The sequence below is a fragment of the Serratia sarumanii genome (assembly GCF_029962605.1).
GTDB lineage: Bacteria > Pseudomonadota > Gammaproteobacteria > Enterobacterales > Enterobacteriaceae > Serratia > Serratia sarumanii.
In genome coordinates, this window is sequence record NZ_CP124750.1 from 4373364 (window position 1) to 4428158 (window position 54795).

Sequence of the window (54795 nt, forward strand, 5' to 3'; positions counted from 1 at the left end):
TCATCGCGCTAACGGCGTTGCGGTATTCGCTCACCCGCACGCTTTCGCCGTCAAGCTGTTCGCCCGGCACATCCTCAAGCCGCTGATAGCCGTCGGCCATCTGGTCGCGGCGGAAAGTGAACAGCTCGGCGTTGACCTCCGCGATCGCGCTTTTAATTGCCAGCCGCAGGCGCGGGGCGGTGATAGTGCCTTCAATGCGCATCACGTCGCGCACGTCCGCCGGGTCAATGTCCGGCCAGAAAAAGACGTTTTTAACGATCGGCTCATCCTCCGGGCGCGGTGCTGGCGCGTCCGGGCGTGGCCGTTGGATCACAACGGTGCTCATATGACCTCAGAAAGTTAGGGGGCGGTGGACGACGGCGTTGACGAGGTGAAACCTGTCGCGGCCGTCGTGCCGCCCGGCGCGGGGCGCGTTCTGTCAGCGGCTGGCGGCGGTGCGTATTGCCCGCTCCAGCCGTTCAATGTCTTTTTTCACGCCGCAGCCGTTATGCAACTGCAGCGCACGCTTAAGGTGGTTCAATGCCAGTTCAGCCCTGCCCGCCGCGCGCAAGACGTACCCGGTGATTTTGTGCAGCTTGGCGCGCACTTGGTCGGGCATGTCTTCTGCGTCGGTGAGTTCCATCGTCTGCGTGAGGTGGTCAATGTTGACCGGCTCCCCAGCCTCAAAGGCGCGGGTGGCAGACTCGGCGACGTCTTCTGCGATGAGGTATGGCGTGGAGCGCGCGAAATTGCCCGGCGGCGCCAACTGGTAGCGCAGCGCATAGCGGGCGATGTCCAGCGCGCCGGGAATGTCCCCGGCATCCAGACGCCAGATCATGACCGTCATCAGAATGGCGTCCTGCGCGCCGCGACCTTCGGCCAGCACACCGGCAACCCAGGGGGCATAGTCCGGCAGCAGTTGGCGCTTGAGTTCGGCCTTACGCTCTTGTGAGCGCACCTGTTTGAGCTTTCGCTTATCTTCATTGAGTTTAAGCATCATCCGTTCATAGCCGTTGGCGTGGCGCAGCGGGTCATTCTCCCGCTGCGCGGCCTCGACCGCTGACTGGCGCATAAGGTGACGGCGGGCAGGGCTGGTCATGGTTATTTACCGCCTTTCGCTTTGTCGTCTGCCGGTGCTTCCTCCGGGTCTTTCACTTCGGCGACTGGCTCCGCTGGAGCGGTGGCAACCTTCACCGCTTCAACAATGGCACCGGCCAGCGCCTTAATGTCATCGCCGGAGGTCGGCAGTGCGGCCTTGGTTTTTGGCTCGGTCGGCTTGACGGCCAACAGCTCGATGTTCTCCACCAGACAGCCGCAGGCGTAATCCTCCACCACATAGTCCTCGTTGATGGACTCATAGTTTTCGATGCGGTCGCGCTTGGCGTTCTCCACCATATGGCGGCGGTGTGTGTCTTCCTGCCAGTAGATCGACAGGTTATCCATGCGCGTAATCAGCAGCGCATCCGCCGGGAAGTACGGCACACGCACGGCGGGCAGGTTGCCGATGCGCTTCTGGCTGATAATCAGATCGGCGGCCAGCGCTTCGGTGTTGGGCTGTTCCTGATTGACCAGCGGGAAATACTTGTCGGCCAGCAGCTGACGACCGCAGATCACTACCAGCTCAGGATCTTCCTGATACCACGGTGCAATCAGGGTATTAGTGGCATCCATCACCAGCGCGTCGAGGTTGGCGTAATCGCCACCGGCACCCACGCGGATGTTTTCAGACACCACGCTGCCGTCCATACCCACGATTTTGTTCATCACGCGGCTCGGCGCGTTCTCGCGGTACTTCTGCAACCAGCCCGGCGCAATGTCCTGCAGCAGCGGGAACTTGACGCGGTTGGAGGTTTTGGCGCGGTGCGTACCGTTAAAGCCGATCATGATGCGGTCGAGCGCCTGACGTTCAACAATTGCATCGCGTAAGCGGGTCTGGAAATCCTGATAACGCGCCCACAGGTCGAGGGTGTTGTAGCGGATGTGGAAATCGTAGTTCACCTGCTGGCAGAAATAGTCATCGCTGTCCAGCGTGGCAAAGTCGGCCGTTTCGCGTTCATCGCCGCCGGCGGTGTCGGTGGTGCTGGCGATGGAGCCGCTCACACCTAAACCGACTTTCTCTCCCTTCATTTCCTTAACCGGCAGGATATTAATACGGGTCAGGAACGTGGAGGAATCCTGTACGCGGGTCATGATGGTTTGCGTGACGGACGGCTCAACGCTGAATTTTTTATCCAGATCGCCGGTTGCTACGCCATTCAGTTCGGCGAGGCGAGACATAAACGCATTAAATTTAAAACGAGTTTGCTTGCGCATTTTTCTTCCTGTTTTTGTTCGGTTTTATCGGGTTTGACTGCCTTAGCAGTCGGTCAGCACGTCTTGCGCACTGTTGCCGCCGGTGGCGTCCGGGCGGGCCTGCTGGCTGAAATCTTCCGAGGTGGAAAGCTGGGCTTGCAGCGCGCTGAACGCATCGCTGCCGGTTTTTACCTGTTGCTTGAGATCGGCAACCTGCTCGCTCAGTGCAGCGAATTTCTCGGTAAAGCGGGTGTCCGCTTCCTGCAACTGCTCGGCCACGGTCATCACGGCGCCTTCCATCTCACCAAATCGCACATCGTCGGTGGCCTGCTTGCGGCTAAACATCGCTTTGATGCGGGCAGAGAATGAGGTTTCCGGGTCAGCGACCGGCTCAAAATCGAAATGGACTTCCAGCGGCGCGGAGAACTCGACGTTCTCGTGGCGGCGGCTGAACTCCAGCATGTCAGTGCCGAGGCTCGCCGGGTCATCGGTGACGGCCAACCCGACCAGATACGACTTGCCGGTCTTGGCGAAATCGCGGCGGATCTCCATCGAGGTGAAAACCTTTTGGCCCGCGCCGACCATCGACACCAGATCGGCGGTCGGGGCCAGACTGGCGTACAGCGCCCACTTGCCGTGCAACAGCGGTTCGTCCGGCTCGTCGATTTTTTCGGCCTTCAGCTCAACCACGCCGCCGTAACGACGGAAATAGCCATCCGGCAAAATCCCCTTGATGTGCTCCATGTTGATACGGGCGCCGTACACCTTCGGGCTGTAGGTCGCGGCCATCTGCTGAATATCCGCAGCGCCGATCTCGCGGCCGTCAACGGTGTCGCCTTCAACGCCGATGCGGAAAAACTTAGTAACTTTCTTTGCCATGTAAACGGCTCCGGTTGTGGTGATTGGGTTCGGTGCTAGTTTCGGGGGAATGGCGGCGCGTCTCAACGCGTTGCGGTTGGAAGATCTGAGGCACAACAAGGGCTTAATGCGAGCCGCCCGGCGCTTTCGTAGCCTTGGCGGCATGAATACGACACAAGCAACAACCATCATCAGCGATCCGCGACGCCAAGCTGCCTTGCTCTACTGGCAGGGCTTTTCTGTGCGCCAAATTGCGGAAACGCTGAACCTCAAGGGGCCGACCGTGCAGAGCTGGAAGCTGCGCGATAAATGGGACGACATCGCGCCCATTTCCCGCGTGGAGCAAAGCATGGAAGCACGGTTGATTCAGCTCATCATGAAAGACGTCAAGGAGGGGAAAGACTTCAAAGAAATCGACCTGTTAGGCCGCCAGATTGAACGGCTGGCGCGGGTCAATCGCTATTCGGCGACTGGCAACGAGGCGGACTTAAACCCGAACGTCGCCAACCGCAACAAAGGCGAGCGCAAGCCCGCCGAGCGCAACGTGTTCAGCGAGGCCGCCGTGGAGAAACTGCAAAGTATCTTCACGGAAACCACCTTCGAGTATCAAATGGGGTGGTATCGCGCCGGGCTGCAACACCGTATCCGCAACATCCTGAAATCGCGCCAGATCGGCGCCACGTTCTTCTTTGCCCGCGAGGCGTTGCTCGATGCGCTGACCACCGGCCGCAATCAGATTTTCTTGTCGGCCAGTAAGGCGCAGGCGCATGTATTCCGCAATTACATCATTGATTTTGCGCGGCTGGTCGAGGTTGACCTGAAAGGCGATCCGATGGTGCTGCCGAACGGCGCCCGCCTGATGTTCCTCGGCACCAACGTGCGCACCGCGCAGAGCTACACCGGCAATCTGTATCTTGATGAGTATTTCTGGATCCCGAAGTTTCAGGAGCTGCGCAAAGTCGCCAGCGGGATGTCGCTGCACAAGCGGTGGCGCACCACCTACTTTTCCACTCCGTCGAGTCTGGCGCACTCCGCTTATCCGTTCTGGTCGGGGGAACTCTTTAACAAAGGCCGCCGCAGTAAAGCCGATCACGTTCAGCTCGACCTCAGCCACAGCCACCTGTCAAAAGGCGTGCTGTGCGGTGATGGGCAATGGCGCCAGATTGTCACGGTTGAGGATGCGCTGACCGGCGGCTGTAACCTGTTCGACCTCGATCAGCTGTCGCTCGAATACAGCCCGGCAGAGTATCAGAATCTGCTGATGTGCGAATTTGTGGACGATACCGCGTCGGTATTCCCGTTCGCCGAGCTGCAAGGCTGCATGGTCGATGCGCTGGAAGAATGGGAAGACTTCAACCCTTACGCCGTGCGGCCATTCGGCTATCGCCCGGTGTGGATCGGCTACGACCCATCGGAAGCCAACGGCGGCGACAGCGCCGGATGCGCGGTGATCGCGCCGCCAATAGTGGCCGGGGGCAAGTTCCGCGTGCTCGAGCGCCACCAGTGGCAGGGCATGAACTTTGCCGCGCAGGCCCAGAAGATTAAAGACCTGACCGAAAAATACTGCGTGGAATACATCGGCATCGATGCAACCACCGTCGGCCAAGGTGTTTTCCAGCTGGTGCGCGAGTTCTTCCCGGCCGCGCGAGAAATCAAATACACGCCGGAAATCAAAACCGCCATGGTGTTGAAGGCAAAAGACACCATCGGGCGCGGCTGTCTGGAATACGACACCAGCCACACCGACATCACCGCCGCCTTTATGGCGATCCGCAAAACCATGACCGCCAGCGGCGCGCGCTCCACCTACACCGCCAGCCGCAGCGAAGAAGCCAGCCACGCAGATGTCGCGTGGGCAATCATGCACGCCCTCTTAAACGAACCGCTGACCGCAGGCAGCGGCCACAGCAGCCCGAACATTTTGGAGTTTTACTGATGAGTAAGCGCAAAGGCCGCAAGGCATTTACCACCCCGACGCCAGCCCAGCCAGCAGAGCAGAAGCAGGATTTTGAGGCGTTCACCTTTGGCGAGCCGTCCGCTGTGCTGGATAAACGGGAAATTCTGGATTACATCGAATGCACGACAAATGGCAAGTGGTACGAACCGCCGATCAGCTTCGATGGGCTGGCGCGCAGCGTGCGCGCCGCCGTGCATCACAGCTCGCCGATGTACGTTAAGCGCAACATTTTAGCGTCAACGTTTATCCCGCACCGGCTGTTAAGTCAGCAGGAGTTTAGCCGCTATGCGCTGGATTATCTGGTGTTCGGCAACGCCTATTTAGAAGAGCGCCAAAACCGGCTCGGCGCGCCGCTGCAGCTGAAATCCTCCCCGGCCAAATACACGCGGCGCGGGGTGGAGCGCGGCGCTTACTGGTTTGTGCAGGACTGGAAAGAGGCGCATCGCTTCAAGACCGACAGCGTTTTCCACCTGATTGAGCCGGACATCAATCAGGAACTGTACGGCCTGCCGGAGTACCTCAGCGCGCTTAACTCCGCCTGGCTGAATGAGGCGGCGACGCTGTTCCGCCGTAAGTATTACCAGAACGGGGCGCACGCCGGTTACATCCTGTATGTGACCGACGCGTCGCAGAGTACCAGCGACGTTGACAGAATGCGCAAAGCCATGGCCGACACTAAGGGCTTGGGGAACTTCCGCAATCTGTTCATGTACGCCCCGAATGGCAAACCGGACGGCATTAAGATTTTGCCGCTGTCCGAGGTTGCCACCAAGGACGACTTTTTCAATATCAAGAACGCCAGCCGCGACGATCTGCTAAGCGCACACCGCGTACCGCCGCAGATGATGGGGATTATCCCGAACAATACCGGCGGCTTCGGGGACGTTAAAAAAGCCGCTCAGGTGTTTGTACGCAACGAGCTAACACCGCTGCAAGAACGCATGAAGGAGGTGAACGACTGGATCGGGGAAGAGGTGATTAGATTCGCGCCGTATGAGTTGCCGACCGAATAAGCAAAAAGCCGCCAATGATTGGCGGCTTTTTTGTTGGCGCTGGATCAGGAATGCTTTTCGATAACCAGATCAACACCTTCATTCAGCAGTTCATTAATCGACTGCCCGGTAGCCTGTGCGGCAATGGCTAACGCCTGATGGCGTTCCGGCGACAGGCGGGTGGTTACTTTGCCGCTGTACGACTTGTAAGGCTCGATGCCGTCTTTATGGCACTCATCGAGAAAGACCGCGAGTGAGATCGCGCCTTCTTTCTTCAGCTCGTCCACGCTGTAGGCGTAGAAGTCGGCGCCGCCATTCAGCCCGACAAACTCGCCCCGGAACATTTCAATTTCAGGGTCGAAGTTGATGACGGCCGTATGGCCGTCAATTTTCAGTGTGTTATTCATCATGGTTTTATTCCTAAGCTATCCAACCAGATCCGAATGGAGTTAACCGCCCCCTTGTCAGTGGTAGGTCTGGGGTGTGGCCGGTGAAAGACTCTTTTTTCACCTTTCAACAGCACCGCGATCCTAGAACCTTCCCTTTCGTGAATCTCCGCCCCTAATGCGGTAAAAAGCGCCTCAATATCAGACCACTTTATAGAACCGTTGACAGGCCGGGCAAACACATCTGACAGCGTTTTTTGGTGTCGTTTGTTCATGGGGTTTATAGTATCACTTTATGACACTATTGCAAGAATATTATGGTGTCGTTTTTTGGTGTCACTGATTGGCGATATTATGCAGTGCGCTGTAAGCGCCTGAGAGCGCCATCATGGCGCCACGACATCAAACCCCATTCTCATACAAGTATTGCGATAAATCGCCGTGACGGGACGCTGGCGGCTCTTTTGGGAGGGGTTCAACACGGCTTGCGCGCAATGCTATCCCCGCCTCGCCTGCGCGCTTTATGTGTCGCTTTTAATGCAGTTGCATGATCCGGCGCGATCCGCGCCAGTGCTGGCGCTGTGGGGGTAAAAATAACACCGGATCATCATGCGATTTCATGCACCTAATGCATGCATAGGTTATTTAGAATGAAACTGGCAACATTCCCTAACAGCGCACAATCAAATCAGACAGTCCGCTCTGAGCGAAAAGCGGACATCTTTAGTGGGTTGATTTTGATGCTCTTACCTCTATTATGTAGCCATTTTCTATGGCTACATTTATACAGAAGTAAGGGTTAGTCTTTTCCCGGACCATAATTAAATTTAGTACCTTTGCCAATAGCGTAAAACTGTCCACCAGCTACATAATGGACAGTACGTAATTCATCAGGCGCATCATCAAAAATCCAGTGCCCATTTCTGAAAACGCGGTCATCACTCCATGCTCCGACAATTTCCCCCATGAACAAGTTGTGCTGCTTTTCATTTTCTTCATTGGGTATAACTTTACAGACTAGCCAGCCAGCGCAACCTTCAACTAAAGGCAGATCAAACTCATTCTGATAAAACAGTGGAATTTTACTGTTTTTATCTGGTGTGTCAGAATAACTGTGGCCTCCAGCATATAAAACCATTTCCATCTGATTTACTACTGGGATCTGGACAACGTAATATCCACTTTTTTCGACAAGCCCGCGAGTAAATGCCTGTGGACCTATAAAAGCCATTACTTTGTTATTGCCTACTAATCCCACCCAAGCCGCTGCCATGACATTTTCAATGCCATCATTTTTAGCCGATATCATCGTCGTTGGCCCGACCTGCAATAAACGATAGGCTTTGTTTAACTCTACTGGTTGAATTGACATAAATTACTCTTTTGAGTTCTGATAAAAAGTAAGACAGGTTACTTATTTGATTGTTCGATTATATGACTGGAATAGTTGCAAATTAATTGCTATTATCAAAATACATTATTGCAATTTTCACAACAATCATGAACAAACTTGATGCTCTAAAGTTTTTTATCATTGCCTCTGAAACCCTGAACTTCCGCGAAGCAGCCATAAAGCTGTCAGTTTCACCATCAGTAGTAACCCGAACAGTCGCTGAGTTGGAGAAACAGCTTGGTGAACCTCTTTTCAAACGCAATACTCGTTCGATCTTTCTCACCAGTTTCGGTGAGTTATTTTTACCCCAAGCGAAGCGCCTGCTGGAAGATTCTGAAAAACTATTTCAGACAGCGAAAGATGATAATAAAATTAAGGGTATTGTTCGTATCACATTACTTCGATTTCCAAATCATGAACAAATCTTGTATGAACTATTGACTGCACTACGTCCATATCCTGAGTTATTTATCGACTGGCGTTTAGACATGATGAAACTTGATACTATCGAGCATCGTATCGATATAGGTATACGTGTAGGGCGAGAACCTAATCCAAACTTTATAATTAAAAATATCGGGCAAGTTGAACATATTCTGGTTGCGTCCCCTGAACTCATTGCGCGCCTGGGAGCACCAACTGATTTAGAAGATCTTCGACAGCGTTATCCATTCAGTGGTTTAATTAATCCTGAGACGGGAAAATCATTTGAGTTTATGAGTGACGCAGTGAATACTTTTGTCCCTCGTCATATTGAGTTTTATACTACAGACCCATACGCCGAGATTCAGGCTGCATTGGCCGGGAAAACGGTTGTACAATCCAGCGATTTTATCTGTAGGGAGTACTTAGCAAGCGGCCAACTTGTTCTCCCACTGCCTGAACTGCGACAGGAGAAATGGCAATTTTATTTATATCGGCCTTACCAGCTGATTACTCCCAAAAGGGTGACTGTCGTTTTTTCGCTATTAGAAAAAATATTACGCAAATATTTCGCATCAAAATAATCTTCTCCTCAACGTCTGCTCTTGGCACAAAGCTGTCCTGTTAGGTTACACTCTGTGCTGTGACAATGTAAAATCAAGTCTGAGAAAATACAATTTTTAACCCAGATAGAGGTATGTGTTGTGCTGATAACGCCCCTCGTCAATCAGCCGGAAAACGTGGCCGGACTGGTGCTTGATGTAGTAATTCGCCTCTTCAGGCGTTAGGTGTGTACCGAGCCGGTTTGCAGCTTGAATGAAATCAACGGTCTTTATGCGGCGGCCCTTGCCGTTCTCATTGAAGTTAAGCGCATCCATAAACGCCCCGGCTAAGTTTAAATCTCGTCTCATACGTCACCTATGGATTAAGAGATCGTGGCAAGCTGCCTGATCACTTCTGCTTTTTCAGGGGCAATGCTGGTTTTCATCTCCCCCGCCAGTTCTGAAATCCATATCAACGCAATCTCTTTATCTTTTGGTTGGCTCTCATAACAAACCCCCAGACGGGCGATGAGTTCAATACGTTCTAAAAAAACAATTTCTTCCGCTGCTGGTAAATGCACCCTGTTCCTCCGATGCTTAATTACTGTATGCATATACAGTATTACCCATAAATTTTGCATCCGCAACTAATTATTAAAAGCCTGACCAATCATTAACCGCTGGATAGTGCATTGAAATATCACCAAATTTGACTTTAGCGCCGCGTGCCAGTGCTTCCAGTTCCGAGCGTGTTGGCTCGATGCCGTGTAGTGCCAGCTCTGAGTAAATTCTGGGAACGCGATCGCGTTCAGCAGCGGTTAATCTTGCTGAAGGAGCTGGCTCCGGCCTGCTATATAGGTCAATGCTTCTCTGTTGCCTGTTTATCTGCGGGGCATCTGCCCGTAAACGCGCCATAACACACCGTGCAACGGTCATGTCATCCCAGTCAATTGGGGTTTCCGGTGCGTGCTCCAGCACCGCCACGGCCTCTACAGGCTCCCCATCCTGCATATTTTCGGCGTCACCGCTGCCGACCAACCCACAGTTATTGACAGGACTCCGAGGCGCGCCGGAGGCGCTTTTCAAAGTCAAAGGCTCAACTGCAACGGCTTTAGCGACGATGCGCCATTGCGTGGTGCGGGTTTCATAAACGCGATCGGCGCCGATATGCGGGGCAAAAATTCCCGCGATTTTCTGCACTTCTTCGTCATAGGCGTTGCGCTCGTCGGCAACCCTGCGGGCTACACGCACAGTCTGATCGTCGCGGGCAACGTTAGGGCCACCCTGCGCCAGAATGTAAGCGGCAAAGTCACCGGCATCAGCAGCAGCGCGCACCGCCTCAACGGTTTCGTCGAACTCATCGGCCAAACTGACAGAGCGGATCTTGCGGCACTCACGCCATGCGCCGCGCGACGGCAGGCCGATAAAGTGGAATTGAGGGATACGCCATGTTGACGCCCACGCGGTGACGGCGGCCGCCGTATCAGTCAACAGCTCGCCGGTTTCATGATCGCGTTCGCCGTCCAGCGCGTAGCCGTCGATGTTTTTTGCAATGTATTTGGCGATATAGCCCGCCGCACCGCCTTTGTTCAGGTGCTTGCAGTCAAACCGGTTTTTGGCGGCGCCGCGCTCGTCCCCATCTTCAGCCATGGCATAACGGCGCATGATGTCGATCACCTGCTGGCGCTGTTTTTTGGGGGTAAACAGCATCATATGCCAGTGCGGCGTCGCATCATGGTGCGGTTCGACAACGCGCACGCCATAGACCTGCAGGCCCGCATCTTTAAACGCTGTGCGGATCTTGCTAAACAGCTTCACAAGATAGCGCTGGCCGTCTTTTGGCGTGTACGCCTCTTCATCCCATTTGTGATTAAAATGCACCTTCGGGCTGTTCTTGCCGACGGCGCGCGTCGGGTGATATTTGGATGGGGTGGTGATGGTGATAAACATCCCTTTATCGCCACGGATAGCGGCGGCCTGCTCAACACCGGCGATCATCGCCATTAACTCCATACGACGAATTTCCGGGTTAGAGATACTTGCCATCACCTTGTCGATGAGGCTGAAGCGTTCGCCAGTTTCGACGTTCTCAAGCTCGCGGCTATTCAGATAATCAAAATTGGACTGGCGGCGCGCTTTCACATCTCGAATAGCCTGCTTACTGGCATACGACGACGCCCCGCGGTTCACATTACCCAGGGCGATCAGCAACGCCTCGCGCCAGCGCGTGCGCTGGGCCTTCAGCTGGCGTTCCCACCACTCGGAATTAACCAACCGTGACAGGCTGGCAATCGCTGACCGAGCATCCAGTTTGCCCTTGCGGTATTTGCGCCAGTGCATAGGGGTGATGTTGAAGGCGCGCGCCATACCGGCAATGCGGCCATAAAATTCGGATTGGGTGGCATCTTCGAAAAGCCCGGCATTGTCGCCGCCGTTCTCCGCCACAAACTCATCGCAGTAATCTTCGTAATTCTGCAGAAGCTGACCGGCCACGCGATCGGCAAGGCGGCGTAACTCTTTGTCATCCATGCCGGGCAGAGCTGCGTAATTATCAACTTCAGCAGAAAACCGCATTGACGCGGCGAGGTTCATCGCATTTTTGGCGCTCACCGTTTGCAGGCGCGGCCAGATGCGGCGATCGAACTGGAATACCAGCCATTTGTTGGCGTCGTGCAGCCCTTTGCTCTTGAGCAAGTTGGTGTAACGCGTCAGGAACATGGCGCTGAGGAAGCGCGGCAGGCGACGAATATTGGTTAAAACAGCTTGCCCCTGAGCGAGTTCCTCACGGGTAAGCGGTCTTACCGGCCCGGCAACTGCCGGGCGCGGTTCGTTCCATGGGTAAGCGTAGGCGGTAGCCGCTTGGCTCATTGCACTTTCGCGCCGTTGGCGTGGGCGCAGTTGCCGCAGTAACGCTCATTGCAAGCAGAGCAGAAATCACCCTTTACGGTGAAGCCTACTTTTAGCGGCGTTGCCAGCTTTTGCGCCACCTCCCCGATAATTGAATCCACCCAGTCGCGATCAACGCCCGGCATTGTTGGCAGGCTTGCGGCTACTTCATCCGGCACCGCATCGATCCACTCGCGCAGCGCCACAACAACTTCTTGAAGGCCTGCGATGCGCTGTAGCAAGGCGGATACGTACTCGTGCGAGTAGAGCATCTGTTGGCGCCGTGGATCGTGATATGGATTTGCAGGGTCGATAATGAACATGTACGCACAACGATGCTTGCTTAGGTCGCGCAGCTCTTCAGCGTCAGTCCACGCCACCGGCTTGCTCAGCTTATTGTCCATTTGCAGCCTCACACACCGCAAAAGCCTCTTGGCACAGGTTGCCAATGCGACCTATTTCCGCGCCCAATGATGCAATGCTATTAACACTGGAATTACGGACGCTGTGATGAATAAGGCCGTTCACAAGCTGGTTAATCGTAGGGTAATAGCCGATAGCCTCGTAACGCTCTTGACCTTCGCTTTTTCCTGTTTTCCCTACCTTCACCGTATTAAGAATGAATTGCAGGTTATCGCTGGTGATAACAAACTCAGAGCCGATTTTAATTTCCATGTTATTTCCTTAATCGTAATTTTGGTTTTCTGGTCTGCGTGCAAATTCTGAATCGCTCAAATCAGCCGCAATAAAATGACCTGCCAGCAACGCCAGCAGGCCGAACAAAATAAAGAACTCCGTCATGCCTTCCCCGCGTAAAGGTGATTTTGCGTCTCGCGGATCTGCTGACAGCTTACGCATGTATCAACGCCGGGAACGGCAGCGCGGCGCGCGGCTGGAATCGGCGCGTCACATTCTTCGCAAACGAAAGCAGAAGGCAGCGCGGAGGATTTGCGGGCGTTGGCGATCTGCGCGTTTAGTACCAGCGCTTGCCGCTCCTGTTCGTAGTCCATCAAGTCGGCCATTAGTGCAGCTCCTGCGCTTGATGCTCGATGGCTTCAGCCTCTTGGCGCAACAGCTCCACAGCCTCGACCGCGGTTAACCCCTCTTGGGTGATGTGGGCCGCCAGCCGAACCAAACGCGCAGCAGCTACCTGTGATTGGTTTTTACGTTCATCAACACGCGCGCTATCTAACAAATCTTGAAACTCATTCGTTAAGGCAGAAACCGCGCGGCAAGTACCAGCGACAACACCACGCTGAAAGGCATTATTTGCCGAGCTGGTTAAAGTTGGAGTAAGAAGCAAAGATTCTTTCATCGTAAATTCCTTATTTCAGGCAAAGCGATGCCCGGCGGGTTAACGCCAGAATTACGCAATGCGGTTAATTAACGTTTAATTCGCAATCATCATCACTGATAAATCGCGGCAAGGTTTTTGATAAATCAATCAGGTCATTCAGCGCCCACACAATTTGTTTACGCTCTGAATAACTCATTTCTGCAAACTTCATTTTTATATGCCGCTCTTTAAGCCCGGCATGAAAACAAACAGTTCTGCGGATATGTTCCGGCGACTTATCAAAAGCCTCTTGCGCCTGATTCCGCTTATGCGGGAACAGCTCACGCTTAATCTGTGAAATGCGCTTAATGCCGATCGCTTTTTGTGTTTCAGTAGCCAACAACATGACAGCCCCAATTAACGACAGAAAAAACGGCGCAGCGGTGAAACTGGCTTAACCGTTGACAGGCCACGCAGTAAGGCCGCCTGATCGTGACGTGGGCGCCAGCGCTTGCCGCCCGGCAGTTCAATGAAACCGTGTTCAAAATGCCGCGATGGACTTTGTTGTTTCAGCAGTGGAGCGATAGAAATAACCACGGTGATCACCTCAGCTTAAACCAGCAACAGCACTCAGCCCGCTGATCACGTCAACGGTGGAGGCCAGAGCCGGGGTGGATTGGATGCGGTTCTGAACGGTCAAGCCGATCAGCGACAAATGGCGGATCGCCGTGTTGACGCTTTCAAGCAGTGCGCTTTTGCGTACCGGCGTTTTGTGGTCGCCCTGCACGGCGGCGGCGGCGATGCTGCCAACTGCGGCCGTGGCCTGCAGTGCATACGTTGGAATATTTCCGGCGCAAGCCTCATTGACAGGCACGGACGGCATGCAGTTGATTTGTGCCAGCAAGGCATCAATCAGGCTGGAATCCTCTGTAGCGTCAGTGATCGCCAGCAGTTCGGCACACGTGAGCTGATGCGGCTGGCCCGGACTCAATTTGTTGCGCAGCGTCTGGGCGTTCATGCCGAGCTGTTTAGCAAGCGCCGTCACATTGTGGCGAGCTGGAAACTGTCGGCAGGCTTCATCGAAGTGCGGATGTTTAGAAATGGCGTAATCAAACATACTTTACCCCTATGAATTCACTTAAAGTGAATCACGCACCGATGACGAGTTGAAAACGTGAATGCCCTAACGCTTTACGCAACTGCTCTTCTTTCCAGCGTGCGTAGTAGATACGGATCGGGCCGCCTGCTTTCTTGCATCCTTTACGGATAACGCGGGGTTCAATAGGTAAACACGGGGTTTCACCAGTACTCCAGCGACGAGCAGTACGAGTAGAAACGCCTTCTAGCTCCGCGAATTCCTTTAACGTCACAATGGGGGAGGCGATTTTGAAGATTGCGATCTCAGAAGCCATAATGCATGATTCCCTATTTGCCAACTTTAACCAGTATTGACCGCCCATTTGCCAATGTAGGCCAATACAGACAATTCACTAACGAGCAATCTAATGAACTTTTTAGCATTGGTCAACATTTGGATTAACTTATGAGTATCAGAGAGACTAGTTTTGAACCTATCAAAATCCTCGAGCGCATCTGCGATGTCTATGGTTTCACGCAGAAAGTTCAGCTAGCCCATCACTTTGATATTTCTGCAAGTTCTCTCCAAAATCGCTATACGAGAGGCACTATCTCTTATGACTATGCAGCTCTCTGCTCCATAGAGACTGGTGCAAGTCTTAAATGGCTTCTTACTGGTGAAGGCTCGAAATTTGAGAATAAAACCACGGAAGAATCCCCACTTGAGATTGAGTTATTCACTCTTGAGGACGGCGAGCTAAGAGAAGATGACCGCTTGAGCATCGATCCTAACTTTTTCCGTAAGAAACCTACTGACGGTATTGCAGTTCGAACCGATGGAAAGCTGCACTTCATAGATAAATCAGCCTCGCTAGCAGATGGGACTTGGCTGGTAGACATTGAGGGGGCAATTAGCATCCGAGAGCTAACCGTATTACCCGGTAAAAAGCTCCATGTGGCTGGCGGGAAGGTTCCGTTTGAGTGCTTAACTGATGAGATCCGCATACTTGGACGTATTGCTGGCATTTACAGCGAGGTTAACTAATGGCTGTCCGTAAGATTCCTGCTGGCGGATGGGTATGCGAGCTATATCCGAATGGGGCTAGGGGTAAGCGGATCAGAAAAAAGTTCGCAACCAAAGGTGAAGCCTTAGCCTTTGAGCAATACACCATACAAAACCCGTGGCAAGAAGAGAAAGAGGATCGGCGCACAGTCAAAGAACTCGTGGACTCATGGTATAGCGCCCACGGCATAACCCTGAAAGATGGGTTAAAACGACAATTATCCATGCATCATGCTTTTAACTGTATGGGGGAACCACTGGCTCGCGATTTCGATGCTCAAATGTTCTCCCGTTACAGGGAAAAAAGGCTGAAAGGTGAATATGCCCGTTCCAACAGAGTGAAAGAGGTTTCCCCTCGCACGCTAAACCTCGAGTTGGCCTATTTTCGGGCCGTATTCAATGAACTAAACCGCCTTGGTGAGTGGAAAGGCGATAATCCGTTAAAAAACATACGCCCTTTTCGTACTGAAGAAATGGAGATGGCCTGGCTCAATAGAGATCAGATTGCCCTCCTGCTGGCTGAATGCCAACGTCACGAGAATACTGATCTCGAAAAGGTTGTAAGAATTTGTCTTGCTACCGGCGCACGCTGGTCAGAAGCCGAAGGGCTCAGAAAAAGCCAGCTGTCAAAATACAAAATCACATATATCAATACTAAAGGCAGGAAAAACCGGACAGTGCCTATCAGTAAAGAGCTGTACGATTCTCTACCTAGCCAGAACAAACCACAGACGGGGCTTTTTACTAGTTGCTATGGGGCGTTCCGAGCCGCCCTAGAAAGAACTGGCATAGAACTTCCCGCGGGCCAGTTAACTCACGTTCTACGGCACACGTTCGCCAGCCACTTCATGATGAATGGAGGTAACATACTGGTACTACAAAGAGTTTTAGGTCATACGGACATAAAAATGACAATGCGTTATGCTCACTTTGCCCCCGACCATTTAGAGGACGCAGTACGGTTAAATCCTCTGGCTACAAATGGCGATAGAATGGCGGTAGAACTGGCACATGATGTCATATGAATGGCCTACATTGGCCCAATATGTCACTGAAAACAAAGGCAATCTATTGATTTTCGGTTGTTTTTGTAGGAACTCATAATCGCTTGGTCGTTGGTTCAAACCCAACAGGGGCCACCAAATTTTTGCTGTTTTCACAGCCTTACAAGCCATCCTGTCCGGGGTGGCTTTTTTGTTTCCCGCCTGCGTGCCACACTTCTCTCTCGGCATTCCTGATTTATTCCGACTCATAAGGATCCCGCATGATCGTCATCTGCGACCACGACAACCTCGACGCCTGGCTGGCGTTGCGCACCGCGCTGTGGCCGTCCGGCTCGCCTGAAGAGCACCGCGCGGAAATGCGCGAGATATTGGCTTCGCCGCACCACACCGCGTTTATGGCGCGGGGGCTGGACGGCACTTTCGTTGCCTTTGCCGAGGTCGCGCTGCGCTACGATTACGTCAACGGCTGCGAATCGTCGCCGGTGGCGTTTTTGGAAGGGATTTATACCGCCGAACGCGCCCGCCGCCAGGGCTGGGCCGCGCGCCTGATCGCGCAGGTGCAGGAGTGGGCGAAGCAACAGGGGTGCAGCGAGCTGGCGTCGGATACCGATATCGCCAATCTGGACTCCCAGCGCCTGCATGCGGCGCTGGGCTTTGCCGAAACGGAGCGAGTAGTGTTTTACCGCAAAACGCTGGGCTGATCAGGCAGTTTTGCTTTGCCGCTGATGCGCCAGCTGCTCGGCGCGCAGCAGGATCTCCTGCAAATCGTCCTCGTCGATATCGAACAGATCCCCCTCCATCAGCGCCTCGTGCAGATCGCCGCGGGTGATGGACACGGCATCGATCGGCAGATTGGCCGGCTTGGCCTCCGCCGGCGCCAGCGCGTGCGGGTAGCGTCGCCCGGCCAGGTTATTGAACAGAATGGCCAGCGCCGCCAGCAGCACCGAGTTCAGCAGCACCGGATACAGCACGAAGTGGTAGCCCATCTGATGAATGCCGGGGCCGCCGAGGATAGCGGTGAGCGCCACCGCGCCACCCGGCGGATGCAGGCAGCGCAGCCTGAACATCAGGCCGATGGCCACCGCCGCCGCTATGCCGCAGGCCAGCCCCGGATCGGGGATCAGCAGGCCGGCGCTGACGCCCACCGTCGCCGCCACCGCATTGCCGCCGACGATCGACCAGGGCTGCGCCAGCGGGCTGTTGGGCACGCCGAACAGCAACACCGCCGAGGCACCCATCGGCGCGATAAACCACAGGTTCACCTCGCCCAAAATAAAGTGGCTGATCCAGCCGGCGAGCATCAGCCCCAAACCGGCGCCGACGCTGGAAATCAGCATCTCTCGCTTGCCCACCGCCAGCGGGTGCGGCCACAGGCGCGCGCATCCCACTTTTACTCGTTCTATCCACTGCGTCTTCATGTTACCCAATACGGCTCAATTCACGTGTTGGCAACAAATATATCACATCATCCGGAAGGAACTCACGGCGCTGCAGGCCGCGGCATCAAACAACTTTTGACCTAACAGATTGATTTTTAGCCATCCCTCGACAATGATGAATGTTCTCCCCTTAACCCCGAGGAACCGCCGATGTCTCAACCGATCACCGAGCTTTACACCGACAGTGAATTTTTCAGCCCGTACGCCATGTCCGCCTTTGTCGTGCTGACGGAAAAAGGCATTCCGTTCACCGTGAAGACGGTGGATCTGGCGAAAGAAGAGAATAAAGAGGCGGCCTACGCGGCGCTGTCGCTCACCCGCCGGGTGCCGACGCTGGCCATCGGCGAGTTTCAGCTCTCGGAGTCTTCGGCGATCGCCGAATACCTGGAGGACATCCATCCGGCCCACGCCGTGTACCCGCGCGACGTGAAGCTGCGCGCCAAGGCGCGCGAGATCCAGGCCTGGCTGCGCAGCGATCTGCTGCCGATCCGCGCCGAGCGCTCGACCGAGGTGGTGTTCAACAACGGCAAGTTCCCGCCGCTGTCCGAAGCCGCACAGGGGGCCGCACGCAAGCTGATCGACGCCGTCGAAAAGCTGCTGAGCCACGGGCAGGACAATCTGTTCAGGGAGTGGTGCATCGCCGACACCGATCTGGCGCTGATGCTCAACCGGCTGGTGATGCACGGCGATCCGGTGCCGGAGCGCCTGCGCCACTATGCGCACAAGCAGTGGCAGCGCCCGTCGGTGCAGGCCTGGCTGGCGCTGTCGGCAAAGCGGCGCGCCTGAGAAAAAAATCGGCGGCCACGACGCCGCCGTTCTCAATGCCGAGAAACAACATCACTGCTTGAGGGAAGGCAAATCACCATCCAGAGGGCAGATAGCCTAACAATGAAGCGATGGCGTACACCGCGCTGGCCAGGTACAGCAGCACAATGCTGATCTGCAGCAGCGGGTGCGTGATCCAGTTGCACTGCCAGCGCGGCGTCTGGTCGCCATGTTTGCGTGCGCCGCGCAGGATCAGCATCGGCATGATCGACAGGATCACCCCGCTGAACACCCCGGCGAAGTAGAGCGCGTTGACGAACGACACCAGCCCGCTGTAGGCCAGCGCGAACGGCGGCACCACCACCAGCAGCAGCACGCCGAAGCGGCGCAGCGGCAGCTCGTCGTTGCCCAGCCGGAACTTGTCGAAAATATTGGTCAGGAAACTGCCGCCCAATCCCCAGTAGGAAGTCAGCATCGCGCACAGCGCGAAGATGTTGGCGGAGAAGAACGCCCACTGCCCCAGCGCCTGGCCCCAGGATATGGTGGCCACGTCGGAGATGCCATCCAGCCCGCTGAGCGCGATCACCGACATCGGCACCGCCGCCAGCAAAATGAAGGTCACCGCCATGCCGACGATGATCGCCTTCGGCAACTGCTCCGGCTTGTCGGCAAAGCCGCGCGCCATTTCCGGCACGATGTACTGCGCCGAGAAGCAGAACACCACCACGTTGAACACCGGCACCATAAAGCGCCAGTCGCCGTCCAGCAGGTTGCGCATCTGGGTGGTGTCTTTCAGCAGCGTCGCCGCCACCAGCGCTGTCAGCATCACCACCATGCCGATGCTGATGAACTTCTCGCCGCGGCCGATCGCTTTCAAACCGAGGTACAGCACGCCGGCGGCGGGCACGAAGAACAGCAGGCTGCCCAGCGCCGGCGAAATGCCGAACAGCGATTGCAGCAGCTTGCCGCTGCCGGTCATATAAGCGGTAAGCGCCCCGACGCTGTTGACGCACACCGAAGCGAACATCAGCCAGGCGCCCAGGCCGCCGACATAGCGCTTCGCCAGCCCGCTCAGCTGCAGATGCGCGCGGGTGCGCAGCGTGGATTCGGCGACGTACAGCATGGTGATGGTGGTCAGGCTCCCCACCAGCACCAGCCAGAACAGCAGCGGCAGGAAACCGGCCTTGCTGGAGGCGTAGGCGATGGAGAGCACCCCGGCGCCGATATTGGTGCCGACGATCATCGCCACCCCTTCAAGGAAACTTAACGATTTGGCGGGTGCAGGTGCTCGCACCCCGGCGGCAAGCGCCGGAGAAACAGAGGTATTATCAGACATGCATCATCCTTTATCGCCCGGCGACGCTGGCCGCCGGGATGGGTTAACGTCCTGACGCTCAACGGCTCACATCGATACACAGGTATTTCAGCTCCAGATATTCTTCTATCCCGTAGCGCGATCCTTCACGCCCGAGCCCTGACTGTTTCACGCCGCCGAACGGCGCCACTTCGTTGGAAATCAGCCCGGTGTTGATGCCGACCATGCCGTACTCCAGCGCTTCCGGCACGCGCCACTGGCGCGCGGCGTTCTGCGTGAACAGGTAGGCGGCCAGGCCGAATTCGGTGTCGTTGGCCATGGCGATGGCTTCCGCCTCGTCATGGAAGCGGAACAGCGGCGCCACCGGCCCGAAGGTCTCTTCTTTGGCGAAGCGCATTTTCTGCGTCACGCCGGTCACCACCGTCGGCTGGAAGAAGGTACCGCCCAGCGCGTGCGGCTGGCCACCGGTGGCGATCTGCGCCCCTTTGATCAGCGCGTCGTCGATATGGCTCTGCACCTTCGCCACCGCATCGCTGTCGATCAGCGGCCCCTGGGTGGTGCCTTCCTGGCTGCCGTCGCCGACTTTCAACTGCTCGACCGCCGCCACCAGTTTCTCTGCCAGCCGCTCGTAGATGCCGTCCTGCACGTAGATGCGGTTGGCGCAAACGCAGGTCTGGCCGCTGTTGCGGAACTTGGAGGCCATGATGCCCGCCACCGCCGCGTCCAGATTGGCGTCGTCGAACACGATGACCGGCGCGTTGCCGCCCAGCTCCAGCGACAGCTTCTTGATGCTCGGCGCGCACTGCGCCATCAGAATGCGGCCGACCTCGGTCGAGCCGGTAAAGCTCAGCTTGCGCACCACCGGGCTGTCGCACAGCACCTTGCCCACCTGCGCCGCTTCCCCGGTCACCACCTGCAACACGCCGGCGGGAATGCCGGCGTCCTGCGCCAGCTTGGCCAGCGCCAACGCGGTCAGCGGCGTTTGCTCGGCAGGTTTGACGATGATGGTGCAGCCCGCCGCCAGCGCCGGCGCCACCTTGCGGGTGATCATCGCCGCCGGGAAGTTCCACGGGGTGATGGCCGCGCACACGCCGATCGGCTGCTTCACCACCACCAAGCGCTGCGAAGCCTGCGGCGCCTGCAATACCGCGCCGTCCACCCGCTTGGCCTCTTCGGCGAACCAGGTGATGAACGACGCGGCGTAGGCCACTTCGCCGCGCGCTTCCGCCAGCGATTTACCCTGCTCGGCGGTCATCAGCTGCGCCAGATCTTCCTGTGCGGCCAGCACCTTGTCGGCCCAGGCCAACAGCAGCGCAGAACGCTGCTTGGCGGTCAGCTGTTTCCAGTCGTTTTGCGCCCGCTGCGCCGCCGCGATCGCCTGCTGGGTTTCCTCTTCGCTGACCAGCGGAATGCTGGCCAGTTCGGCGCCGGTGGCCGGGTTGATCACCGCTTCGCGCTTGCCGCTCAGGGCATCGCACCATTCACCGTTGATCAGACACTGGCTGCGCAACAGCTCGGGATTGTTCAATTTCATGCCGTTCGCTCCTTAGTGAGCCAGCGCGCGGGACAGGATGCCCATCGCCTTGGTGAACTGATCGTCCGGGATGGTCAGCGGATACAGGAAGCGGATCACGTTGCCGTTCACGCCGCAGCTCAGCAGCAGCAGCCCTTCTTCCATCGCCTTCTGCTGCACCTGACGGGTGATCTCCGCCGAAGGCTTGCCGGTAGCCGGATCGTTGAACTCCACCGCCACCATCGAGCCTTGCGCGCGCACATCGGCGATCGCCGGGCTGGTTTTGCGCGCCTGCTGCAACACTTCCACCAGGTGCTCGCCCAAGCGCTGGGCGCGCTGGCATAGCTGCTCTTCGTCGATCACGTCCAGCACCGCATGCGCCGCGGCCACCGCCAGCGGGTTACCGGCGTAGGTGCCGCCCAGCCCGCCCGGCGCCGGCGCGTCCATCACCTCAGCGCGGCCCGCCACCGCCGACAGCGGCATGCCGCCCGCCAGGCTTTTCGCCATGGTGATCAGATCCGGTTTAACGCTGTAGTGCTCCATGGCGAACAGCTTGCCGGTACGGGCGAAGCCGGTCTGCACTTCGTCGGCGATCAGCAGGATGCCATGCTGGTCGCACAGCGCGCGCAGCGCCTGCATGAACTCGGCCGGCGCCACGTTGAAGCCGCCTTCGCCCTGCACCGGCTCCAGCACGATCGCCGCCACCTGCTTGGGATCGATATCCGCTTTAAACAGGCGATCCAGGCTGTTCATCGCGTCTTCGGTGGTCACGCCGTACAACGCGTTCGGGTACTGGCCGTGGAACACCGAGCCGGGGAATGGGCCAAAGCCCAGTTTGTAAGGCGCCACTTTGCCGGTCAGCGCCATGGTCATGTAGGTGCGGCCGTGGAAGCCGCCGCCGAAGGTGATCAACCCCGGGCGGCCGGTGTAAGCACGGGCGATCTTCACCGCGTTTTCCACCGCCTCCGCGCCGGTGGTGAAGAAGGCGGTTTTACACGGGCCGGCGATCGGCGCGCGCTGGTTGATGCGCTCCGCCAACGTGACATAGCTTTCGTAAGGAACGATCTGATAGGCGGTGTGGGTGAAGGCCTGCAGCTGCTTTTCAATCGCGGCGATCACCTTCGGGTGGCGGTGGCCGGTGTTCAGCACGGCGATCCCCGAGGCGAAGTCGATCACTTCTTTGCCTTCCACATCCCACAGCGTGGCGTTCTCTGCGCGCTCGGCGTAAAAACCACACATCACGCCCACTCCGCGCGGGGTGGCGTCCTGACGGCGTTGGTTCAATTCTGCGTTTTTCATGCTGTTCTCTCCGGTCGGTGCCAGTTACACGTTTCGTTCACATTCGTGAAACAATGCCGTTTATTTACACAGGATGTGGCCCTATAATCGAGTGCCAGTTACGAATAATTGAGGGATCCAATTGCGCTCATTGAGTGGTGATCTGTTGCTGCAGCGCCTCGGCGAGCAGCCCGATGACAAGCTGCATAAGCGGCTTTACAACGCGATCCGCACCAGCATTCTCGACGGCAGCCTGCCGCCCTCCAGCCGCTTGCCCGCCTCGCGCGATCTGGCGCAGGAGCTCAGCCTGTCCCGCAACACCGTATTAACCGTTTATGAACAACTGTTGGCGGAAGGCTACGTATCGGCGCGCGCCGGCAGCGGCACCTTCGTCGCCGACACGGTGCCGGACAGCTGCCTCTCCACCGGCGGCGCGCCGGCCGACGGCAGCGGGCAACCGCGGCGCGTCGAACTGTCGGAACGCGGCGCCACGCTGCTGCACCACGCCAGCGCCAGCCCCAAACAGTGGGGAGCATTCATTCCCGGCGTGCCCGACGTCAACGCCTTTCCCCATCAGCTGTTCAGCAAGATCCAGGCGCGCCTCAGCCGCCGCCCGGCGCCGCAGCGGCTGACCTACAGCAATCAGGGCGGCAGCCCGGAGCTGCAGCATGCGTTGGTGGAGTATTTACGGGTGGCGCGCTCGGTGCGTTGTTCGCCGGAACAGATCCTGATCACCGAAGGCATCCATCAGGCGATCGATCTGGTGACGCGCATGCTGTGCAATCCGGGGGATGACGCCTGGATCGAAGAGCCGGGCTATTGGGGGATCCGCAATATCCTGCGCATCAATGCGCTGAACATCTGCCCGCTGGCGGTGGACGAAGCCGGGCTGGTGCCGCCGGAGCAGCCGACCACCCCGCCCCGCCTGATTTTCGTCACTCCGTCGCACCAGTATCCGCTCGGCTCGGTGATGAGCCTGGCGCGCCGCCAACGGCTGCTGGCGCTGGCGCGCAACGCCGGCGGTTGGATCGTCGAGGACGATTACGACAGTGAATTCCGCTTTTCCGGCCAACCGATCCCGGCGCTGCAAGGGCTGGAGGCCGACGCGCCGGTGATTTATATCGGCACCTTCAGCAAAACGCTCTATCCGGCGCTGCGCCTCGGCTATGTGGTGTTGCCGCCGCCGCTGGTGCAGGCGCTGAAAACCGCCCACGCCGAGCTGTACCGCGGCGGGCACCTGCTGATCCAGAGCGCGCTGGCGGAGTTTATTCAGGCGGGGCATTACACCGCGCATATCCGCCGCATGCGGCTACTGTATGCCCGGCGGCGCGCTTTCCTGACCGGCTTGATCGAACAGCACCTCGGCAAACAGGCGCTCAGCGAGTTCAACAGCAACGCCGGGCTGCATCTGATCCTCAACCTGCCGGACGAGGCCGACGACGTGGCGATCGCCGCCGCCGCCGGCGCGCGCGGGGTGCTGGTGCGGCCGCTGTCGCGCTACTACATGCAGCCCAACCGCCGGCGCGGCCTGCTGATGGGGTTTGCCTGCGTGCCGGAAGAGCAGATGGCCGCCGCCTTCACCCAGCTGCTGGCGTGCATCAACGCGCCCGAAATGAAAAAGGCGGCTCCTTAGGGCCGCCTTCGCGCGTTACCAGGCCTGAAGCCGCCAACCGTCCGCCTGCCGGTGCAGGCGGTGCGTCGGCCGCAGCGCCTGCAGGAAGTCTTCGTCGTGCGACACCACCAGCATCGCGCCGGGGAAATCTGCCAGGGCGGTTTCGATCGCCAGCGACGACGCCAGATCCAGGTGGTTGGTCGGTTCGTCCAGCAACAGCAGCTGCGCCGGTTGTCGCCGCCACAGCGCGCAGGCCAGCGCCGCCTTAAGCCGTTCGCCGCCGCTCAGCGAGCCCAGCGGCAGCGCGATGCGATCCGCGCCAAGCTGCAGCTGGGCCAGCCGAGTGCGCAACGCGCCTTCCGCCAGCGGCGAATCCTGCAGCCCCAGATGGTCCATCACCGACAGACTCGGGTCGAGCTGCGACAGAGTTTGATCGAGGTAGGCCGTCGACAGCGGGCAATGACAATGGCCGGAAAGCGCCGTCAGCTGACCGAGAACGGTTTTCAGCAAGGTGGATTTTCCGCAGCCGTTGGGGCCGGTCAACGCCACGCGCATCGGGCCGTCGATACGCAGATCCAGCGGCGGCGCGCTGACGAACGGCAGCTGCAGCTGCTCGAGCACCAGCACCTGCTTGTTCGCGCTCACATCACTGCCCGGCAGCGCCAGCAACACCGGCTGTTCCTCTTCCACCCGCTGATAAGCCTCGCGCACCGCCGCATCGAGGCTGTCGCGCTGGTCCTGATGCTGTTTGCGCAGCGTGCCGAGGCTCTCCTTCGCCGCCGATTTGTAGGCCACCCGTTCGAAAGAGGCGATATTCAGCGTATCGACGACGCGCAGCGTTTGCGCCGAGCGCCGCTGGCTCATGTCATGCTCTTTCTGCTGACGGGCGCGGGTACGGCGGCGCTCCTCGCGCGCATGCTCCAGATCGGCGCGCGCCGCCTGCTGCTCCGTGTCGCGCTGGCGCCGGTAGTCGTCGTAGTTGCCGCCGTAGCTGCGCAGCGCGCCGGGCGTCAGTTCGACGATGCGCTCCATATGCCCCAGTAGTTGCCGATCATGGCTGGCGATCAGCAGCCCGCCCTGCCACCGCTCCAGTTGCTGATACAGCCAGGCGCGCCCGGCGCTGTCGAGGTGGTTGGTCGGTTCGTCCAGCAGCAGATAATCCGCCTCCCCCAGAAAAGCGCCGCACAGCGCCGCGCGCATCCGTTCGCCACCGCTCAAGTCGCACGCGGATCGCAACGGATCGAAGGCCGGCAGCCCGGCGGCGGCGAAGGCGCTTTGCAGGCGATCGTTGAGATCCCAGCGCCCTTCCAGACGATCGATGTCGTCCGCCAATGGCCGCCCCTGCTCGATGCGCGCCAGTGCGGCGAACACCTCGCCGTAGCCCAGCAGCTGCGCCAGCGTGGTGTCGGCCGCGATCTCCGGCTGCTGCGCAACGTAAGCCAATGCGGCATGGGATTCGACGTGCCCGTTGCCCGGCCGATCCCGCCCGGCGATCAGGCGCAGCAGCTGGGTTTTGCCGACGCCGTTGCGCCCTACCAGGCCGCAGCGCTGCCGATCGAAAGCGAGATCCAGCGGGCCGAACAGCGTTTCGCCGTCAGCAAATTGGCAGGTCAGTTGATGTAAAACGAAATAAGGGGACTGCGCAAAATGAGCCATAAGCACTCCTGAATGAGATCAAAACATCCCCACAGGGCGCGAGAGCGCACGGCGTGGGACCAGATATCAACAGGTGTGGTTGTTCATTTTCGGTTATGGCTCCGCAGAGAGAAGGAATTTGCAACGCGCAAAGGTTAACCGATCTTTTGTTCGTTATGCAAACAGTGTCTGAGATTCATGACGTCTATCACATTCGGCGCAACACAGATTCCCAAGCGGCGCGACAACGGCTAGATTTATCTCATCCGACCACTTGTGTTCACATAATTATAACAACGGGCCCCGATTTCACCCGATGGAGAGTGCAATGAGCAATTACCCTCACCTGCTGGCGCCGCTGGATCTCGGCTTCACTACCCTGAAAAACCGGGTGCTGATGGGATCGATGCATACCGGCCTGGAAGAGCTGCCCGACGGCCCGCAGCGCCTGGCCGCGTTCTATGCCGAGCGCGCCGCCGCCGGCGTGGCGCTGATCGTCACCGGCGGCATCGCCCCGAACGAACAGGGCGTGGTTTTTCGCGGCGGTTCGATCCTCAACAGCGAGGAGCAATTGCCTCACCACCGCCCGGTGACCGAAGCCGTCCACCTGGCGGGCGGCAAAATTGCGCTGCAGATCCTGCACACCGGCCGCTACAGCTATCAACCCAAGCTGGTCGCCCCTTCCGCCCTGCAGGCGCCGATCAACCCGTTTACGCCGAGCGCGCTGAGTGAAGCGGAGATCGAGCAGACCATCGCCGACTTCGCCCGCTGCGCGGCGCTGGCGCAACAGGCCGGCTACGACGGCGTTGAGGTGATGGGTTCCGAAGGCTACCTGATCAACCAATTCTTGACGACGCGTACCAATCAGCGCGACGACCAATGGGGCGGCAGCTTCACCAACCGCATGCGCTTCGCCGTCGAGACCGTCAGGGCGGTGCGCCAGGCGGTGGGCGCGGAGTTCATTCTGATCTACCGGCTGTCGATGCTCGATCTGGTGGAAGACGGCTCCAGCTGGCAGGAGATCGAACAGCTGGCGCTGGCGGTTGAACAGGCGGGCGCCACGATCATCAATACCGGCATCGGCTGGCACGAAGCGCGTATTCCGACTATCGCCACCATGGTGCCGCGCGCCGGGTTCAGTTGGGTGACCCGCAAGCTGATGGGCAAGGTCGGCATCCCGCTGATCACCACCAACCGCATCAACGATCCGGCGGTGGCCGAGCAGGTGCTGGCGGATGGCTGCGCCGACATGGTGTCGATGGCGCGTCCGTTCCTCGCCGACGCCGCCTTTGTGCAGAAAGCCGCCGAAGGGCGCGCCGACGAGATCAATACCTGCATCGGCTGCAACCAGGCCTGTCTCGACCAGATTTTTGAAGGCAAGCTGACTTCCTGCCTGGTCAACCCGCGCGCCTGCCGCGAAACCGAAATGCCGCTGACAATGACGGAGAAACCGAAAAAACTGGCGGTGATCGGCGCCGGCCCCGCCGGGCTGGCCTTTGCCACCACCGCCGCCAGCCGCGGCCATCAGGTGACGCTGTTCGACGCCGCCGAGCAGATCGGCGGCCAATTCAACATCGCCAAGCAGATCCCCGGCAAGGAAGAATTCCATGAAACCCTGCGTTACTTCCGCCGCCAACTGGCGCTGCGTGAAGTGACGGTCAGGCTGGGCGTCAAGGTCGAGGCGGCGGATTTAAGCGAATTCGACGAAGTGATCCTCGCCTGCGGCATCGTGCCGCGCACCCCGGATATTCCCGGCATCGGCCACGCCAAGGTGCTGAGCTATCTGGACGTGCTGCGCGATAAAAAACCGGTCGGCCAGCGGGTGGCGATCGTCGGCGCCGGCGGCATCGGCTTCGACACCGCCGAGTACCTCAGCCAGCACGGCGTGTCCAGCAGCCTGGATCAGGCGGAATTCAACCGCGAATGGGGCATCGACGGCCGCCTTGAGCAGCGCGGCGGGCTGGCGGCGCAAGGCCCGCTGGCACCACGCGCCGCCCGGCAGATCTACCTGTTGCAGCGCAAAACCAGCAAGGTGGGCGAAGGCCTGGGGAAAACCACCGGTTGGATCCACCGCGCCAGCCTGGCGATGCGCGGCGTGAAGATGCTCAACAGCGTCAGCTATCGGCTGATCGACGATGAAGGGCTGCACATCACCCGCGCCGAGCAAGAGAGTTGCCTGCCGGTGGACACGGTGGTCATTTGCGCCGGGCAGGAACCGCGCCGCGAGCTGCAGCAGCCGCTGCTGGCGATGGGGAAAACCGTGCATCTGATCGGCGGCGCCGACGTGGCCGCCGAGCTGGACGCCCGCCGCGCGATCGATCAGGGGACGCGGCTGGCGATGGCGCTGTAAAAAAGGGGCGCACAGCGCCCCTGACATTGATGACAAACCTCATCCCCATGCTGGGTGGCAGAGAGCAGCGAATAGAAAACAAGGAAAATCAATTTATTGATTTTCGGCTGATATCCACAAAGGGGGGAAAAACCACGCTTTTTCCCCCCTTTGTCAACAGCATGAGGGGCGCCTGGCGCCCCTTGGTCATCACGCTCAGCGACGCGCGCCGGATTTCACCGCTCTCAAGATCACGAACTTCTTGTTCGAGGCCACCAGCGTGCAGTTGCCGAACAGACGCTTGAGCTTCTGGTGATAGTCGAGGTGGCGGTTGCCGACGATGCGCAATTCGCCGCCCACCTGCAGACAGCGCTTGGCGTCGCAGAACATCTGCCAGGCGGTGTGATCGGTAATGGCGTGCTGCTGGTGGAACGGCGGGTTACACAGCACCGCCTGCACGCTTTCGCGCTCGATGCCCGCCAGCGCGTTGTTCACCTCAAACTGGCAGCGATCCAGCTCTTGCGGCAGGTTGTGCTCCACGTTCAGTTCGCTGGAGGCCACCGCCATGTAAGATTCATCGACGAAGGTCACCTGCGCTTCCGGGTTTTGCGCCAGCGCCGTCAGGCCAATCACGCCGTTGCCGCAGCCCAGATCGACGATATGGCCGTTCAGGCCGCGCGGCAGATGCTCCATAAACAGGCGCGCGCCGATATCCAGGCTGCCGCGCGAGAAGACGTTGGCGTGGTTATGGATCAGCCAATCGGTGCCGTCCAGCGGCCAGTCGGTGGTTTCCGCCGCCGCCGGCGGGACGATGTCCGCCGCCTGGCAGAAGATCAGGCGCGCTTTCTTCCACGCCAGGCTGGTGCGCGTCGGGCCCAGCACCTTTTCAAACAGCTGCATCGTCGAGGTATGCACGTCGCGCGCCTTGGCGCCGGCGACGATCAGCGTGTCTTCGGTCACGACGTGGCGCAGCGCGCGCAGCTGCTGTTCCAGCAGCGCCAGCGCCTTCGGCACGCGAATCAACACCACTGCCGGCGCCGCCGGCAGCTCGGCCAGGCTGTCCAGCAGCGTAACCTGCTCGGGATCCAGCCCGTTGAGCTTGAGGTTGTGGCGCGTCGCCAGCTGGCTCATGTAGGAGTCGCTGACGCTGTAAGGGCGATGCGCGTGCAACGCACAGGCCAGGGTGCCGAAGTTATCGTTGAAAATCAGCACCGGACGGCCGCCGATATCTACGTTTTCAAGCTGTTGCAGCAGATATTCGTCCGCCGCTTCCCACGCCTGCAGTTGGGTGGATTCTTCTTGTTGGGGATAACGCTCCAGCTCAAGTTGCTGTGTTCCCAGATCGAGTTGGCTCATTGCCCCTCCTGACTGATAAAATTTGGGCTGTTTATCCCCTAAAAACGCCCGTCAGTAAAATGTTTTTTCGGATAAATTGCGTATGCCAGGATTTGAGCGAAAAAACAGCATAGAATGACCGACTGAATGGCCGTTGATACGGAACAAGAATGTCTGAATTGACCTACCTGCAAGGCTACCCAACGCATCTGCAAAGTCAGGTGCAGCAACTGATCCATCAAAACCGGCTGGGAGACGTGCTGCTACAGCGCTACCCGCAGGTGCACGGCTGCACCACCGACAAGTCGCTGTATCAGTTTACCGTCGATCTGAAAAACCAGTATCTGCGCAACGCCCAGCCGCTGAGCAAGGTGGCCTACGACAGCAAGATCCACGTCATGAAGCACGCGCTTGGCCTGCACACCGCCATCTCGCGCGTGCAGGGCGGCAAGCTGAAGGCCAAGGCGGAAATCCGCGTGGCGACGGTGTTCAAGGTCGCGCCCGAACCCTTTTTGCGCATGATCGTGGTGCATGAGCTGGCGCACCTGAAAGAGAAAGATCACAACAAGGCGTTCTACAGCCTGTGCTGCCATATGGAGCCGGATTACCACCAGCTGGAGTTCGATACCCGGCTGTATCTGACGCACCTTTCGCTGTTTGGCGAGCTGTATGCATAGCGAGTGAGGGCGTGATAATCTGCGGTTTTAGGCCTGGACCGGAGCTCGCCATGATTCGCTTTGCCGTCGTCGGCACCAACTGGATTACGGAACGTTTTATCGATGCCGCCCATGAAAGCGGCAAACTCAAGCTGAGCGCCGTGTATTCACGCTCGCTGGAACAGGCGCAGGCGTTTGGCGCCAACTATCAGGTCACGCAGTTTTTCGACTCGCTCGAGGCGATGGCGCAGTCTGACGCCATAGACGCGGTGTATATCGCCAGCCCCAACTCCCTGCACTGCCCGCAATCGCTGCTATTCCTGCGCCATAAAAAGCACGTGATCTGCGAAAAACCGCTGGCCTCCAACCAGCGCGAAGCGGAACAACTGGTCGCCTGCGCGCGGGAAAACCAGGTGGTGCTGTTCGAGGCGTTCAAAAGCGCCTATCTGCCGAATTTCCTGGCGCTGCAGCAGGCATTGCCTAAAGTCGGCCGGCTGCGCAAAGCCTTTATCAACTATTGCCAATACTCTTCGCGCTATCCGCGCTATCTCGCCGGCGAGAATCCCAACACCTTTAACCCGCAGTTTTCCAACGGCTCGATCATGGACATCGGCTACTACTGCCTGGCCAGCGCCGTAGCGCTGTTCGGTGCGCCGCAGTCGGTGCTGGCCAGCGCCACGCTGCTGGATACCGGCGTGGACGCCCACGGCACCGTCTGCCTGAACTACGGCGATTTCGACGTCACGCTTTCCCATTCCAAGGTCAGCGACTCGGCGATCCCCAGCGAAATCCAGGGGGAAGAAGGCACGCTGATTATCGACAAGATTTCCGAGTGTCAGGGCGTGGCGCTGACGCCGCGCGGCGGCAACCGGCAGGACCTGAGCCAGACGCAGCACATCAACACCATGCTGTATGAAGCGCTGGCTTTCGCCGAGCGGGTTGAGCAGCGTCAGGTGGAACATCCGGGGCTGGAGAATTCGCTGATCGTCGCCCGCCTGCTGACCGACATCCGCCGCCAGACCGGCGTCGTCTTCCCCGCCGACGGAGAATGAGATGAAACCGCTGCTCGTGATGCAAACCGGCGACGCGCCGCAGGCCATTCGTCAGGAATTGGCCAACTTTGATGGCATGTTCCTGCAACAGGGGAATATCGACGCCGAACGCGCGCACATCGTGCATCTGCCCGCCGGCGAAAGGCCGTTGCCGCCGGCCGCCTATTGCGGCGTGGTCATCACCGGCTCGCCGGCGATGGTGACCGAACGGCTGCCGTGGAGCGAGGAGGCCGCCGAATGGCTGCGTCAGGCGATGGCGATCAAACTGCCGCTGTTCGGCGTCTGCTACGGCCACCAGCTGTTGGCCTACGCGCTCGGCGGCGAAGTGGGCTATCACCCGCAGGGCATGGAGGTCGGCACGCTGGAGATCGAACTGCTGCCCGCCGCGGCCGACGATCGGCGCCTCACCCTGCTGCCGCCGCGCTTCAAGGCCAATCTTATCCACTCGCAGAGCGTGCTGACGCCGCCCGCCGGCGCGCAGACGCTGGCGCGTTCGCAGCAGGACGCGCACCAGATCCTGCGCTATGGCGATCACGCCCTGACCACCCAGTTCCACCCGGAATTCAACGGCGCGGTGATGAGCCAGTATCTGCAGTGGCTCGGCGAACTGCATCCCGAGCAGCAAGCCCGCTATCAACAGCAACAACAACAGGTTAGCGACACGCCGTTCAGCCGCCTGCTGCTGCAGGGATTCGTCGTCAGCCTCGGCGCGCAAAAAGCGATGGCCGGCTAACGCGATTCACGTTGACCGCCGACACATTTTGCATTACTTTCTGCTCTGCAAAGGGGAGTAACTTCATTGCCGGTCAATCGTCATTACGATGCGCAAGCATCCGGTTACCGGGCAACCTGATGTCAAAGGTGTAACCACCTTCATCAACGTTGTAAGTGAGACCTTGCCGGAAGGCGAGGTTTGCTTGCAGCGTTCACAGAGCGGCTGGCGTCTTCCGACGTTGGCCGTTTTTGTTTTTGAAGGATACCTCTGATGATGAATTCCGTTGGCACACCGTGGTTATGGGGCAGCTTCGCCGCCGTCATAGTCGTGATGCTCGCAATCGATCTCCTGTTGCAGGGCCGTAAAGGCGCGCACACCATGTCTATGAAGCAGGCCGCCAGCTGGTCGCTGGTGTGGGTCAGCCTCTCCCTGCTGTTCAATTTCGGTTTCTGGTACTACCTGAATGAAACCGCCGGGCGCGCCGTCGCCGATACCCAGGCGCTGGCCTTCCTCACCGGCTACCTGATCGAAAAAGCGCTGGCGGTGGATAACGTGTTCGTCTGGCTGATGCTGTTCAGCTACTTCGCCGTGCCGGCCAACCTGCAGCGGCGGGTGCTGATCTACGGCGTGCTGGGGGCGATCGTGCTGCGTACCATCATGATCTTCGCCGGCAGCTGGCTGGTCAGCCAGTTCCAGTGGCTGCTGTATCTGTTCGGCGCCTTCCTGCTGTTCACCGGTATCAAAATGGCGCTGGCGAAGGAAGATGACTCGGCGATCGGCGACAAGCCGCTGGTGAAATGGCTGCGCAGCCACCTGCGCATGACCGACAACCTGGAAGGCGAGCGCTTCTTCGTGCGCCGCAACGGCATCCTGTTCGCCACCCCGCTGGTGCTGGTGCTGATCCTGGTAGAGCTGAGCGACGTGATCTTCGCGGTGGACAGCATTCCGGCGATCTTCGCCGTGACCACTGACCCGTTCATCGTCCTGACCTCCAACCTGTTCGCCATCATGGGCCTGCGCGCCATGTACTTCCTGCTGGCCAACGTGGCGGAGCGTTTCTCGATGCTGAAATACGGCCTGTCGGTGATTCTGGTGTTTATCGGCATCAAGATGCTGATTATCGACTTCTTCCACATCCCGATCGGCGTATCGCTGGGCGTGGTGGCGGGCATCCTGACGCTTACCTTGCTGATTAACGCCTGGGTCAACCGCCGCAACGATCGCCTGGCGAATAAACAACCATAATCTGTTATCCGGGGCGCTAGTCGCCCCGTGATTGTTTGGCAATTCCCTCAAAACGCCAAACGTTATTGCGATCACACAAATGTAACCAGTATGTTATCAAGTGTTGATCCGCGCTTAGAATTTCACCTTCGCCTCTTTCCAACATCATTCGATTGCTGAATACTGATTCGGCAAACACACTTAGTTACAGAATCATATAAAGCCACCCGGCGTCGTTCCCGCCGCGGCGGCCAGATAACATCAGGAAGAAAGCACTATGCAAAAACTACTACAAAAGATCACGCAGGGTAGCCTGGTCAAACAAATCATGGTCGGTCTGGTGGCCGGTATTCTGTTGGCGCTGGTTTCGCCGGCGGCGGCTTCCGCCGTCGGCCTGCTCGGTTCCCTGTTCGTCGGCGCGCTGAAAGCGGTGGCGCCGGTGCTGGTGCTGATTCTGGTGATGGCCTCGATCGCCAACCATAAGCAGGGGCAGAAGACCAACATTCGCCCGATCCTGTTCCTCTACCTGCTGGGCACCTTTGCCGCCGCGCTGGTGGCGGTCGTCGTCAGCTTTATCTTCCCTTCCACGCTGGCGCTGACCACCGGCGCGACGGACATTACCCCGCCGGGCGGCATTGTGGAGGTGATGAAAGGTCTGTTGATGAGCGTGGTGGCCAACCCGTTCCATGCGCTGATTAATGCCAACTACATCGGCATTCTGGCGTGGGCCGTCGGGCTGGGGCTGGCGCTGCGCCACGCTTCCGAAACCACCAAGGGGCTGATCAACGACATGTCCCATGCGGTTACGCTGGTGGTGCGTGCGGTGATCCGCTGTGCGCCGCTCGGCATCTTCGGCCTGGTGGCTTCCACGCTGGCGGAAACCGGCTTCGGCGTGCTGTGGGGCTACGCCCAGCTGCTGATGGTGCTGCTCGGCTGCATGCTGCTGGTGGCGCTGGTGCTCAACCCGCTGATCGTTTACTGGAAGATCCGCCGCAATCCGTATCCGCTGGTGTTCGCCTGCCTGCGCGAGAGCGGCGTAACCGCCTTCTTCACCCGCAGCTCGGCCGCCAACATCCCGGTGAACATGGAGCTGTGCAAGAAGCTGAACCTGAATGAGGACACCTACTCGGTTTCCATCCCGTTGGGCGCCACCATCAATATGGCCGGCGCGGCGATCACCATCACCGTACTGACGCTGGCGGCGGTAAACACGCTGGGCATCGCGGTGGACGTTCCGACCGCCCTGCTGCTGAGCGTGGTGGCCGCCCTCTGCGCCTGCGGCGCCTCCGGCGTGGCCGGCGGCTCGCTGCTGCTGATCCCGCTGGCGTGCAACATGTTCGGCATTCCGAACGACGTGGCGATGCAGGTGGTAGCGGTCGGCTTTATCATCGGCGTGCTGCAGGATTCGGCGGAAACGGCCCTCAACTCCTCCACCGACGTGCTGTTCACCGCCGCGGCCTGCCAGGCGGAAGACCAGCGGCTGGCGAACGAAGACCCGCTGAAGGTGCGTTAATCCCACCCTGGCTGCATTGCAAAGGCGCTCTTTCGAGCGCCTTTTTTGTCAGCCTTACAGCGTCACTCCGCTTTTAAAGATCGCCAGCTCGCGGAAATCGTTGGCTTCATTGCGCGCCGGACGGCCGTTGGCGATCTCGACGATCAGATCGACGAAGCGGCCGAGCAAGGTCTCCATCGCCACCCCGTGAACCAGACCGCCGGCGTCGAAATCGATCCAGTGCGGTTTCTTCGCCGCCAGTTCGCTGTTGGTCGCCAGCTTCACCGTCGGCACAAAGCCGCCGTACGGCGTGCCGCGCCCGGTGCTGAACAGCACCATATGGCAGCCGGCGCCGGCCAGCGCGCTGGTCGCCACCGCGTCGTTGCCCGGCGCGCTGAGCAGATTCAACCCCGGCACGCGCAGCCGCTCGCCGTATTTCAGCACGTCCACCACCTGACTCAGGCCCGCTTTTTGGGTGCAGCCAAGCGATTTCTCTTCCAGCGTGGTAATGCCGCCGGCCTTGTTGCCCGGCGACGGGTTCTCGTATATCGGCTGTTGATGGGCGATGAAATAGCGTTTGAAATCGTTGATCATGTCGACGGTTTTGTCGAAAGTCTCCCCATCGCGGCAACGGCTCATCAGAATGCGCTCGGCGCCGAACATCTCCGGCACTTCGGTCAGCACCGTGGTGCCGCCATTGGCGATCACATAATCGGAAAACCGTCCCAGCAGCGGGTTGGCGGTAATGCCCGACAATCCGTCCGAACCGCCGCACTCCAGGCCGAACTTCAGCTCGCTCAGGCGGCCCGGCTCGCGGCGATCGTGGCGCATCTCACGGTACAGCTCGTGCAGCAGCCCCAGCCCGGCCTCCACCTCGTCGTCCTGCTGTTGGCACACCATAAAGCGCAGCCGCCGCTCGTCCGCCATCCCCAGCGTGGCGCGAAAGGCCTCCACCTGATTGTTCTCGCACCCCAGCCCGATCACCAGCACCGCGCCGGCGTTGGGATGGCGCGCCATGTTTTGCAGCATGATGCGGGTGTTGGCATGATCCTGTCCCAGCTGCGAGCAACCGAACGGATGGCTGAACAGATGCACGCCGTCGATCCCCTCCGCCTGCGTTTGCTGCAAAAAGCGCTGCTGGATCTGGCGGGCGATGCCGTTGACGCAGCCGACGGTCGGCACGATCCACAGTTCGTTGCGGATCCCCACGTCGCCGCCGGCCCGGCGGTACAGCTGCACCTCGCGATCCGCCGCCTGCGGCGGCAACGCCGGGAACTGCGGCTGGTAACGGTAGCTGTCCAGATCGCTCAGGTTGGTTTTGGCGTTTTGCGAATGAATATGTTCCCCGGGCCCGATGGCCGCGAGCACGTGGCCGATCGGCTGGCCATATTTGATGATGTCCTCGCCCTTTGCGATCGGGCCGAGCGCAAACTTGTGCCCGCGCGCCACCGGCTGCGCCAGTTGAACGCGCTCCCCGTCCAACTCAACCGTTTCTCCGGCGGCCAGATCGCGCAGCGCCACCGCCACGTTATCCTGCTCGTGAATCTTTATCGTACTTTGCATAAACCGGTCCCGGATAACGGCTACGCCAGGTCAATGGCGAAATAGTTTTTGGCGTTGTCGAAACAGATGTTTTTCACCATCTCGCCCAGCAGCGCGAGATCCGCCGGCGCTTCGCCGTCCGTCACCCAGCGGCCGATCATCTGGCAAAGAATGCGGCGGAAGTATTCATGCCGCGTATACGACAGGAAGCTGCGACTGTCGGTCAGCATGCCGACGAAACGGCTCAGCAACCCGAGCTGCGCCAACTGCGTCATTTGGCGCTGCATGCCGTCCTTCTGATCGTTGAACCACCAGCCGGAACCGAACTGCATCTTGCCCGGCGTGCCTTCCCCCTGGAAATTGCCGATCATGGTGCCAATCACTTCGTTATCGCGCGGGTTGAGGCAATAGAGAATGGTTTTCGGCAGGCCGCCCTGCCGCGCCTGGGCATCCAGCAGCCGCGACAGCGGCTCCGCCAGCGGCCGATCGTTGATCGAGTCGAAGCCGATATCCGGCCCGACGGCGGCCAGCATGCGGCTGTTGTTATTGCGCAGCGCGCCGATATGGTACTGCTGCACCCAGCCGCGACGCCGGTATTCGCCGGCCAGGAACAGCAGCACTGCGCTTTTGAACTGGGCGCTCTGTTCCGGGGTCGGCAGCTCGCCGTTCAGGCGGCGCAGCAGGATCGCATCCAGCGCCGCTTCGTCGGCCTCGCCGAACACCACCACGTCCAGCGCATGATCGGCCACCTTGCAACCGTGGGCGGCGAAGTGATCCATGCGCTTGTACAGCGCGTCGCACAGCGCGCTGAAGCGGCCGATGGCGGTGTCCGCCGCCGCCTCCAGCTGCCGCAGATAGTCGTTGAAGCCAGGCGCATCGATGGCGAAGGCCTTGTCCGGCCGCCAACTCGGCAACACCTTGATATCGAAGCTGTGATCGTCGGCGATCGCCCGATGGTGGTGCAGATCGTCGATCGGATCGTCGGTGGTGCCGACCATTTTCACGTTCATCTGCCGCATGATGCCGCGCGCGCGAAACTCATCCTGCGCCAGCAGCGCATTGCCGCGCTGCCAGATCTCATCCGCCGTGGCCGGCGACAGCAGCGTTCCAGTGATGCCAAACGGCCGGCGCAGCTCCAGATGCGTCCAGTGATAGAGCGGATTGCCGATGGTGTGCGGCACCGTGGCGGCCCAGGCGTCGAATTTCTCGCGATCGCCCGCATCGCCGGTGCACAGCCGCTCCGCCACGCCGTTGGTGCGCATCGCCCGCCATTTATAGTGATCGCCCCGCAGCCAGATATCGTACAGGTTGCTGAAGCGGGTATTCTCCGCGATCTGCTGCGGCGGCAAATGGCAGTGGTAATCGAAAATCGGCTGGTCCGCCGCGTAGTCATGATACAAACGCCGGGCAAATTCGCTGTCCAGCAGGAAATCTTCGCTCAAAAACGTCGCCATCTCGGGCTCCTTACCTTACTTGCCGTGCGGCATGGGGATCGAATCACAAAAGTTATCACACCAATTTTAATGAGCGTCCAGCAAATTTTTCTCGACGCCTGCCGTTTTGCTGTCCTTTAATCCCTTTTCTGCTCATTTTTACGGCAAATTTGCGTCATAAATGCGCTATTTCATCGGCGACAGTATCGCTCAGGCAAATAATTCCTTTTGTGATATCACTCAACTTTTAAACCTGTATGACAGGTTATTGTCTCGCCAGCCGCATCGCCGGCCATACCTTCAAACGGGGAGACATTTCGGATGCGTAAAATTAAAGGGTTACGCTGGTACATGATCGGGCTGGTGACCATCGGCACCGTGCTGGGCTACCTGACCCGCAACGCCATCGCCGTGGCGGCGCCGACGCTGGAAGATACGCTGCACATCACCACCCAACAGTATTCCTACATCGTCGCCGCCTATTCCGCCTGCTATACCGTGATGCAGCCGGTGGCGGGCTATGTGCTGGACGTGCTGGGCACCAAGGTCGGCTACGCCATGTTCGCCATTCTGTGGGCGCTGTTCTGCATGGGCACCGCGCTGGCCAACAGCTGGGGCGGCCTGGCGCTGGCGCGCGGCGCGGTCGGCATGGCCGAGGCGGCGATGATCCCCGCCGGGCTGAAGGCCAGCAGCGAGTGGTTTCCGGCCAAAGAGCGTTCGATCGCCGTCGGCTATTTCAACGTGGGTTCGTCGATCGGCGGCATGATCGCCCCGCCGCTGGTGGTATGGGCCATCGTGGCGCACAGCTGGGAGATGGCGTTCGTCATCACCGGCGTGCTGAGCCTGATCTGGGCCATCTGCTGGCTGCTGTTCTACAAGCACCCGAAAGATCAGAAGAAACTGAGCCAGGAAGAGCGCCGTTACATCCTCGAAGGGCAGGAAGCGCAGCACCAGACCTCTAACGCCAAAAAAATGTCCGCCTGGCAGATCGTGCGCAACCGCCAGTTCTGGGGCATCGCGCTGCCGCGCTTTCTGGCGGAGCCGGCCTGGGGCACCTTCAACGCCTGGATCCCGCTGTTCATGTTCAAGGCCTACGGTTTTAATCTGAAAGAGATCGCCATGTTCGCCTGGATGCCGATGCTGTTCGCCGATCTCGGCTGCATCGTCGGCGGCTACCTGCCGCCGCTGTTCCAGAAGTATTTCAAGGTCAATCTGATCGTCTCGCGCAAGCTGGTGGTGACGATGGGGGCGGTGTTGATGATCGGCCCCGGCATGATTGGCCTGTTCACCAGCCCTTACGCGGCTATCGCGCTGCTGTGCGTAGGCGGCTTCGCCCATCAGGCGCTGTCCGGCGCGCTGATCACCCTCTCTTCCGACGTGTTCGGCCGCAATGAGGTGGCGACCGCCAACGGCCTGACCGGCATGGCGGCCTGGACCGCCAGCACGCTGTTCGCCCTGGTGGTTGGCGCCCTGGCGGACACCCTCGGCTTCAGCCCGCTGTTCGCCGCGCTGTCGGTCTTCGACATTCTCGGCGCCATCGTCATCTGGACGGTGCTGCAAAACCGCCCGGCCGCCGAACCGCAACCCGCCACGCTGCAACCGTCCCCGGCGCGCAGCTGATCCCGTCGCCCGGCCGCCGCGCCGGGCCTCCTGCTCCTCTGGCAGCGGTGCCGAATAAGTGGTATAACAAATCCGATGGCCACGCGCCCCTTCCCACCGCACCGTATAGAGCATTCACTATGGAATTCACTGAAACCAGACGCCTGTATCAGCAACTGGCCGCCGAGCTTAAACAACGCATCGAAAGCGGCCGCTACCCGGTGGGCGACAAGCTGCCGGCCGAGCGATACATCGCCGAAGAGATGAATGTCAGCCGCACCGTGGTGCGCGAAGCGATCATCATGCTGGAAGTGGAAGGCTATGTGGACGTGCGTAAGGGATCCGGGATCCACGTGGTGTCCAACCAGCAAAAACACCTGGTGGTGCCGGGCGACAGCATCGAGTTCGCCACCGCCGGCCCGTTTGAGCTGCTGCAGGCGCGCCAGCTGATCGAAAGCAACATCGCCGAATTCGCCGCCACCCAGGTGACCAAGCAAGATATCGTGCAGTTGATGGAGATCCAGGAGCACGCCCGCAAAGAGGATCGCTTTCGCGACTCGCAGTGGGATCTGAAGTTCCACGTGCAGGTGGCGCTGGCCACCCAGAACACCGCCATGGCCACCATCGTGGAAAAAATGTGGGTGCAGCGGGTCAACAACCCTTACTGGAAGAAACTGCACGAACATATCGACGAACGTTCGATCGCCAGCTGGTGCGACGATCACGATCAGATCCTCAAGGCGCTGATGCGCAAAGATCCTTACGCCGCCAAACTGGCGATGTGGCAACACCTGGAAAACACCAAGCAGATGCTGTTCAACGCCACCAGCGACGATTTCGAATACAATGCCGACCGCTATCTGTTCGCCGAGAATCCGGTGGTGCATCTGGATGGCGTGAGCCACGAACCGAAATAGCCACGGCGGTCAAAAACCGTCGGCTTATGTCAGGTAATGTAAAATCCGCTGAATCGATGCCGGAACCGCCGTTTGCCGTGTACTATTTCACCGTCGGCAACGTAGATTTCCCTGTTGCCAATCGTGCTATTTTGGTAGAGTTAGCCCACTTTTTTACCCATTGCTGCGGGGGCGGGACGCGAATAAATGCGCTGGTTGTTTGCCATGCTGATTGCTGTTTTTTGCTGGACCGGTTCGGTCTCCGGCCAACAGCTATGCGTGGCGTCACCCAAGCCAACCCCCAGCGCGCTGAGCAGCCTGCCGCTGCTGGCGGAGCCGGCGCTTTCCCCCTATGATCATGTGTATCGGGCACCGGCCGAAGCGCGCCGCAAAGCCCCCGGCAAGTTGCCGCTGCTGCTGCCCAGAGCGCACTCTTTCCCCGGTTCGCTGCTCGCATCCTCCCTGCCGGCGCCGGTCTATACCTTGGCCGCAGAGCCGGGCTACCGAATTCGCTTCCCCCGCCAGGACACTCCGGCTCCCAACCGGCTTGCCCAGGTCGACTGGATGCTGGACGCCTCCAGGCAACAGAGTCGGCAGGCCGGCTGGAAAGAAAGTAACATGCAGTACCGTGGCACGCTGACTTATCACCTATGACCGGTGTCGCACCGCTAAAAACCTTAAAGCAACGCCGTTTCATCGTTATCAGCATTCAGGATCGCCGCGCGCTTTCAGCCCACGCCCGTTCCGCCGCTGAGATAAAAATAAACAATGACGTTTTAGGAACACCGGATGGACATCATTAAAGAACTGATACATGCCCTGTGGCAGCAGGATTTTGAGACGCTGGCGAACCCTTCGTTGGTGTGGACCCTCTACATCCTGCTGTTCATGATTCTGTTTTTGGAAAACGGCCTGCTGCCGGCCGCTTTCCTGCCGGGTGACAGCCTGCTGATCCTGGTCGGCGTGCTGATCGCCAAAGGCACCATGGGCTTCCCGCTGACCATCGTCATACTGACCGTCGCCGCCAGCCTGGGATGCTGGGTCAGCTACATACAGGGCCGGTGGCTCGGCAATACGCGAACGGTGCAAGGCTGGCTTTCGCACCTGCCGGCCCACTACCATCAACGCGCTCACAACCTGTTCCACCGCCACGGGCTTTCCGCCCTGCTGGTCGGCCGCTTCCTGGCCTTCGTGCGCACCCTGCTGCCGACCATCGCCGGCCTGTCCGGCCTGAGCAACGCGCGCTTCCAGTTCTTCAACTGGATGAGCGGCCTGCTGTGGGTCTTGATCCTGACAACGCTGGGCTTCGCGCTGGGCAAAACCCCGGTGTTCCGCAAGTATGAAGATCAGCTGATGTTCTGCCTGATGATGTTGCCGCTGGTATTGCTGGTGGTCGGGTTGATCGGCTCGTTGATCGTGCTGTGGCGCAAGAAACGCGCCAGCGGCCAGAACCCGGGGAAAGGGGCGTGACAGCAAAGCGCCCGCGCTGGCAATACGTCCTGATGATCGCGCTCGCCCTGCTGGCGTTGGCGACGCTGTTGGTGCCCTGCATGGTGCGCACCGAGAGCGAGCTGCGCATTCGCGCCAGCCAGCAAGGGCTGTCGCTGCCCGACGGTTTTTACGTCTACCAGCGCCTGGATGAGCGCGGCATCCGCATCAAAAGCATCACGCCGGAAGGCGATGGCCTGGTCATCCGTCTGGATTCGCCGGAGCAGCAGTTGCTGGCGCGCGAAGCGCTGCAAACCATCCTGCCGCCCGGTTACCACATCGCGTTGAGCGAATCCCCCGTGCCGTCGCATTGGGTACGCGAATTTGCGCGTTCCCCACTCAATCTGGGATAATCCCCCTTCATATGAAGGGGTTTCCTTTCATTGCATTATTTTCATTTTCATTCGCACCGATTAGCTCAAGAATTAATCAGTCAGCACCGAGTCACGGCTGATTCTTTGGGGGCGCGCCGGTTTCATGACTATGCTGAAGGGTAACTTCAGCCGGCGATGAACGCCCTCCTCTCGCGCTGCCGCCTTCGGCAGTCAGGAAAGCGGGTGCCTATTCAGGCATCCCATGAAAAGGAACTGAAAGATGAAATTACGCCATTCACTGTTACTGCTGTTGCCACTCTGCACGCTGCCGGCCCTCGCTTCGGCCGCTGAGGGCGGCTGCGCCGCCAAAGCGCAAGACATCCAGCAGCAAATCGACTATGCCACCCAGCACGGCAACACCCACCGCGTGGACGGGCTGAAAAAAGCGCTGAGCGAAGTGCAGACTCACTGCACCGAAGCCGGCCTGCAGGCCGAACGCCAGAAAAATATCGCGGAGAAACAGCGCAAGGTCGACGAGCGCCGGCAGGAGCTGAAAGAAGCGCAGCAAACCGGCAAGCTGGACAAGGTCGCCAAGAAGCAGCAGAAGCTGGCGGAAGCGCAGGCTGAGCTGAAACGCGCTCAGGCGGAATAATTTTTTGTACCAGCGGATTTATCGATGAGAGCCCCATCACACGGGATTTATTAAGCATATGGGATTGATGCCTGGTGTTATCTGCTGGCCATCACCCCTTTGCTCCGGCGAAAAAATCCGCTATGTTAAAAGTCTGTCGAAATAAACGTTAAGGAATAATCACATGGCACATGATTCAAATGCAGAAAACTTACGCGCTGAACTGAAGTCCTTAGCCGATACGCTGGAGGAAGTGCTGAACTCCTCTACCGACAAGCCGAAAGCCGAGCTGGAGAAGCTGCGCTCGAAGGCGGAAGGCGCGCTGAAAGAGACCCGCGCTCGCCTGAGCGACGCCGGTGACAAGCTGGCTTCGCAAACCAAGCAGATCGCCGGCCAGGCCGACGACTATGTGCGCGACAACCCGTGGACCGGCATCGGCATCGGCGCGGCGGTCGGCGTGGTGTTGGGCGTGCTGCTCGCGCGTCGTTAATCATGGCTGAACAACCGCAAGTGCGCGCGCAGGGCCCCGCTAAAGGGGTTCTGGATATCGGTCAGCGCATCATCACGATCCTGGTCGGCATGGTGGAAACCCGTGTCCGGCTGGCGGTGGTCGAGCTGGAAGAGGAGAAAGCCAACCTCATTCAGCTGCTGATCATGGCCGGTATGACGCTGCTGTTCACCGCCTTCGGTTTGATGAGCCTGCTGATCCTGATCTTCTGGGCCATCGATCCGGTCTATCGGCTGATGGCGCTGGGTGCCACGACCGGCGTGCTGCTGTTCCTGGCCGTGGTCGGCACCATTTGGACGCTGGTCAAGGCCCGTCGCACCACGCTGCTCGGCGCCACGCGCAAGCAGCTGGAACTCGATCGTGCCGAACTGGAGCGCGAGCCATGAGCCGCCGCCGCTATCTGGAATGGAAAAAAGAGAGGCTGATTCGCCAGATCCAGCAACAGCGTCTGGATCTGGCCGAACACAAGTCTTTATGGCTGGAAAAGACCGAACGCATCGACCGTGGCTGGCAGACGGTGTTTGGCCTGCGCCGCTATCTGGTGCTCGGTTCCAGCGTCATGGCGCTGTACGGCATCCGCCACCCCAGCAAGATGATCCGCTGGTCGCGCCGCGCTTTCGGCGCCTGGAGCGCTATCCGCCTGTTTAAAAAGACCTTCTCCGCCAAGTAAGCCCCGCGCTTTTCCTTCAAACATCCTGTTGCTCCGCCCTCGTTTTCCCCCTAAAACAGCGCTGCTTATCCCGAGGGCCGGGCAACCTGCTGACAAGCGTCAGTTTATTAGCACGCTAAAGATTCAGATTTTTTGAAAAATTACGACAGTTTTACTTGCTAACAACCTGAGCACTTCCCGCTTAACATTCACTCCATCAATTCGAGACGGAGCGGACAGGGTAAGAAACCCGCTACGCCGCCCGTTGATATGACTACCGCCGAACAGGCACACAAAAACACTTTGGAGTAGATGATGAAAAAATTAGAAGATACAGGTTTGCTGGTTGCTCGTATTCTGATGCCAATCCTGTTTATCGTGGCAGGCTACGGCAAAATGGGTGACGCTTATGCCGGTACCCAACAGTACATGCAATCGATGGGCGTGCCTGGCTTCTTGCTGCCACTGACCATCCTGCTGGAATTTGGCGGCGGTCTGGCGATCCTGTTCGGCTTCCTGACCCGCACCGTGGCGCTGTTCACTGCCGGTTTCACCATTCTGACCGCGCTGCTGTTCCACACTGACTTTGCGGAAGGCGTAAACCAGCTGATGTTCATGAAAAACCTGACCATCGCCGGCGGCTTCATCGTGTTGGCGGTCGCAGGCCCTGGCGGCTTTAGCATCGACCGTCTTCTGAACAAGAAATGGTAATCTAAACTGTCATTCAGGGCCCGGCATGCCGGGCCCTGTCGCTTTTCACTCGGACACCAAGGAGACTCCCATGGGACAACTCGTCGATGGCGTTTGGCAAGACATCTGGTATGACACGAAATCTACCGGCGGCCGTTTCAAACGTTCAACCGCTCAGTTTCGCAATTGGGTGACCGCCGACGGTCAGCCGGGCGAACACGGCGCGGGCGGCTTCCAGGCCGAAGCGGGCCGTTATCACCTGTACGTTTCCCTCGCCTGCCCCTGGGCGCACCGCACGCTGCTGATGCGCAAACTGAAAGGGCTGGAGCAGATCATTCCGGTCTCGGTGGTGCACCCGCTGATGCTGGAAAACGGCTGGACCTTCGGCCAGGATTTTCCTGAAACCACCGGCGATCCGCTGTATCACGCCGATTTCCTGTACCAAATCTACCTGCGGGCCGATCCGCACTACAGCGGGCGCGTAACCGTGCCGGTGCTGTGGGATAAACAGCAGCAAACCATCGTCAGCAACGAATCCGCCGATATCATCCGCATGTTCAACAGCGCGTTTGACGGCGTGGGCGCCCGCGCGGGCGATTACTACCCGGCCGATCTGCGCGGCAAAATCGATGAGCTGAACGGTTGGATTTACGATCAAGTGAACAACGGCGTGTACAAGGCCGGTTTCGCCACCAGCCAGGAAGCGTATGACGACGCGGTCAGCGGGGTCTTCAGCGCGCTCGAACGCCTGGAGCAGATCCTGGGGCAGCACCGCTACCTGACCGGCGATCGGCTGACCGAAGCCGATCTGCGTCTGTGGACCACGCTGGTGCGCTTCGATCCGGTGTACGTCACCCACTTCAAGTGCGATAAACACCGCATCAGCGACTACCTGAACCTGTACGGTTTCCTGCGCGACATCTACCAGATGCCGGGCATCACCGAAACGGTCAGCCTGCCGCACATTCGCAACCACTACTACCGCAGCCACGCCACCATCAACCCGCACGGCATCATTTCCATCGGGCCGGCGCAGGATCTGGACGAGCCGCACGGCCGCGACCAGCGCTTCGGCTAAGGCAAAAAAATCCCCTTGCCGCCCGGCAAGGGGATGTCATCCAAGCGATGTTAGCGCTGCGCGAACAGGCGCGGAATTTCGCGCAGGAACCAGGCTTTCGCCTCCCCCATGCTGTCGCGCCGCCAGGCCATGATGATATCGGCTTCGCGGCTGTATTCCGGCCCCACCACGCGCAGCCGCCCGGCCTCGATATCTTTCTCCACCATCGGGTACGGCATGGTCGCCACCCCCAGCCCGGCCAGCAGCGCCAGGCGTTTGTCTTCGATGGTGCTCACCGTCAGGCGCTGTTGTTTATCCAGCAGCTGTACGGTCAACACCGGGCGCTCGCGGGCGGTATCCGCCACCGCGATGCCGCGGTACTTCACGCGGGTCACCTCAGACAACGGCTCCGGCTCCTGGTGGATCGGGTGATCCGGCGCGGCGACATAAACGCTCATCACCTTGTACAGTTTGCGGGTGTTGATCTCCGACGACGCGCGGAAGTGCATGTCCGGCGCGATCACGATGTCGGCGCGCCCCTGCTCCAGCCGTTCCCAGGCGCCCGCCAGCACCTCGGTGAAAATCGACACCTGGGTGTTGGCCTTCAGCGCCAGCTTGTCCACCAGCGGAAACAGCAGGCTCGGCGGCGACAGCGCTTCGCTGACGATGGTCAGGTGGGTTTCCCAACCGCGCGCCAGCGCTTCGGCGTCGGTGGTCAGCTTGTCGGCCGCTTCCAGCAGCACCCGCCCGCGCTCCAGCAACATGCGCCCCACGTTGGTGAACTTGGTGCGGTGGCCCGAACGGTCGAACAGCACCACGTCCAATTCTTCTTCCAATTTTTGCATGGTGTAGCTGAGCGCCGACGGCACCCGGCCCAATTCGTCGGCGGCCGCGGCGAAGCTGCCGCGCCGGTCGATCGCGTCCATCACTCTCAGCGCCTCAAGCGTGAGCGCCCGATCTCTGGCCATCACATCCCTCTGTCAGGAAATTTGAATATGCCGACCAGATTAACTGGCTAACAATCCGACGTCCAGATGCTTACCATTTGGATAATGAATTTAGAGAGCCGATTGCCATGATCACATGCAGAACAGCACAACAATGCGGGCAAGCTGACTTTGGTTGGCTGCAGGCTCGCTACACCTTTTCCTTTGGTCACTACTTCGATCCCAAACTGATGGGCTACGCGTCGCTGCGGGTGCTGAATCAGGAGGTGCTGGCGCCGGGCGCGTCGTTCCAGCCGCGCACCTATCCCAGCGTGGATATCCTGAACCTGATCCTGCAGGGCGAGGCGGAATACCGCGACAGCGACGGCAACACCGCGCGCGCCAAAGCCGGTGAAGCGCTGCTGCTGGCCACCCAGCCGAGCCTGAGCTACAGCGAACAGAACGTCAGCAGCGATACGCCGCTGACTCGCCTGCAGCTGTGGCTGGACGCCTGCCCGGAACGCAACAACGAGCGGGTGCAGCGCCTGACGCTGCCGGCGGCGGGCAACCTGCTGCTGGCCTCGCCGGACGGCGCGCAGGGTAGCCTGCAGCTGCGCCAGCAGGTTTGGATCCACCATCTCGATCTGCAGCCGGGCGAAGAACAAACGCTGACGATTAACGGGCCGCGCGCCTATTTGCAGTCGATTCACGGCACCATCGCCGCCACCGGCGAGCGCCACGAAGAACAACGCCTGACCTGCGGCGACGGCGCCTTCGTGCGCGAGGAGAATCGCCTGACGATCCGCGCCGAGACGCCGCTGCGCGCACTGCTGATTGATCTGCCGGTGTAAGCCGGCCGGAAAACGAAAAACCCCGCGCAACTGGCGTTGCGCGGGGTTTTCTTTTGTCGAGGGAGTTGACCGGTAAGCCGGGTTCTGTCGTGGACAGTCATTCCTCTAGGCCAGCAATCGCTCACTGGCTCAAGCAGCCTACCCGGGTTCAGTACGGGCCGTACCATGTGAACCCCTATTTGGCCTTGCTCCGGGTGGAGTTTACCGTGCCACGAACTGTTGCCAGCCGCGCGGTGCGCTCTTACCGCACCCTTTCACCCTTACCTGATCCCGCTTGCGCGGGCCATCGGCGGTTTGCTCTCTGTTGCACTAGTCGTAGGCTTGCGCCTCCCAGGCGTTACCTGGCACCCTGCCCTATGGAGCCCGGACTTTCCTCCCCTCCATCTGTCTCCCCGAAGAGGACGGCAATGAAGCGGCGACTGTCTGGTCAACTCCGGCGCGGATAGTAGCGTCGCGGCGGCGGCAGGTCAACCGCTTTACGGCTGTTGTTGCTCCAGCGCGTGCTTATACAGCGCATTTTTCTTCACGCCGTGGATTTCCGCCGCCAGCGCCGCCGCCTTTTTCAGCGGCAGCTCTTTTTGCAGCAGCGCCAGCGTGCGCAGCGCCTCAAGCGGCAGCGCATCCTCCTGCGCCTTGTGGCCTTCGACGATCAGCACCATCTCGCCGCGGCGGCGCACTTCATCTTCCTGCACCCACGCCAGCAGCTCGCCCACCGGCGCGCCGTGGATAGATTCCCAGGTTTTGGTCAGCTCGCGCGCCAGCACCACATAGCGCTGCGGCCCCCAGACGGTGACCATGTCCTGCAGGCTTTCCAGCAGGCGGTGAGTGGACTCGTAGAAAATCAGCGTGCGCGGTTCCTCCGCCAGCGCCATCAGCGTATCCTTGCGCCCCTTGGTTTTCGCCGGCAGGAAGCCCTCGTAGCAGAAACGGTCGGAAGCGACGCCCGCGGCGCACAGCGCGGTGGTGGCGGCGCAGGCGCCCGGCAGCGGCACCACGCGAATGCCGGCCTCGCGGCAGCGGCGCACCAGGTGATAACCGGGATCGTTGATCAGCGGCGTGCCGGCGTCGGACACCAGCGCGATGCTCTGGCCCTCCTGCAGTTTCGCCAGCAATTGATCGGCCTTTTGCTGTTCGTTGTGATCATGCAGCGCGAACAGACGCGCGTTGATCGCGAAGTGTTGCAGCAGCAATCCGGTATGGCGCGTGTCTTCCGCCGCGATCAGATCAACGCTTTTCAGTACCTCTAACGCACGGTGGGTGATATCGCCCAGATTGCCGATTGGGGTGGGCACCACATACAGCGTTGATGCAGAAATGACTGATTGTTGGTGTTGATTCATTGTTTCATCCGGGTTGCCGATTTAATATTGAGCATCTTGAAAAAAACATCACTGGATACAGTATGCTTTCCTCAACATTCGTTCGTACCAAAGCAGGGCGTTCCAAGCCTGTCCGACTTACCGCAGTCATCGCGGCCGCCCTTTTCCTGGCAGGCTGTCCAAGTCGGGCCCCGCAAACGCCGCCCGCCAATATACAGGACGAAGCGAGCGCCAGCTCCGATTACTACCTGCAGCAGTTGCAGCAAAGCAGCGATGATAACAAGGCTGACTGGCAATTACTTGCTATTCGCGCCTTGCTGCGTGAAGGAAAACTGCCGCAGGCCGGCGACCAGTTGAATCAGCTGCCGAAAAACCTCAGCGGCGCGCAGCAGACTGAACGCCAGTTGCTGACCGCCGAACTGCAGATCGCCAACAAGAGCTACGTCAGCGCCCGCAGCACGCTGGGCCACCTGGACAGCGGTTCGCTGTCGCCGAATCAGAAGGTGCGCTACTACCAGGCGCAGATCGCCGCCAATCAGGGCAAAGCGTCGCTGCCGTTGATCCGCGCCTATATCGCTCAGGAGCCGTTGCTGACCGGCAAACCGCATCAGGACAACCTGGATCAGACCTGGCAGGCGCTGCTGCAGCTGACGCCGCAGGAGATGAACAGCCTGGTGATCAACGCCGACGAGAACGTGCTGCAAGGCTGGCTGGATCTGCTGCGCGTCTATCAGGACAACAAGCAGGATCCCGATCTGCTGAAGGCCGGCATCAAAGACTGGCAGAACCGTTATCCGAAGAACCCGGCGGCCAAAACGCTGCCGGCTCGCCTGAACCAGGTGCTGAACTTCACCCAGGCTTCCACCTCGAAAATCGCCCTGCTGCTGCCGTTGAACGGCCAGGCGAAAGTGTTCGCCGACGCCATCCAGCAAGGCTTCGAAGCGGCGAAAAACGGCGGTTCCATGCCGGCGCCGCAGCCTCAAGCCGCGCCACCGGCCAGCGCGCCGGCCCAAACGGCGCCGGCCGATCAGGCCGCCACGGGTGACATCAACGCCAACGGCGCGGTCAGCCCTTCGGCGCAAGAGAGCCAGCCTGCCGTGACCGCCGCACAACCCGCGGCGCCGTCCAGCGCGCCGATAACGCCGCCGCAGGCCGCCAACGCGCAGGTCAAAGTGTACGACACCACCAGCCAGCCGCTGGCCGCCTTGCTGAGCCAGGCGCAGCAGGATGGCGCTACCCTGGTGGTCGGGCCGCTGCTGAAAGAGAACGTCGATCAGCTGTCCGCCAGCACCACCACGCTGAACGTGCTGGCGCTCAACCAGCCGGAAACGCCGAAGGACAACCTGAACATCTGTTACTTCGCCCTGTCGCCGGAAGATGAAGCGCGCGACGCCGCTCGCCACATCTGGGAACAGCAGAAGCGTCAACCGCTGCTGCTGGTGCCGCGCGGCGCCTTCGGCGATCGCGTCGCCAAGGCCTTTAACCAGGAATGGCAGAAGCAAGGCGGGCAAACCGTGCTGCGTCAGGACATCGGCTCCGCCGGCGAGCTACGCCAGATGGTGAACAGCGGCGGCATCCGCATGACCGGCACGCCGATGTCGAGCGCCCCGGCGCCGCAGAGCGTGACCATCGCCGGGCTGACCATTCCGGCGCCGCCGAGCGACGTGCCCGCCGCAACCGGCGGCGTCGACGCGGTGTATATCGTCGCCACGCAGTCTCAACTGACGCTGATCAAACCGATGATCGACATGGCCACCAGCTCGCGCGGCAAGCCGGCGATGTACGCCAGCTCGCGCAGCTACCAGGCCGGCGCCGGCCCGGACTTCCGTCTGGAAATGGAAGGCCTGCAGTTTAGCGATATCCCGCTGCTGGCCGGTTCAAACCCTCAGCTGTTGCAGCAGGCCAGCGCGCGCTTCCGCAACGACTACTCGTTGGTGCGCCTGTATGCGATGGGGATGGATGCCTGGACATTGGCCAACCACTTTGCTGAAATGCGCCAGCTGCCGGGCTTTCAGGTTTCCGGCACCACCGGTATGCTGAGCGCGTCGCCGAACTGCGTGATCAACCGTAAGCTGCCTTGGCTGCAATACCGTCAGGGCACGGTCGTTCCGGTCTCTTGAACCCACGCGCCTCAGGGGCGGGCTATGAGTTACTGGCCCGCCGTCACCTGGAACACGCCGGGCTCACCTTCTGCGCCGCCAACGTCGCGGTGCGTGGTGGTGAGCTCGACCTCATCATGCGCGACGGCGCTACCTGGGTATTCGTCGAAGTGCGCTACCGCCGCAACGACGCCTTCGGCGGCGCGGCCGCCAGCGTCACCTTTCGCAAACAACGGCGGTTGCTGCACGCCGCCGCCGTCTGGCTGGCGGGGCGCGGAGCCAGTTTTGACACATCATCTTGCCGTTTTGATGTTTTGGCCATTACCGGTAGCCAGTTAGAATGGATACCCAACGCCTTCAATGCGGATTAATCGGGGTTTTGCGGCGCAGACCGGCCCTTTGACTTAGTGGATTAATACAACGTGCTGGATAGAATTAAAGTCTGTTTTACCGAAAGCATCCAAACCCAGATCGCGGCGGCGGAAGCATTGCCGGACGCCATTTCCCGCGCTGCAATGACGCTGGTTCAATCCTTACTCAACGGCAACAAAATCCTGTGCTGCGGCAACGGCACCTCGGCGGCCAACGCGCAGCACTTCGCCGCCAGTATGATCAACCGTTTTGAAACCGAGCGCCCCAGCCTGCCGGCCATCGCCCTCAACGCCGACAACGTGGTGCTGACGGCGATCAGCAACGATCGGCTGCACGACGAAGTGTACGCCAAGCAGGTGCGCGCGCTCGGGCACACCGGCGACGTGCTGCTGGCGATTTCCACCCGCGGCAACAGCCGTGATATTGTGAAAGCGGTCGAGGCGGCCGTTACGCGCGATATGACCATCGTCGCGCTCACCGGCTACGACGGCGGCGAGCTGGCCGGGCTGCTCGGCCAGCAGGACGTCGAGATCCGCATCCCGTCGCACCGCAGCTCACGCATTCAGGAAATGCATATGCTGACCGTAAACTGCCTGTGCGACCTGATAGACAACACGTTATTCCCCCACCAGGACGATTAAGGAACTGAGATGAAGCTAAAAGCCACATTTGCAGTGCTGTCCAGCGCCCTGCTGTTGCAAGGCTGTATCGCTGGCGTCGTCGTCGGCAGTGCGGCCGTCGCCACCAAAACCGCCACCGACCCGCGCAGCGTAGGGACCCAGGTGGATGACGGCACGCTGGAAGCCAGGGTCGAAAACGCCCTGAGCAAAGACCAGCAGTTGAAGAAAGATGCCCGGGTGGTCGCCACCGCCTATCAGGGCAAGGTGCTGTTGACCGGCCAGTCGCCTAACGCCGATCTCACCGCGCGCGCCAAGCAGATCGCCATGGGCGTGGAAGGCACGAGCGAAGTGTATAACGAAATCCGTCAGGGCACGCCGGTCAGCCTGAGCACCGCGTCCTCCGACACCTGGATCACCACCAAGGTGCGTTCGCAACTGTTGACCAGCGATACGGTGAAATCGTCCAACGTGAAGGTCACTACCGAAAACGGCGAAGTGTTCTTGCTGGGCCTGGTCACGCAGCAAGAAGGGCAGTCGGCGGCGCAGATAGCCAGCCAGGTCAGCGGCGTGAAGCACGTCACCACCGCCTTTACCTATGTGAAATAATCCGCTTGGCGGGAACGGTGCCCTGCCGTTCCCGCCCGTTTAATCCAGCGAGTTCTCGCGTAAAAACGCTTCCCCGCCCAGTTGCCGCATCTGGCGCATGATCCACTGTTGACGCTGCACCACATAGCCGGACGGCGCATCGGCCCTGAAACGATGCGGATTCGGCAATACCGCCGCCAGCAGCGCCGCCTCGGCCGCGCTCAGACGTTTAGCCGGCTTATGGAAAAAGCGCTGTGAAGCCTCCTCCACGCCGAATACCCCGTCGCCGAACTCGACGATGTTCAGATACACCGTCAGAATGCGCCGTTTGGTCCACACCAGCTCGATGCCCGACGTCAATCCGGCCTCCAGCCCTTTGCGCAGCCAGCTGCGGCCATCCCACAGAAACAGGTTCTTGGCGGTTTGCTGCGACAGCGTGGACGCACCGCGGATGCGCGTCGGGCGCTTCTCGTTGTGGCTGAGCGCCTTTTCAATGGCCGCCACGTCGAAGCCCCAATGGTCTGGAAACTTCTGATCCTCCGCCGCCATCACCGCCAGCGCCATTTGCGGCGAGATGTCGTCCATCGACACCCAGTCCGAATGGGCGACGTAGCCGAAGTCGCCGCTCAGCCAGGCGCTGACTTGCCGCTCCGCCATCACGGCGGAAAACGGCACCGGCAGGAAGGCGAAGAGCACAATGCCCAACGCCCACAGGCCGAGGATCGCGATGACGCCGCGCTTCAGCCAATACCACGGGCGCAGCCGCCGCCATCCGCCGAGCGATTTTCTCATTCGGCCAGTTCCAGCACCCGCGCCACCAGCTTATCGATGCCGAGGGCCGCCTGCGCGATCGACGGCGCCAGCATATAGGCCGGCGTGGTCACGATCTTGTGATCGCTGTCCACCACGATGTCGTCCACCGGGCAAATCACCGGTTCGCCGCCCATGGCGTCAATCACTTCTCCCAGGTCCGGATCGTTGCCAATGGTCAGCCGCGCTTGTTGATCCAGCAGTTTCGGCAACAGCGCCGGCGCGATGCACATCAGGCCAATTGGTTTGTTGGCCTTATGCATCTCGCGCGTCAGGCGCGCCAAATCTTCATCGACCCAACATTCCGCGCCGGCTTCGGCGAAATTGCTGAGGTTCTTGGCGGCGCCAAAGCCGCCGGGCACGATCAGCGCATCCAGCTGCGCGGCCTCCGCCAGCGCCAGCGGCTGCACCGCGCCGCGAGCAATGCGCGCCGACTCAATCAGGACATTGCGCGTCTCCGCCATCTCATCACCCGATAAGTGATTAATAACATGGCGTTGTGGTTTATCAGGCGCAAAGCACACCGCCTGCGCGCCGGCACGATCCAACGCCAGCAGCGTCAGCACCGCTTCATGGATCTCCGTACCGTCATAAACGCCGCTGCCGCTGAGGACTACACCCACCTTTTTCATCACTCTTACTCCTGTCGCTGCTGTCAACTGGTTCGTGCTCGGAGTTGACAAACACTAATCTACATCACACATTTTAATGAATCTTCTAACAAGAGCGCTTACATTTGCTATGTTGTTGGCTGTATGATGTTTAGGAATTCGCTACAACCTGCTCGACCAGAACACTGAAACCAATACGCAGGTTCACAATTTCCCTGGTGTTGGCGCAATATTCGCGCACCCCGGCTTAGGTCGGGGTCATTTTTTTTCAGCGTTCTCTACCCAAGCCCGCAGTACCTGCACGTCGTTGCGCCACTCTTGCTTCAACTCATCCACCCAGTCCTGCACGTTATCCCACCAGGCCGGCAGCGTCGGCGTTTGAATCTGCTGCGCCAGCTGCTGCAGATGGCGCAGACCGACCGAACCGGCGGCGCCCTTGATCTTGTGCCCTTCCTCGGTGATGCCTTTCTGATCGCGCGCCGTCATGTTGGAGTCCAGTACCGCCAGGTAGCCCGGCATCATCTGTTCGAACATCTCCAGGCTTTGGTGGATCAGCTGCGGGCCAACCAGATCCATGTACTGTTCCAGCATCGCGGTATCGAGTAACGACTCATTAATCTGCATCGCCTTGTGCTCCGTTTTCTTTGAAGTGTGAGAAGGTTGATGATCCCAATAGTGTTTGATGACCTGGGTCAGCGCCGGCACCGACAGCGGCTTGCTCAGCACATCGTCCATGCCCGCCTCGAGATACTCTTTTTTGTCTTTCAGCACGTTGGCGGTCAGGGCCACCAGCGGCGGCAGCGCCTGACCGGCATAGCGCTCACGCAGCGCCCGGGCAATGTCCAGCCCGGTCATGTCCGGCAGTTGGATGTCCAGCAGCACCAGATCGAACTCGTCCGGATCGAACATCGCCAGCGCATCGTGGCCGTTCATCGCCACCTCGACGCTGTTGCCCAGTTTCTCCAGCACCGAGCGCGCCACGATCACGTTCAGTTCGATATCCTCCACCAGCAGGATGTGCAGCGCCGGCAACGGCAGCTCCTCTTCCTCCGGCGCCGCGCTGACGGCTTCCTGCACCGCCGGCGCCTGGATGGTCAGAGTGAAGCAAGAACCGTGCCCCTGTTCGCTGCGCACGGTGATGTCGCCGCCCATGCTCTGCGCCAGCCGCTTGGAGACCGCCAGCCCGATGCCGGTGCCGGTGGCCGGGCGGCCGCCGCGCTGATCTTTCACCTGGTAATACATGGCGAAGATCTTGTCCTGCTCGTCCTGCGGGATGCCCATGCCCGAGTCTTCCACTTCGAACACCA

The 54795-nt window shown here is 59.6% G+C and carries 61 protein-coding genes and 1 other RNA gene (2 of these 62 running past the window's edge); 30 read left to right on the forward strand and 32 right to left on the reverse strand.

All coding sequences use genetic code 11. From position 1 onward, the window contains the following. From SSARUM_RS20725 to SSARUM_RS20740, 4 genes are all read right to left on the reverse strand, one after another. Window positions 1-325 carry the 5' portion of a head completion/stabilization protein gene (locus tag SSARUM_RS20725; protein WP_033639340.1) on the reverse strand. Its footprint begins 164 nt before the window's first position, so the window shows 325 of its 489 coding nt (coding positions 1-325); the start codon lies at window positions 323-325; the stop codon falls past the left edge of the window. A gap of 93 nt (window positions 326-418) precedes the next feature. Continuing rightward, complete coding sequence (locus SSARUM_RS20730) at window positions 419-1078, reverse strand: phage terminase small subunit (RefSeq protein ID WP_033649039.1); 660 nt, start codon at window positions 1076-1078, stop codon at window positions 419-421. A 2-nt stretch (window positions 1079-1080) separates the two neighbouring features. After that, complete coding sequence (locus tag SSARUM_RS20735; RefSeq protein ID WP_140926693.1) at window positions 1081-2292, reverse strand: phage major capsid protein, P2 family; 1212 nt, start codon at window positions 2290-2292, stop codon at window positions 1081-1083. Window positions 2293-2334: 42 nt separating this feature from the next. Next, window positions 2335-3150, reverse strand: a complete 816-nt coding sequence (locus SSARUM_RS20740) for a GPO family capsid scaffolding protein (RefSeq protein WP_033649037.1) — start codon at window positions 3148-3150, stop codon at window positions 2335-2337. A 142-nt stretch (window positions 3151-3292) separates the two neighbouring features. Here SSARUM_RS20740 and SSARUM_RS20745 point away from each other — a divergent pair, with 142 nt between their 5' ends. Continuing rightward, on the forward strand, window positions 3293-5065 hold the full coding sequence (locus SSARUM_RS20745; RefSeq protein ID WP_033649036.1) for a terminase ATPase subunit family protein: 1773 nt from the start codon (window positions 3293-3295) through the stop codon (window positions 5063-5065). Then, the gene (locus tag SSARUM_RS20750; protein WP_033649034.1) at window positions 5065-6099 is read left to right on the forward strand and encodes a phage portal protein; all 1035 of its coding nucleotides are present in this window, start codon (window positions 5065-5067) and stop codon (window positions 6097-6099) included. The genes SSARUM_RS20745 and SSARUM_RS20750 overlap by 1 nt, the downstream gene beginning before the upstream one ends. A 44-nt stretch (window positions 6100-6143) precedes the next feature. Here the strand turns inward: SSARUM_RS20750 and SSARUM_RS20755 are convergent, their stop codons facing one another. The 3 genes from SSARUM_RS20755 to SSARUM_RS20765 form a co-directional block, all read right to left on the reverse strand. After that, window positions 6144-6488: a type II toxin-antitoxin system HicB family antitoxin gene (locus SSARUM_RS20755; RefSeq protein WP_223294898.1), complete on the reverse strand. Its 345-nt coding sequence runs from the start codon at window positions 6486-6488 to the stop codon at window positions 6144-6146. Then, a complete protein-coding gene (locus SSARUM_RS20760; RefSeq protein WP_071605322.1) occupies window positions 6485-6739 on the reverse strand; it encodes a type II toxin-antitoxin system HicA family toxin in 255 nt (84 codons plus the stop codon). Before SSARUM_RS20760 ends, SSARUM_RS20755 begins: the two co-directional genes overlap by 4 nt. Window positions 6740-7263: 524 nt before the next feature. Beyond that, entirely contained in the window at window positions 7264-7836 is a 573-nt protein-coding gene (locus tag SSARUM_RS20765) for a flavin reductase family protein (protein WP_019843167.1), read from the reverse strand. 128 nt (window positions 7837-7964) lie between these two features. Here SSARUM_RS20765 and SSARUM_RS20770 point away from each other — a divergent pair, with 128 nt between their 5' ends. Further along, entirely contained in the window at window positions 7965-8864 is a 900-nt protein-coding gene (locus tag SSARUM_RS20770) for a LysR family transcriptional regulator (RefSeq protein ID WP_033649106.1), read from the forward strand. Between the two features lie 96 nt (window positions 8865-8960). Here the strand turns inward: SSARUM_RS20770 and SSARUM_RS20775 are convergent, their stop codons facing one another. From SSARUM_RS20775 to SSARUM_RS20825, 11 genes are all read right to left on the reverse strand, one after another. Beyond that, on the reverse strand, window positions 8961-9158 hold the full coding sequence (locus SSARUM_RS20775; protein WP_139818298.1) for a hypothetical protein: 198 nt from the start codon (window positions 9156-9158) through the stop codon (window positions 8961-8963). A 47-nt stretch (window positions 9159-9205) separates the two neighbouring features. Continuing rightward, a complete protein-coding gene (locus tag SSARUM_RS20780; RefSeq protein WP_033649105.1) occupies window positions 9206-9403 on the reverse strand; it encodes a hypothetical protein in 198 nt (65 codons plus the stop codon). A gap of 73 nt (window positions 9404-9476) precedes the next feature. Continuing rightward, window positions 9477-11690 (reverse strand): replication endonuclease, encoded by a 2214-nt coding sequence (locus SSARUM_RS20785; protein WP_140926695.1) that lies wholly within the window; start codon window positions 11688-11690, stop codon window positions 9477-9479. After that, window positions 11687-12112: a hypothetical protein gene (locus tag SSARUM_RS20790; RefSeq protein WP_033649031.1), complete on the reverse strand. Its 426-nt coding sequence runs from the start codon at window positions 12110-12112 to the stop codon at window positions 11687-11689. The genes SSARUM_RS20785 and SSARUM_RS20790 overlap by 4 nt, the downstream gene beginning before the upstream one ends. Then, on the reverse strand, window positions 12102-12383 hold the full coding sequence (locus SSARUM_RS20795) for a DUF5405 family protein (protein ID WP_015379131.1): 282 nt from the start codon (window positions 12381-12383) through the stop codon (window positions 12102-12104). The genes SSARUM_RS20790 and SSARUM_RS20795 overlap by 11 nt, the downstream gene beginning before the upstream one ends. 122 nt (window positions 12384-12505) lie before the next feature. Beyond that, on the reverse strand, window positions 12506-12730 hold the full coding sequence (locus SSARUM_RS20800) for a TraR/DksA C4-type zinc finger protein (RefSeq protein WP_023460307.1): 225 nt from the start codon (window positions 12728-12730) through the stop codon (window positions 12506-12508). Beyond that, complete coding sequence (locus tag SSARUM_RS20805) at window positions 12730-13023, reverse strand: DUF2732 family protein (RefSeq protein WP_033649030.1); 294 nt, start codon at window positions 13021-13023, stop codon at window positions 12730-12732. The genes SSARUM_RS20800 and SSARUM_RS20805 overlap by 1 nt, the downstream gene beginning before the upstream one ends. 64 nt (window positions 13024-13087) lie before the next feature. Beyond that, complete coding sequence (locus SSARUM_RS20810; RefSeq protein ID WP_031221632.1) at window positions 13088-13390, reverse strand: hypothetical protein; 303 nt, start codon at window positions 13388-13390, stop codon at window positions 13088-13090. Window positions 13391-13401: 11 nt separating this feature from the next. Then, entirely contained in the window at window positions 13402-13581 is a 180-nt protein-coding gene (locus SSARUM_RS20815) for a phage filamentation protein Fil family protein (RefSeq protein ID WP_049279101.1), read from the reverse strand. 10 nt (window positions 13582-13591) lie between these two features. Further along, window positions 13592-14101 (reverse strand): phage regulatory CII family protein, encoded by a 510-nt coding sequence (locus SSARUM_RS20820; protein ID WP_033649029.1) that lies wholly within the window; start codon window positions 14099-14101, stop codon window positions 13592-13594. Between the two features lie 31 nt (window positions 14102-14132). After that, complete coding sequence (locus SSARUM_RS20825; protein WP_071998162.1) at window positions 14133-14396, reverse strand: hypothetical protein; 264 nt, start codon at window positions 14394-14396, stop codon at window positions 14133-14135. A gap of 131 nt (window positions 14397-14527) precedes the next feature. Between SSARUM_RS20825 and SSARUM_RS20830 the strand changes: the two genes are divergently transcribed. The 3 genes from SSARUM_RS20830 (at window position 14528) to aac(6') (ending at window position 16829) form a co-directional block, all read left to right on the forward strand. Then, entirely contained in the window at window positions 14528-15106 is a 579-nt protein-coding gene (locus SSARUM_RS20830; RefSeq protein WP_033649028.1) for a phage repressor protein CI, read from the forward strand. Continuing rightward, window positions 15106-16149, forward strand: coding sequence for a phage integrase (locus SSARUM_RS20835; protein WP_033649027.1), 1044 nt, complete (start codon window positions 15106-15108; stop codon window positions 16147-16149). Before SSARUM_RS20830 ends, SSARUM_RS20835 begins: the two co-directional genes overlap by 1 nt. Before the next feature lie 239 nt (window positions 16150-16388). After that, window positions 16389-16829, forward strand: coding sequence for an aminoglycoside 6'-N-acetyltransferase (gene aac(6') / locus SSARUM_RS20840; protein WP_033654785.1), 441 nt, complete (start codon window positions 16389-16391; stop codon window positions 16827-16829). Here the strand turns inward: aac(6') and SSARUM_RS20845 are convergent, their stop codons facing one another. Continuing rightward, window positions 16830-17546 carry an HPP family protein gene (locus tag SSARUM_RS20845; RefSeq protein WP_060430972.1) on the reverse strand — a complete coding sequence of 239 codons (717 nt, stop codon included), beginning with the start codon at window positions 17544-17546 and terminating at the stop codon, window positions 16830-16832. 171 nt (window positions 17547-17717) lie between these two features. Between SSARUM_RS20845 and yfcF the strand changes: the two genes are divergently transcribed. Then, window positions 17718-18353 (forward strand): glutathione transferase, encoded by a 636-nt coding sequence (gene yfcF / locus SSARUM_RS20850; RefSeq protein WP_033636084.1) that lies wholly within the window; start codon window positions 17718-17720, stop codon window positions 18351-18353. Window positions 18354-18426: 73 nt separating this feature from the next. Here the strand turns inward: yfcF and SSARUM_RS20855 are convergent, their stop codons facing one another. From SSARUM_RS20855 to SSARUM_RS20865, 3 genes are read right to left on the reverse strand one after another with little or no spacing between them, the layout of a single operon-like run. Then, a complete protein-coding gene (locus tag SSARUM_RS20855) occupies window positions 18427-19668 on the reverse strand; it encodes an aromatic amino acid transport family protein (protein WP_039569357.1) in 1242 nt (413 codons plus the stop codon). 58 nt (window positions 19669-19726) lie between these two features. Further along, entirely contained in the window at window positions 19727-21181 is a 1455-nt protein-coding gene (locus SSARUM_RS20860; RefSeq protein WP_033649022.1) for an NAD-dependent succinate-semialdehyde dehydrogenase, read from the reverse strand. A gap of 12 nt (window positions 21182-21193) precedes the next feature. Beyond that, complete coding sequence (locus SSARUM_RS20865) at window positions 21194-22459, reverse strand: 4-aminobutyrate--2-oxoglutarate transaminase (RefSeq protein ID WP_060430970.1); 1266 nt, start codon at window positions 22457-22459, stop codon at window positions 21194-21196. Between the two features lie 121 nt (window positions 22460-22580). Between SSARUM_RS20865 and pdxR the strand changes: the two genes are divergently transcribed. Next, on the forward strand, window positions 22581-24071 hold the full coding sequence (gene pdxR, locus SSARUM_RS20870) for a MocR-like pyridoxine biosynthesis transcription factor PdxR (RefSeq protein ID WP_033654788.1): 1491 nt from the start codon (window positions 22581-22583) through the stop codon (window positions 24069-24071). Between the two features lie 15 nt (window positions 24072-24086). Here the strand turns inward: pdxR and SSARUM_RS20875 are convergent, their stop codons facing one another. Next, window positions 24087-25706, reverse strand: a complete 1620-nt coding sequence (locus tag SSARUM_RS20875; protein ID WP_060430968.1) for an ABC-F family ATP-binding cassette domain-containing protein — start codon at window positions 25704-25706, stop codon at window positions 24087-24089. A 307-nt stretch (window positions 25707-26013) separates the two neighbouring features. Here SSARUM_RS20875 and SSARUM_RS20880 point away from each other — a divergent pair, with 307 nt between their 5' ends. Continuing rightward, on the forward strand, window positions 26014-28035 hold the full coding sequence (locus SSARUM_RS20880; RefSeq protein WP_060430966.1) for an oxidoreductase: 2022 nt from the start codon (window positions 26014-26016) through the stop codon (window positions 28033-28035). A 195-nt stretch (window positions 28036-28230) separates the two neighbouring features. Here the strand turns inward: SSARUM_RS20880 and rlmG are convergent, their stop codons facing one another. After that, the gene (gene rlmG / locus SSARUM_RS20885; RefSeq protein ID WP_033636091.1) at window positions 28231-29370 is read right to left on the reverse strand and encodes a 23S rRNA (guanine(1835)-N(2))-methyltransferase RlmG; all 1140 of its coding nucleotides are present in this window, start codon (window positions 29368-29370) and stop codon (window positions 28231-28233) included. Between the two features lie 149 nt (window positions 29371-29519). On the opposite strand from rlmG, the gene SSARUM_RS20890 reads away from it, so the two are divergent. From SSARUM_RS20890 to sstT, 5 genes are all read left to right on the forward strand, one after another. Next, a complete protein-coding gene (locus SSARUM_RS20890) occupies window positions 29520-30026 on the forward strand; it encodes a M48 metallopeptidase family protein (RefSeq protein ID WP_033649016.1) in 507 nt (168 codons plus the stop codon). Window positions 30027-30076: 50 nt separating this feature from the next. After that, window positions 30077-31057: a Gfo/Idh/MocA family protein gene (locus SSARUM_RS20895; protein WP_060430964.1), complete on the forward strand. Its 981-nt coding sequence runs from the start codon at window positions 30077-30079 to the stop codon at window positions 31055-31057. A gap of 1 nt (window position 31058) precedes the next feature. Beyond that, complete coding sequence (locus tag SSARUM_RS20900; RefSeq protein WP_015379152.1) at window positions 31059-31790, forward strand: glutamine amidotransferase; 732 nt, start codon at window positions 31059-31061, stop codon at window positions 31788-31790. Between the two features lie 252 nt (window positions 31791-32042). Next, window positions 32043-33017, forward strand: coding sequence for a TerC family protein (locus SSARUM_RS20905; RefSeq protein ID WP_033649013.1), 975 nt, complete (start codon window positions 32043-32045; stop codon window positions 33015-33017). A 256-nt stretch (window positions 33018-33273) separates the two neighbouring features. Then, the gene (sstT, locus tag SSARUM_RS20910) at window positions 33274-34509 is read left to right on the forward strand and encodes a serine/threonine transporter SstT (protein ID WP_060430962.1); all 1236 of its coding nucleotides are present in this window, start codon (window positions 33274-33276) and stop codon (window positions 34507-34509) included. Window positions 34510-34563: 54 nt separating this feature from the next. Here the strand turns inward: sstT and SSARUM_RS20915 are convergent, their stop codons facing one another. Together SSARUM_RS20915 and uxaC are read right to left on the reverse strand one after the other, a co-directional pair. After that, the gene (locus SSARUM_RS20915; RefSeq protein WP_060430960.1) at window positions 34564-36051 is read right to left on the reverse strand and encodes a UxaA family hydrolase; all 1488 of its coding nucleotides are present in this window, start codon (window positions 36049-36051) and stop codon (window positions 34564-34566) included. 20 nt (window positions 36052-36071) lie between these two features. Next, window positions 36072-37484, reverse strand: coding sequence for a glucuronate isomerase (uxaC, locus tag SSARUM_RS20920; RefSeq protein WP_060430958.1), 1413 nt, complete (start codon window positions 37482-37484; stop codon window positions 36072-36074). Window positions 37485-37784: 300 nt separating this feature from the next. On the opposite strand from uxaC, the gene SSARUM_RS20925 reads away from it, so the two are divergent. The 11 genes from SSARUM_RS20925 to SSARUM_RS20975 all read left to right on the forward strand — a co-directional run bounded on the left by SSARUM_RS20925 (window position 37785) and on the right by SSARUM_RS20975 (window position 45316). Then, a complete protein-coding gene (locus SSARUM_RS20925) occupies window positions 37785-39083 on the forward strand; it encodes an MFS transporter (RefSeq protein ID WP_048321977.1) in 1299 nt (432 codons plus the stop codon). Between the two features lie 119 nt (window positions 39084-39202). Continuing rightward, a complete protein-coding gene (gene exuR, locus SSARUM_RS20930; protein ID WP_033636102.1) occupies window positions 39203-39979 on the forward strand; it encodes a transcriptional regulator ExuR in 777 nt (258 codons plus the stop codon). Between the two features lie 186 nt (window positions 39980-40165). Further along, window positions 40166-40612 carry a hypothetical protein gene (locus tag SSARUM_RS20935; protein ID WP_033636103.1) on the forward strand — a complete coding sequence of 149 codons (447 nt, stop codon included), beginning with the start codon at window positions 40166-40168 and terminating at the stop codon, window positions 40610-40612. Between the two features lie 135 nt (window positions 40613-40747). After that, window positions 40748-41428 (forward strand): DedA family protein, encoded by a 681-nt coding sequence (locus tag SSARUM_RS20940; protein ID WP_033636104.1) that lies wholly within the window; start codon window positions 40748-40750, stop codon window positions 41426-41428. A gap of 32 nt (window positions 41429-41460) precedes the next feature. After that, complete coding sequence (mzrA, locus tag SSARUM_RS20945; RefSeq protein WP_016930183.1) at window positions 41461-41799, forward strand: EnvZ/OmpR regulon moderator MzrA; 339 nt, start codon at window positions 41461-41463, stop codon at window positions 41797-41799. Window positions 41800-42040: 241 nt separating this feature from the next. Beyond that, on the forward strand, window positions 42041-42412 hold the full coding sequence (locus tag SSARUM_RS20950; protein WP_033636105.1) for a DUF1090 domain-containing protein: 372 nt from the start codon (window positions 42041-42043) through the stop codon (window positions 42410-42412). Between the two features lie 163 nt (window positions 42413-42575). Continuing rightward, window positions 42576-42881 carry an ElaB/YgaM/YqjD family protein gene (locus SSARUM_RS20955; protein WP_004937125.1) on the forward strand — a complete coding sequence of 102 codons (306 nt, stop codon included), beginning with the start codon at window positions 42576-42578 and terminating at the stop codon, window positions 42879-42881. A gap of 2 nt (window positions 42882-42883) precedes the next feature. Further along, the gene (locus SSARUM_RS20960) at window positions 42884-43285 is read left to right on the forward strand and encodes a phage holin family protein (RefSeq protein ID WP_033636106.1); all 402 of its coding nucleotides are present in this window, start codon (window positions 42884-42886) and stop codon (window positions 43283-43285) included. Next, window positions 43282-43569, forward strand: coding sequence for a YqjK-like family protein (locus SSARUM_RS20965; protein WP_004937121.1), 288 nt, complete (start codon window positions 43282-43284; stop codon window positions 43567-43569). The genes SSARUM_RS20960 and SSARUM_RS20965 overlap by 4 nt, the downstream gene beginning before the upstream one ends. Window positions 43570-43863: 294 nt before the next feature. Further along, complete coding sequence (locus SSARUM_RS20970) at window positions 43864-44259, forward strand: DoxX family protein (protein ID WP_004937119.1); 396 nt, start codon at window positions 43864-43866, stop codon at window positions 44257-44259. 70 nt (window positions 44260-44329) lie between these two features. Then, entirely contained in the window at window positions 44330-45316 is a 987-nt protein-coding gene (locus SSARUM_RS20975; RefSeq protein WP_060430956.1) for a glutathione S-transferase family protein, read from the forward strand. A gap of 50 nt (window positions 45317-45366) precedes the next feature. Here SSARUM_RS20975 and SSARUM_RS20980 read toward each other — a convergent pair whose 3' ends face one another. Further along, window positions 45367-46263, reverse strand: a complete 897-nt coding sequence (locus SSARUM_RS20980; RefSeq protein ID WP_004937113.1) for a LysR family transcriptional regulator — start codon at window positions 46261-46263, stop codon at window positions 45367-45369. Window positions 46264-46370: 107 nt separating this feature from the next. On the opposite strand from SSARUM_RS20980, the gene SSARUM_RS20985 reads away from it, so the two are divergent. Beyond that, window positions 46371-47072, forward strand: a complete 702-nt coding sequence (locus SSARUM_RS20985) for a pirin family protein (RefSeq protein WP_033636111.1) — start codon at window positions 46371-46373, stop codon at window positions 47070-47072. 57 nt (window positions 47073-47129) lie between these two features. Here SSARUM_RS20985 and rnpB read toward each other — a convergent pair. Continuing rightward, window positions 47130-47507: RNase P RNA component class A (gene rnpB / locus SSARUM_RS20990), an RNA gene on the reverse strand. A gap of 41 nt (window positions 47508-47548) precedes the next feature. After that, the gene (gene rsmI / locus SSARUM_RS20995; RefSeq protein WP_004937108.1) at window positions 47549-48412 is read right to left on the reverse strand and encodes a 16S rRNA (cytidine(1402)-2'-O)-methyltransferase; all 864 of its coding nucleotides are present in this window, start codon (window positions 48410-48412) and stop codon (window positions 47549-47551) included. A 62-nt stretch (window positions 48413-48474) separates the two neighbouring features. On the opposite strand from rsmI, the gene SSARUM_RS21000 reads away from it, so the two are divergent. Genes SSARUM_RS21000 through dolP form a run of 4 tightly spaced genes read left to right on the forward strand, consistent with a single transcriptional unit; the run spans window position 48475 to window position 52088 of the window. After that, the gene (locus tag SSARUM_RS21000; RefSeq protein WP_041036809.1) at window positions 48475-50511 is read left to right on the forward strand and encodes a penicillin-binding protein activator; all 2037 of its coding nucleotides are present in this window, start codon (window positions 48475-48477) and stop codon (window positions 50509-50511) included. Next, on the forward strand, window positions 50508-50861 hold the full coding sequence (locus tag SSARUM_RS21005) for a YraN family protein (protein WP_086556960.1): 354 nt from the start codon (window positions 50508-50510) through the stop codon (window positions 50859-50861). Before SSARUM_RS21000 ends, SSARUM_RS21005 begins: the two co-directional genes overlap by 4 nt. Before the next feature lie 51 nt (window positions 50862-50912). Then, entirely contained in the window at window positions 50913-51503 is a 591-nt protein-coding gene (gene diaA / locus SSARUM_RS21010) for a DnaA initiator-associating protein DiaA (RefSeq protein ID WP_004937103.1), read from the forward strand. A 9-nt stretch (window positions 51504-51512) separates the two neighbouring features. Then, a complete protein-coding gene (gene dolP / locus SSARUM_RS21015; RefSeq protein WP_033636114.1) occupies window positions 51513-52088 on the forward strand; it encodes a division/outer membrane stress-associated lipid-binding lipoprotein in 576 nt (191 codons plus the stop codon). A 39-nt stretch (window positions 52089-52127) separates the two neighbouring features. Here the strand turns inward: dolP and mtgA are convergent, their stop codons facing one another. The 3 genes from mtgA to arcB all read right to left on the reverse strand — a co-directional run. After that, window positions 52128-52859: a monofunctional biosynthetic peptidoglycan transglycosylase gene (mtgA, locus tag SSARUM_RS21020; RefSeq protein ID WP_060430954.1), complete on the reverse strand. Its 732-nt coding sequence runs from the start codon at window positions 52857-52859 to the stop codon at window positions 52128-52130. Continuing rightward, window positions 52856-53509: an isoprenoid biosynthesis glyoxalase ElbB gene (elbB, locus tag SSARUM_RS21025; protein ID WP_047570433.1), complete on the reverse strand. Its 654-nt coding sequence runs from the start codon at window positions 53507-53509 to the stop codon at window positions 52856-52858. The genes mtgA and elbB overlap by 4 nt, the downstream gene beginning before the upstream one ends. A gap of 237 nt (window positions 53510-53746) precedes the next feature. Then, a protein-coding gene (arcB, locus tag SSARUM_RS21030) for an aerobic respiration two-component sensor histidine kinase ArcB (RefSeq protein WP_033649005.1) crosses the window boundary here: on the reverse strand, window positions 53747-54795 show its 3' end. 1291 nt of this gene lie beyond the right edge of the window; 1049 of the gene's 2340 nt are visible here — the last part of the coding sequence; its start codon lies off the right edge, out of view; the stop codon is at window positions 53747-53749.

Excerpts from the sequence above, each read along its gene's own strand:
- SSARUM_RS20860 (WP_033649022.1), bottom strand. The coding sequence starts at position 21,181 with ATGAAATTGAACAATCCCGAGCTGTTGCGCAGCCAGTGTCTGATCAAC.
- SSARUM_RS20915 (WP_060430960.1), bottom strand. The coding sequence starts at position 36,051 with ATGCAAAGTACGATAAAGATTCACGAGCAGGATAACGTGGCGGTGGCG.
- SSARUM_RS20925 (WP_048321977.1), top strand. The coding sequence starts at position 37,785 with ATGCGTAAAATTAAAGGGTTACGCTGGTACATGATCGGGCTGGTGACC.
- SSARUM_RS20955 (WP_004937125.1), top strand. The coding sequence starts at position 42,576 with ATGGCACATGATTCAAATGCAGAAAACTTACGCGCTGAACTGAAGTCC.
- SSARUM_RS20880 (WP_060430966.1), top strand. The coding sequence starts at position 26,014 with ATGAGCAATTACCCTCACCTGCTGGCGCCGCTGGATCTCGGCTTCACT.
- dolP (WP_033636114.1), top strand. The coding sequence starts at position 51,513 with ATGAAGCTAAAAGCCACATTTGCAGTGCTGTCCAGCGCCCTGCTGTTG.
- SSARUM_RS20785 (WP_140926695.1), bottom strand. The coding sequence starts at position 11,690 with ATGAGCCAAGCGGCTACCGCCTACGCTTACCCATGGAACGAACCGCGC.
- SSARUM_RS20730 (WP_033649039.1), bottom strand. The coding sequence starts at position 1,078 with ATGACCAGCCCTGCCCGCCGTCACCTTATGCGCCAGTCAGCGGTCGAG.
- SSARUM_RS20800 (WP_023460307.1), bottom strand. The coding sequence starts at position 12,730 with ATGGCCGACTTGATGGACTACGAACAGGAGCGGCAAGCGCTGGTACTA.
- sstT (WP_060430962.1), top strand. The coding sequence starts at position 33,274 with ATGCAAAAACTACTACAAAAGATCACGCAGGGTAGCCTGGTCAAACAA.
- SSARUM_RS20805 (WP_033649030.1), bottom strand. The coding sequence starts at position 13,023 with ATGAAAGAATCTTTGCTTCTTACTCCAACTTTAACCAGCTCGGCAAAT.
- SSARUM_RS20875 (WP_060430968.1), bottom strand. The coding sequence starts at position 25,706 with ATGGCTCATTTTGCGCAGTCCCCTTATTTCGTTTTACATCAACTGACC.
- SSARUM_RS20935 (WP_033636103.1), top strand. The coding sequence starts at position 40,166 with ATGCGCTGGTTGTTTGCCATGCTGATTGCTGTTTTTTGCTGGACCGGT.
- SSARUM_RS20965 (WP_004937121.1), top strand. The coding sequence starts at position 43,282 with ATGAGCCGCCGCCGCTATCTGGAATGGAAAAAAGAGAGGCTGATTCGC.
- SSARUM_RS20950 (WP_033636105.1), top strand. The coding sequence starts at position 42,041 with ATGAAATTACGCCATTCACTGTTACTGCTGTTGCCACTCTGCACGCTG.
- SSARUM_RS20865 (WP_060430970.1), bottom strand. The coding sequence starts at position 22,459 with ATGAAAAACGCAGAATTGAACCAACGCCGTCAGGACGCCACCCCGCGC.
- SSARUM_RS20740 (WP_033649037.1), bottom strand. The coding sequence starts at position 3,150 with ATGGCAAAGAAAGTTACTAAGTTTTTCCGCATCGGCGTTGAAGGCGAC.
- SSARUM_RS20755 (WP_223294898.1), bottom strand. The coding sequence starts at position 6,488 with ATGATGAATAACACACTGAAAATTGACGGCCATACGGCCGTCATCAAC.
- SSARUM_RS20855 (WP_039569357.1), bottom strand. The coding sequence starts at position 19,668 with ATGTCTGATAATACCTCTGTTTCTCCGGCGCTTGCCGCCGGGGTGCGA.
- rlmG (WP_033636091.1), bottom strand. The coding sequence starts at position 29,370 with ATGAGCCAACTCGATCTGGGAACACAGCAACTTGAGCTGGAGCGTTAT.
- SSARUM_RS20900 (WP_015379152.1), top strand. The coding sequence starts at position 31,059 with ATGAAACCGCTGCTCGTGATGCAAACCGGCGACGCGCCGCAGGCCATT.
- SSARUM_RS20905 (WP_033649013.1), top strand. The coding sequence starts at position 32,043 with ATGATGAATTCCGTTGGCACACCGTGGTTATGGGGCAGCTTCGCCGCC.
- SSARUM_RS20960 (WP_033636106.1), top strand. The coding sequence starts at position 42,884 with ATGGCTGAACAACCGCAAGTGCGCGCGCAGGGCCCCGCTAAAGGGGTT.
- uxaC (WP_060430958.1), bottom strand. The coding sequence starts at position 37,484 with ATGGCGACGTTTTTGAGCGAAGATTTCCTGCTGGACAGCGAATTTGCC.
- SSARUM_RS20895 (WP_060430964.1), top strand. The coding sequence starts at position 30,077 with ATGATTCGCTTTGCCGTCGTCGGCACCAACTGGATTACGGAACGTTTT.
- SSARUM_RS20745 (WP_033649036.1), top strand. The coding sequence starts at position 3,293 with ATGAATACGACACAAGCAACAACCATCATCAGCGATCCGCGACGCCAA.
- SSARUM_RS20970 (WP_004937119.1), top strand. The coding sequence starts at position 43,864 with ATGAAAAAATTAGAAGATACAGGTTTGCTGGTTGCTCGTATTCTGATG.
- elbB (WP_047570433.1), bottom strand. The coding sequence starts at position 53,509 with ATGAAAAAGGTGGGTGTAGTCCTCAGCGGCAGCGGCGTTTATGACGGT.
- SSARUM_RS20735 (WP_140926693.1), bottom strand. The coding sequence starts at position 2,292 with ATGCGCAAGCAAACTCGTTTTAAATTTAATGCGTTTATGTCTCGCCTC.
- SSARUM_RS20790 (WP_033649031.1), bottom strand. The coding sequence starts at position 12,112 with ATGGACAATAAGCTGAGCAAGCCGGTGGCGTGGACTGACGCTGAAGAG.
- mtgA (WP_060430954.1), bottom strand. The coding sequence starts at position 52,859 with ATGAGAAAATCGCTCGGCGGATGGCGGCGGCTGCGCCCGTGGTATTGG.
- SSARUM_RS20810 (WP_031221632.1), bottom strand. The coding sequence starts at position 13,390 with ATGTTGTTGGCTACTGAAACACAAAAAGCGATCGGCATTAAGCGCATT.
- SSARUM_RS21000 (WP_041036809.1), top strand. The coding sequence starts at position 48,475 with ATGCTTTCCTCAACATTCGTTCGTACCAAAGCAGGGCGTTCCAAGCCT.
- SSARUM_RS20775 (WP_139818298.1), bottom strand. The coding sequence starts at position 9,158 with ATGGATGCGCTTAACTTCAATGAGAACGGCAAGGGCCGCCGCATAAAG.
- rsmI (WP_004937108.1), bottom strand. The coding sequence starts at position 48,412 with ATGAATCAACACCAACAATCAGTCATTTCTGCATCAACGCTGTATGTG.
- SSARUM_RS20825 (WP_071998162.1), bottom strand. The coding sequence starts at position 14,396 with ATGGCTTCTGAGATCGCAATCTTCAAAATCGCCTCCCCCATTGTGACG.
- SSARUM_RS20890 (WP_033649016.1), top strand. The coding sequence starts at position 29,520 with ATGTCTGAATTGACCTACCTGCAAGGCTACCCAACGCATCTGCAAAGT.
- SSARUM_RS20830 (WP_033649028.1), top strand. The coding sequence starts at position 14,528 with ATGAGTATCAGAGAGACTAGTTTTGAACCTATCAAAATCCTCGAGCGC.
- SSARUM_RS20975 (WP_060430956.1), top strand. The coding sequence starts at position 44,330 with ATGGGACAACTCGTCGATGGCGTTTGGCAAGACATCTGGTATGACACG.
- SSARUM_RS20750 (WP_033649034.1), top strand. The coding sequence starts at position 5,065 with ATGAGTAAGCGCAAAGGCCGCAAGGCATTTACCACCCCGACGCCAGCC.
- SSARUM_RS20760 (WP_071605322.1), bottom strand. The coding sequence starts at position 6,739 with ATGAACAAACGACACCAAAAAACGCTGTCAGATGTGTTTGCCCGGCCT.
- exuR (WP_033636102.1), top strand. The coding sequence starts at position 39,203 with ATGGAATTCACTGAAACCAGACGCCTGTATCAGCAACTGGCCGCCGAG.
- SSARUM_RS20980 (WP_004937113.1), bottom strand. The coding sequence starts at position 46,263 with ATGGCCAGAGATCGGGCGCTCACGCTTGAGGCGCTGAGAGTGATGGAC.
- SSARUM_RS20765 (WP_019843167.1), bottom strand. The coding sequence starts at position 7,836 with ATGTCAATTCAACCAGTAGAGTTAAACAAAGCCTATCGTTTATTGCAG.
- yfcF (WP_033636084.1), top strand. The coding sequence starts at position 17,718 with ATGTCTCAACCGATCACCGAGCTTTACACCGACAGTGAATTTTTCAGC.
- SSARUM_RS20835 (WP_033649027.1), top strand. The coding sequence starts at position 15,106 with ATGGCTGTCCGTAAGATTCCTGCTGGCGGATGGGTATGCGAGCTATAT.
- SSARUM_RS20985 (WP_033636111.1), top strand. The coding sequence starts at position 46,371 with ATGATCACATGCAGAACAGCACAACAATGCGGGCAAGCTGACTTTGGT.
- SSARUM_RS20795 (WP_015379131.1), bottom strand. The coding sequence starts at position 12,383 with ATGGAAATTAAAATCGGCTCTGAGTTTGTTATCACCAGCGATAACCTG.
- mzrA (WP_016930183.1), top strand. The coding sequence starts at position 41,461 with ATGATCGCGCTCGCCCTGCTGGCGTTGGCGACGCTGTTGGTGCCCTGC.
- SSARUM_RS20940 (WP_033636104.1), top strand. The coding sequence starts at position 40,748 with ATGGACATCATTAAAGAACTGATACATGCCCTGTGGCAGCAGGATTTT.
- SSARUM_RS20770 (WP_033649106.1), top strand. The coding sequence starts at position 7,965 with ATGAACAAACTTGATGCTCTAAAGTTTTTTATCATTGCCTCTGAAACC.
- SSARUM_RS20820 (WP_033649029.1), bottom strand. The coding sequence starts at position 14,101 with ATGTTTGATTACGCCATTTCTAAACATCCGCACTTCGATGAAGCCTGC.
- SSARUM_RS20845 (WP_060430972.1), bottom strand. The coding sequence starts at position 17,546 with ATGAAGACGCAGTGGATAGAACGAGTAAAAGTGGGATGCGCGCGCCTG.